Source organism: Paenibacillus sp. FSL R5-0636 (genome assembly GCF_037974255.1).
Classification (GTDB): Bacteria; Bacillota; Bacilli; order Paenibacillales; family Paenibacillaceae; genus Paenibacillus_AQ; species Paenibacillus_AQ odorifer.
The window spans coordinates 4440700-4498370 of the sequence record NZ_CP150232.1 but is presented as its reverse complement, the minus strand read 5'-3'; the positions used below and the strand labels follow the sequence as shown (position 1 = coordinate 4498370).

54 protein-coding genes (2 of these 54 only partly in view) are annotated in these 57671 nt (G+C 42.3%); 37 read left to right on the top strand and 17 right to left on the bottom strand.

Going from position 1 to position 57671, the window contains the following annotated elements; all coding sequences use genetic code 11:
- Positions 1 to 383, bottom strand: the start of a protein-coding gene (locus tag MKX34_RS20470; protein ID WP_076297666.1) for an AraC family transcriptional regulator. It extends 508 nt beyond the left edge of the window; only the first 383 of its 891 coding nucleotides appear in the window; it begins with the start codon at positions 381 to 383; the stop codon falls past the left edge of the window.
- A gap of 148 nt (positions 384 to 531) precedes the next feature.
- Here MKX34_RS20470 and MKX34_RS20465 point away from each other — a divergent pair, with 148 nt between their 5' ends.
- The 3 genes from MKX34_RS20465 (at position 532) to MKX34_RS20455 (ending at position 2480) form a co-directional block, all read left to right on the top strand.
- A complete protein-coding gene (locus tag MKX34_RS20465) occupies positions 532 to 1437 on the top strand; it encodes a DMT family transporter (protein ID WP_076297665.1) in 906 nt (301 codons plus the stop codon).
- A gap of 35 nt (positions 1438 to 1472) precedes the next feature.
- Entirely contained in the window at positions 1473 to 1805 is a 333-nt protein-coding gene (gene csaA / locus MKX34_RS20460) for a chaperone CsaA (protein WP_038572193.1), read from the top strand.
- 81 nt (positions 1806 to 1886) lie between these two features.
- Positions 1887 to 2480, top strand: coding sequence for a hydrolase (locus tag MKX34_RS20455; protein WP_076297664.1), 594 nt, complete (start codon positions 1887 to 1889; stop codon positions 2478 to 2480).
- Between the two features lie 70 nt (positions 2481 to 2550).
- Here the strand turns inward: MKX34_RS20455 and MKX34_RS20450 are convergent, their stop codons facing one another.
- Positions 2551 to 3363, bottom strand: coding sequence for an undecaprenyl-diphosphate phosphatase (locus MKX34_RS20450; RefSeq protein ID WP_076297663.1), 813 nt, complete (start codon positions 3361 to 3363; stop codon positions 2551 to 2553).
- A 404-nt stretch (positions 3364 to 3767) separates the two neighbouring features.
- On the opposite strand from MKX34_RS20450, the gene MKX34_RS20445 reads away from it, so the two are divergent.
- From MKX34_RS20445 to MKX34_RS20430, 4 genes are all read left to right on the top strand, one after another.
- On the top strand, positions 3768 to 4148 hold the full coding sequence (locus MKX34_RS20445) for a GNAT family N-acetyltransferase (RefSeq protein WP_249267676.1): 381 nt from the start codon (positions 3768 to 3770) through the stop codon (positions 4146 to 4148).
- 371 nt (positions 4149 to 4519) lie between these two features.
- Positions 4520 to 6028, top strand: coding sequence for a hypothetical protein (locus MKX34_RS20440; RefSeq protein WP_141240267.1), 1509 nt, complete (start codon positions 4520 to 4522; stop codon positions 6026 to 6028).
- A 12-nt stretch (positions 6029 to 6040) separates the two neighbouring features.
- Positions 6041 to 6799: a DUF6063 family protein gene (locus MKX34_RS20435; protein ID WP_076100230.1), complete on the top strand. Its 759-nt coding sequence runs from the start codon at positions 6041 to 6043 to the stop codon at positions 6797 to 6799.
- On the top strand, positions 6786 to 11267 hold the full coding sequence (locus MKX34_RS20430; protein WP_076297661.1) for a hypothetical protein: 4482 nt from the start codon (positions 6786 to 6788) through the stop codon (positions 11265 to 11267). The genes MKX34_RS20435 and MKX34_RS20430 overlap by 14 nt, the downstream gene beginning before the upstream one ends.
- 81 nt (positions 11268 to 11348) lie before the next feature.
- On the opposite strand, the gene MKX34_RS20425 is transcribed toward MKX34_RS20430, so the two are convergent.
- The 3 genes from MKX34_RS20425 to MKX34_RS20415 form a co-directional block, all read right to left on the bottom strand.
- Positions 11349 to 12233: a DMT family transporter gene (locus tag MKX34_RS20425; RefSeq protein ID WP_256717696.1), complete on the bottom strand. Its 885-nt coding sequence runs from the start codon at positions 12231 to 12233 to the stop codon at positions 11349 to 11351.
- Entirely contained in the window at positions 12233 to 13084 is an 852-nt protein-coding gene (locus MKX34_RS20420) for an AraC family transcriptional regulator (RefSeq protein ID WP_076297659.1), read from the bottom strand. The genes MKX34_RS20425 and MKX34_RS20420 overlap by 1 nt, the downstream gene beginning before the upstream one ends.
- Positions 13085 to 13170: 86 nt before the next feature.
- Complete coding sequence (locus tag MKX34_RS20415) at positions 13171 to 14634, bottom strand: ATP-binding protein (protein WP_254924513.1); 1464 nt, start codon at positions 14632 to 14634, stop codon at positions 13171 to 13173.
- 197 nt (positions 14635 to 14831) lie between these two features.
- Between MKX34_RS20415 and MKX34_RS20410 the strand changes: the two genes are divergently transcribed.
- Both MKX34_RS20410 and MKX34_RS20405 read left to right on the top strand, forming a co-directional pair.
- Entirely contained in the window at positions 14832 to 15554 is a 723-nt protein-coding gene (locus MKX34_RS20410; protein ID WP_076100238.1) for an MOSC domain-containing protein, read from the top strand.
- Between the two features lie 92 nt (positions 15555 to 15646).
- The gene (locus tag MKX34_RS20405; protein ID WP_036688865.1) at positions 15647 to 17722 is read left to right on the top strand and encodes a serine hydrolase domain-containing protein; all 2076 of its coding nucleotides are present in this window, start codon (positions 15647 to 15649) and stop codon (positions 17720 to 17722) included.
- A gap of 56 nt (positions 17723 to 17778) precedes the next feature.
- On the opposite strand, the gene MKX34_RS20400 is transcribed toward MKX34_RS20405, so the two are convergent.
- Positions 17779 to 18210: a flavodoxin domain-containing protein gene (locus tag MKX34_RS20400; RefSeq protein ID WP_076100240.1), complete on the bottom strand. Its 432-nt coding sequence runs from the start codon at positions 18208 to 18210 to the stop codon at positions 17779 to 17781.
- 426 nt (positions 18211 to 18636) lie between these two features.
- Here MKX34_RS20400 and MKX34_RS20395 point away from each other — a divergent pair, with 426 nt between their 5' ends.
- Entirely contained in the window at positions 18637 to 18978 is a 342-nt protein-coding gene (locus MKX34_RS20395) for a DUF4181 domain-containing protein (protein WP_036688860.1), read from the top strand.
- A 302-nt stretch (positions 18979 to 19280) separates the two neighbouring features.
- Here MKX34_RS20395 and MKX34_RS20390 read toward each other — a convergent pair whose 3' ends face one another.
- Positions 19281 to 20090: a lipase family protein gene (locus MKX34_RS20390; RefSeq protein WP_076100244.1), complete on the bottom strand. Its 810-nt coding sequence runs from the start codon at positions 20088 to 20090 to the stop codon at positions 19281 to 19283.
- A 132-nt stretch (positions 20091 to 20222) separates the two neighbouring features.
- Between MKX34_RS20390 and MKX34_RS20385 the strand changes: the two genes are divergently transcribed.
- From MKX34_RS20385 to nagA, 5 genes are all read left to right on the top strand, one after another.
- The gene (locus MKX34_RS20385) at positions 20223 to 21512 is read left to right on the top strand and encodes an L-serine ammonia-lyase, iron-sulfur-dependent, subunit alpha (RefSeq protein WP_076100246.1); all 1290 of its coding nucleotides are present in this window, start codon (positions 20223 to 20225) and stop codon (positions 21510 to 21512) included.
- A gap of 198 nt (positions 21513 to 21710) precedes the next feature.
- The gene (locus tag MKX34_RS20380; protein WP_076100248.1) at positions 21711 to 23177 is read left to right on the top strand and encodes a YdiU family protein; all 1467 of its coding nucleotides are present in this window, start codon (positions 21711 to 21713) and stop codon (positions 23175 to 23177) included.
- Between the two features lie 38 nt (positions 23178 to 23215).
- Positions 23216 to 23695, top strand: a complete 480-nt coding sequence (locus MKX34_RS20375) for a DinB family protein (RefSeq protein WP_036688853.1) — start codon at positions 23216 to 23218, stop codon at positions 23693 to 23695.
- 174 nt (positions 23696 to 23869) lie between these two features.
- Complete coding sequence (locus MKX34_RS20370) at positions 23870 to 24655, top strand: DeoR/GlpR family DNA-binding transcription regulator (RefSeq protein ID WP_038572168.1); 786 nt, start codon at positions 23870 to 23872, stop codon at positions 24653 to 24655.
- A 23-nt stretch (positions 24656 to 24678) separates the two neighbouring features.
- Positions 24679 to 25827 carry an N-acetylglucosamine-6-phosphate deacetylase gene (nagA, locus tag MKX34_RS20365; RefSeq protein WP_036688848.1) on the top strand — a complete coding sequence of 383 codons (1149 nt, stop codon included), beginning with the start codon at positions 24679 to 24681 and terminating at the stop codon, positions 25825 to 25827.
- Here nagA and MKX34_RS20360 read toward each other — a convergent pair.
- Positions 25816 to 26586 carry an AraC family transcriptional regulator gene (locus MKX34_RS20360; protein ID WP_036688847.1) on the bottom strand — a complete coding sequence of 257 codons (771 nt, stop codon included), beginning with the start codon at positions 26584 to 26586 and terminating at the stop codon, positions 25816 to 25818. The genes nagA and MKX34_RS20360 overlap by 12 nt on opposite strands.
- Before the next feature lie 19 nt (positions 26587 to 26605).
- Positions 26606 to 27187 (bottom strand): LysE family transporter, encoded by a 582-nt coding sequence (locus MKX34_RS20355; RefSeq protein ID WP_036688845.1) that lies wholly within the window; start codon positions 27185 to 27187, stop codon positions 26606 to 26608.
- A gap of 116 nt (positions 27188 to 27303) precedes the next feature.
- On the opposite strand from MKX34_RS20355, the gene MKX34_RS20350 reads away from it, so the two are divergent.
- The 13 genes from MKX34_RS20350 to MKX34_RS20290 all read left to right on the top strand — a co-directional run bounded on the left by MKX34_RS20350 (position 27304) and on the right by MKX34_RS20290 (position 41521).
- Positions 27304 to 27858 (top strand): GNAT family N-acetyltransferase, encoded by a 555-nt coding sequence (locus tag MKX34_RS20350; protein WP_081384083.1) that lies wholly within the window; start codon positions 27304 to 27306, stop codon positions 27856 to 27858.
- 190 nt (positions 27859 to 28048) lie between these two features.
- Positions 28049 to 28528, top strand: a complete 480-nt coding sequence (locus tag MKX34_RS20345) for a DUF6530 family protein (RefSeq protein WP_036688841.1) — start codon at positions 28049 to 28051, stop codon at positions 28526 to 28528.
- 42 nt (positions 28529 to 28570) lie between these two features.
- Positions 28571 to 28930, top strand: coding sequence for a GIY-YIG nuclease family protein (locus MKX34_RS20340; RefSeq protein WP_036688839.1), 360 nt, complete (start codon positions 28571 to 28573; stop codon positions 28928 to 28930).
- Positions 28931 to 29118: 188 nt separating this feature from the next.
- A complete protein-coding gene (locus tag MKX34_RS20335; RefSeq protein WP_036688837.1) occupies positions 29119 to 30117 on the top strand; it encodes a Gfo/Idh/MocA family oxidoreductase in 999 nt (332 codons plus the stop codon).
- A gap of 2 nt (positions 30118 to 30119) precedes the next feature.
- The gene (locus tag MKX34_RS20330) at positions 30120 to 31037 is read left to right on the top strand and encodes an AraC family transcriptional regulator (RefSeq protein ID WP_235219571.1); all 918 of its coding nucleotides are present in this window, start codon (positions 30120 to 30122) and stop codon (positions 31035 to 31037) included.
- 17 nt (positions 31038 to 31054) lie between these two features.
- Positions 31055 to 32137 carry a Gfo/Idh/MocA family oxidoreductase gene (locus MKX34_RS20325; RefSeq protein ID WP_036688834.1) on the top strand — a complete coding sequence of 361 codons (1083 nt, stop codon included), beginning with the start codon at positions 31055 to 31057 and terminating at the stop codon, positions 32135 to 32137.
- Between the two features lie 139 nt (positions 32138 to 32276).
- Positions 32277 to 32981, top strand: a complete 705-nt coding sequence (locus tag MKX34_RS20320) for a response regulator transcription factor (RefSeq protein WP_036689130.1) — start codon at positions 32277 to 32279, stop codon at positions 32979 to 32981.
- A gap of 3 nt (positions 32982 to 32984) precedes the next feature.
- The gene (locus MKX34_RS20315; protein ID WP_036688832.1) at positions 32985 to 34370 is read left to right on the top strand and encodes a HAMP domain-containing sensor histidine kinase; all 1386 of its coding nucleotides are present in this window, start codon (positions 32985 to 32987) and stop codon (positions 34368 to 34370) included.
- Positions 34371 to 34460: 90 nt separating this feature from the next.
- The gene (locus tag MKX34_RS20310; RefSeq protein WP_036688830.1) at positions 34461 to 34994 is read left to right on the top strand and encodes a hypothetical protein; all 534 of its coding nucleotides are present in this window, start codon (positions 34461 to 34463) and stop codon (positions 34992 to 34994) included.
- A 99-nt stretch (positions 34995 to 35093) separates the two neighbouring features.
- Positions 35094 to 36215: an FtsW/RodA/SpoVE family cell cycle protein gene (locus tag MKX34_RS20305; RefSeq protein WP_036688828.1), complete on the top strand. Its 1122-nt coding sequence runs from the start codon at positions 35094 to 35096 to the stop codon at positions 36213 to 36215.
- 30 nt (positions 36216 to 36245) lie between these two features.
- On the top strand, positions 36246 to 37265 hold the full coding sequence (locus MKX34_RS20300) for an LCP family protein (protein WP_036688825.1): 1020 nt from the start codon (positions 36246 to 36248) through the stop codon (positions 37263 to 37265).
- Positions 37266 to 37488: 223 nt separating this feature from the next.
- On the top strand, positions 37489 to 40659 hold the full coding sequence (locus MKX34_RS20295; protein ID WP_076297658.1) for a GNAT family N-acetyltransferase: 3171 nt from the start codon (positions 37489 to 37491) through the stop codon (positions 40657 to 40659).
- The gene (locus MKX34_RS20290; protein WP_076271990.1) at positions 40646 to 41521 is read left to right on the top strand and encodes an amidohydrolase family protein; all 876 of its coding nucleotides are present in this window, start codon (positions 40646 to 40648) and stop codon (positions 41519 to 41521) included. Before MKX34_RS20295 ends, MKX34_RS20290 begins: the two co-directional genes overlap by 14 nt.
- A gap of 137 nt (positions 41522 to 41658) precedes the next feature.
- On the opposite strand, the gene MKX34_RS20285 is transcribed toward MKX34_RS20290, so the two are convergent.
- A complete protein-coding gene (locus MKX34_RS20285) occupies positions 41659 to 42048 on the bottom strand; it encodes a hypothetical protein (RefSeq protein ID WP_076143754.1) in 390 nt (129 codons plus the stop codon).
- 273 nt (positions 42049 to 42321) lie between these two features.
- On the opposite strand from MKX34_RS20285, the gene MKX34_RS20280 reads away from it, so the two are divergent.
- Together MKX34_RS20280 and MKX34_RS20275 are read left to right on the top strand one after the other, a co-directional pair.
- The gene (locus tag MKX34_RS20280; RefSeq protein ID WP_076143756.1) at positions 42322 to 42711 is read left to right on the top strand and encodes a BlaI/MecI/CopY family transcriptional regulator; all 390 of its coding nucleotides are present in this window, start codon (positions 42322 to 42324) and stop codon (positions 42709 to 42711) included.
- Positions 42711 to 44537 carry a M56 family metallopeptidase gene (locus tag MKX34_RS20275; RefSeq protein WP_076297657.1) on the top strand — a complete coding sequence of 609 codons (1827 nt, stop codon included), beginning with the start codon at positions 42711 to 42713 and terminating at the stop codon, positions 44535 to 44537. The genes MKX34_RS20280 and MKX34_RS20275 overlap by 1 nt, the downstream gene beginning before the upstream one ends.
- A 668-nt stretch (positions 44538 to 45205) precedes the next feature.
- Here the strand turns inward: MKX34_RS20275 and MKX34_RS20270 are convergent.
- Entirely contained in the window at positions 45206 to 45832 is a 627-nt protein-coding gene (locus MKX34_RS20270) for a glycoside hydrolase domain-containing protein (protein ID WP_036688810.1), read from the bottom strand.
- Between the two features lie 118 nt (positions 45833 to 45950).
- Between MKX34_RS20270 and MKX34_RS20265 the strand changes: the two genes are divergently transcribed.
- Positions 45951 to 46190: a hypothetical protein gene (locus MKX34_RS20265; protein WP_143763798.1), complete on the top strand. Its 240-nt coding sequence runs from the start codon at positions 45951 to 45953 to the stop codon at positions 46188 to 46190.
- 29 nt (positions 46191 to 46219) lie between these two features.
- Entirely contained in the window at positions 46220 to 46807 is a 588-nt protein-coding gene (locus MKX34_RS20260) for a hypothetical protein (protein ID WP_339203259.1), read from the top strand.
- Positions 46808 to 46884: 77 nt separating this feature from the next.
- Here the strand turns inward: MKX34_RS20260 and MKX34_RS20255 are convergent, their stop codons facing one another.
- Positions 46885 to 47439, bottom strand: a complete 555-nt coding sequence (locus tag MKX34_RS20255) for an XRE family transcriptional regulator (protein WP_038572120.1) — start codon at positions 47437 to 47439, stop codon at positions 46885 to 46887.
- A 114-nt stretch (positions 47440 to 47553) separates the two neighbouring features.
- Here MKX34_RS20255 and MKX34_RS20250 point away from each other — a divergent pair, with 114 nt between their 5' ends.
- Positions 47554 to 48135 carry a LysE family transporter gene (locus tag MKX34_RS20250; protein WP_076297654.1) on the top strand — a complete coding sequence of 194 codons (582 nt, stop codon included), beginning with the start codon at positions 47554 to 47556 and terminating at the stop codon, positions 48133 to 48135.
- Between the two features lie 17 nt (positions 48136 to 48152).
- Here the strand turns inward: MKX34_RS20250 and MKX34_RS20245 are convergent, their stop codons facing one another.
- Positions 48153 to 49142, bottom strand: coding sequence for a ketoacyl-ACP synthase III (locus MKX34_RS20245; protein WP_076297653.1), 990 nt, complete (start codon positions 49140 to 49142; stop codon positions 48153 to 48155).
- Between the two features lie 286 nt (positions 49143 to 49428).
- Between MKX34_RS20245 and MKX34_RS20240 the strand changes: the two genes are divergently transcribed.
- A complete protein-coding gene (locus MKX34_RS20240) occupies positions 49429 to 50244 on the top strand; it encodes a CAP domain-containing protein (RefSeq protein ID WP_256717307.1) in 816 nt (271 codons plus the stop codon).
- 121 nt (positions 50245 to 50365) lie between these two features.
- Here the strand turns inward: MKX34_RS20240 and MKX34_RS20235 are convergent, their stop codons facing one another.
- From MKX34_RS20235 to MKX34_RS20220, 4 genes are read right to left on the bottom strand one after another with little or no spacing between them, the layout of a single operon-like run.
- On the bottom strand, positions 50366 to 51472 hold the full coding sequence (locus MKX34_RS20235; RefSeq protein ID WP_076297652.1) for an endospore germination permease: 1107 nt from the start codon (positions 51470 to 51472) through the stop codon (positions 50366 to 50368).
- Between the two features lie 23 nt (positions 51473 to 51495).
- A complete protein-coding gene (locus tag MKX34_RS20230; RefSeq protein WP_036688786.1) occupies positions 51496 to 51738 on the bottom strand; it encodes a hypothetical protein in 243 nt (80 codons plus the stop codon).
- Between the two features lie 2 nt (positions 51739 to 51740).
- Positions 51741 to 52910 (bottom strand): Ger(x)C family spore germination protein, encoded by a 1170-nt coding sequence (locus MKX34_RS20225; protein WP_036688784.1) that lies wholly within the window; start codon positions 52908 to 52910, stop codon positions 51741 to 51743.
- Positions 52911 to 52915: 5 nt separating this feature from the next.
- On the bottom strand, positions 52916 to 54496 hold the full coding sequence (locus MKX34_RS20220; RefSeq protein WP_235219569.1) for a spore germination protein: 1581 nt from the start codon (positions 54494 to 54496) through the stop codon (positions 52916 to 52918).
- A gap of 337 nt (positions 54497 to 54833) precedes the next feature.
- Between MKX34_RS20220 and MKX34_RS20215 the strand changes: the two genes are divergently transcribed.
- From MKX34_RS20215 to MKX34_RS20205, 3 genes are all read left to right on the top strand, one after another.
- On the top strand, positions 54834 to 56048 hold the full coding sequence (locus tag MKX34_RS20215; protein ID WP_076297651.1) for an MFS transporter: 1215 nt from the start codon (positions 54834 to 54836) through the stop codon (positions 56046 to 56048).
- 128 nt (positions 56049 to 56176) lie between these two features.
- Positions 56177 to 56902 (top strand): LytTR family DNA-binding domain-containing protein, encoded by a 726-nt coding sequence (locus tag MKX34_RS20210; protein ID WP_036688780.1) that lies wholly within the window; start codon positions 56177 to 56179, stop codon positions 56900 to 56902.
- A protein-coding gene (locus tag MKX34_RS20205) for a sensor histidine kinase (RefSeq protein ID WP_038572109.1) crosses the window boundary here: on the top strand, positions 56903 to 57671 show its 5' portion. It continues 554 nt past the right edge of the window; 769 of the gene's 1323 nt are visible here — the first part of the coding sequence; the start codon lies at positions 56903 to 56905; its stop codon lies beyond the right edge, outside the window.

Genomic DNA, 57671 nt, shown 5'->3' with positions numbered 1-57671 from the left:
CCTTTGATTTCTAAACTTAACAAGAATGAATTGGTATACGGTAGTACATACTTTTTTTCCATTGCACTATCAGAATAAAACGCAAGTAACTTCTCTGGGAAGTTAAAACTAACATATTCACCCTCTTGGCTAAGGTATGTAACAATATGAAGTACGCTCTTATTAATAAAGATGGCCTGACCTGTTTCTAAATCATAATTGATTCCGTTGACTTGTATGGTTAGTTTCCCTTTGGTCACTAAAGTAATTTGTAGTTCTTGGTGCCAATGTAGATCGTTAACCCCTCTGCCATTAGGAATAGATTCATAATTGGTATGAGTGTACAGGATGTATGGAAATGAATCATCAGGAAATTGAATGGCTTCGTGTAATTGCTTTTTCAAAGTGCTTATTCTCCTTATTTGACGATATTTCAATATAAATTAAAGATATAGTTGCACAATATAGACCCTGGCGATGATATTATTATATCCAGCCTAGACTTATCATACAATTCTGTGCACAGGGATTGTCACACATTTTGGAGGAACTATGGTTAGTTCAAATAAACCGTCTATACTATTTCATCCGTTTATTCTGTTATTTATTAGTATTTTGTCCGTTTCTATCTCTTCAATTATGATTAAACTTTCAGATACACCTACTTCAGTGGCTGGGATGTATAGACTGTTTATTTCTGTAATCATCATGCTCTGTTTTACATCTGGGAAAATGGCTCGTTCTGCTGAGATGAATAAAAAAGATTGGGCCATCGTTGTTTTATCCGGCCTATTTCTAGGGTTACACTTTTTATTCTGGATGGAATCATTGGTCTATACTTCAGTTGCAAGCTCCATGGTGATCTTATCGTTACAGCCGCTATTTGTTATGATGGGGTCTTACTTTTTATTCAAAGAACATGTTAACCTGCTAACCGTTTTTTGCCTGATTGTTGCTCTTTTAGGTTCGATTGTTATTGCATGGGGAGACATATGGGTTTCGAAAGATGCACTAATCGGCGATGCTTTATCGTTAATTGGCACATTCTGCGCTTCAGTCTATCTGTTGGCCGGGCAAAAAGTAAGCGGCAAAATCAATGCAAATATATACAGCATTTTCGTCTTTTTTATTGGTGGTACTGTTATGCTCGTGTACAATTTGATAAATAATGTCTCATTAATTAATTATGCTTCATCAGATTGGATTTATTTTTTGCTTCTTGCAATAATTCCAACTATTTTTGGTCAATACATCTTTAACCTTTTGTTAAAGTCGATTGGAGCAACTACTGTCTCGGTTGGGATTATTGGTGAGCCTGTTCTTGCCATTGTCCTTGCATACCTATTATTAGGGGAAACTATGTCATTATTCCAGCTTTTAGGCGGCATAATAACCTTACTCGGTATGGGAATGTATTTTTGGTCGAAATCTTTAAAGTACTACATTCAAAATAAGTAAATGAGTAGTCGGAAATATGTATAGGGGGATGGGAAATGGTAACTATTGATGATTTTTTGAAACTTGATGTTCGTGTTGGAACGATTATTAAAGCGGAGTTTTTTGCAAAAGCAAAAATACCTGCGATTAAACTCCAAATTGATTTTGGACCCGATATCGGAAGCAAAACATCAAGTGCACAGATTACTAAACGATATAGGCCTGAAGAGATTGTAGGGCAACAAATCATTGGGGTAGTTAACTTCCCTGCTCGAAATATAGCGGGTTTCCTATCAGAAGTATTAGTTCTTGGAGGAATACCGGATAAAGGGGATGTGGTTCTCTTGAAGCCAGATATTAAATTACCTAATGGGACACCTATTGGGTAATATAGGGTAATTGTTGTATTAAACTAACAGTGGGTCTATTTTAAGATGTACACAAAATTGATAGTAATCGGAGCGAAGACCATGGAAGAATTAACAAGCTTAGTATCTGAAAGTATTGAGGCAAGTAAAACGGCGCTAGTCGTGATCGACCTGCAACAAGGAATTGTCCACAGTCCAAAGCAGGGGCCGCATACAAGTGCTCAGGTGGTTGAGAATGCCAGCAAATTAGCTCAATCCTTTACGGAGAAAGGGGGATTTGTTGTTCTAGTGAGGGTGTCATGGCTAGATGGGCAAGATATGCTTAAACCTAAAACTGATTTACAAATGAATTCTGTCACCTATCCAGAAGGTTGGGACAACATCGTGCCAGAATTAGCGAATATCAAAAATGCACATCTGATTACCAAACGGCAGTGGGGGGCATTTTTCGGTACAGATCTTGATTTGCAGTTACGGCGCCGCGGAATAGATACGATCGTACTATGTGGTATTTCTACCTCGATTGGTGTGGATACTACTGCTAGAGAAGCTTATCAGCTTGGTTATCATCAAGTTTTAGTAGAAGACGCTATGACCGCGATGACTAAAGAAGAGCATGATTATGTATGCAAAACTATCTTCCCTCGTATAGGTAAGATCCGGTCGAGCGATGAAGTAATATCCATGTTGAAATAGTATAAAAAAACCTCAGGCTCTCTCTGTAATTTCAGAGATTGTCATGAGGTTTTTTAATTGAAGTTATGTCTTACATAAAGATGAGGAGAAGTATCCCAGCTAAGAAGCAGTAATAAGAGAAATACTTCAAATTACCTTTAGCCATAATCCCCATAAACCAGCGCATGGAGAAATAAGTAACGATAAGTGTAGTAATAAATGCAATCAAGTATGGAATTGCTAGCTGCAAGCGGTTAGGATCGTGGGCAATATCAGATGCACCCATAACAAGTCCGCCCAAACTGACAGGAATATAAAGCATAAAAGAAAAGCGTAAAGCAGTTTCTTGCTTCATTCCCACAGCGATGGAAGAGATGACAGTTGCACCAGAGCGGCTTATCCCAGGAATAAGGGCGACTGCTTGGGCAAGTCCGACTATAACTGCATCCTTCGCTTTTAAGTCACCATCTTGTTTACGGCCGCGAAGGTTACGGATCAACCATAAAGCTACCCCTGTAACCAGCAAGGCGATGGATACGGTATGAACTGACGAGAAGATATCCTCAATCTGATCCTTGAAGAGTAAAGCAACGATTACCGCAGGCAAGGTACCGATGATGATGTACAAAGAGAACAGGAAATCTGACTTATATTCCTCTTTGCGGGTCAGAATAAATTGAACGAATCCAGTGATCAATCTTCCGATATCTTTACGGAAAATAAAACAAATCGCGATTAGTGAAGCCGTATTTGTTAAGATTTCAAATGATAGCCCATTTTGTTTTAAGCCTAGCAATTTCTGTGCGATGATCAAATGGCCGCTCGAAGAGACGGGGATTGGCTCAGTTGCCCCTTGAACAAACCCTAGAAACAAGTATTTAAGCCACAGTATAATATCTTCCATTTTACCTCCCAGTATTTTTGTAATCTTTTCAATCATATCGTATTCAATAAAGAAATGACAATAGAACCATCGTGCCATATTCAATTGGACGAGTTATACTAATTCGTAAGACTATTAAATGAGGTGGAACTATTTGTAGTACATTACTAAAAATTCAGCAGCATGATATTCCGAGAGCAGCCAGTGTTCTGGCCGAAGCATTTGCTAAAAATGATCCGTTATATCAGCATATCTTGCCTGATGAATCAACCAGATTACGCGTGTTGAATATTTTTTTCCATCGTTACATTGAGATGTTGTATCCATATTCGGATTTACTAACGACTTCTAATGACTTTGAAGCAGTGGCTTTAGTGTTCCATTCGGAGCGTCAGACAGGGAAATTGATTTCGAACGTAAGGTATATGAAACAGATAGTCCTTGCGATCATCAAGTCATTACCGATCTGCCGAATCATTGGGGTGCGAGGATTTATACGTGGTTTATCTATTTTGCGTAGTATGAGTTCTTTATGGTTATCAATGTTTGGGGATCAGAAGGTTAAACATTTGGATATGCTTGCAGTGCAAGAACAATATCGAGGCCAAGGATATGTATCAAAAATCATGACACCGCTGCTCGCGGAATGTCGTGTGAACAATACATTATGCACGTTAGAGACACAGACGCCGAGCAACTTGCCTATTTATGAGCATTATCATTTCCGTACGGTTAAAGTCATTCCTCTACCTAATAGCCCACTTGAGCAGTATTGTATGGCGTTTACGCAAGGAGTTGCTGAGTAGTTAATAAAAAAGGGCCGTCTCATTCAGCCAATTCATGGTTTTTGGGGCAGCCTTTTTTTGCTTAGTCCATAAGGGTTAATGAAGCTTCAAGAGAAAAATCAGGGGATTTCTCCCTGTAATTCCGCGATCTTTTGTCATCCGGCTAGAATCTATTATTTTGTTTAACAAAAATAGCATAAGCTTCGAAGGATTGTTATAATAGAAACATATATTCCCGTGTTTCAGAACCCTATACAGGATGTATAGGGGTTTTATTTCTTTTAGTGAGGGTGATCGAGAATAAGTATGGCGTTGTCCGTACAGGGAGAAAAGGACCGGAGAGTTCCGCAGGAAATTTTAAATTATGAAGTGATGGCGAGGTTAGCAGAAAGATGAATTGGTCGGATTTTGGCGAACGAAACAAACGATTGAATCCCCTGTGGAATTTGGGGGCTGGCATGAACCTTGGCGAAATCCAACCGTACAAAGAAATGGTGTCTTTAAGCGTTCTGCTGCAAGTCTATTATCTGGAGCTAGAATCGAATGAGAGAAGATCCAAGGAGGATATTATAGAACTTACTTGGACTGCACTGGAACGTTTTAATATCGCCAATCTTGGGACTACCGAATCCGTAGAGCGTCTCGTGGACGGTTTATTGTGGAGCGGGAATGGTGGAGATTTCGAATCCTTTTTCTATGATGATGTGACCCGGCAAATGTCCGTGCAGAAATATAAGTATTTCACGGTGGACGAGGATGCGACCCGCAGCAGTTGGGAAGAGAATGGCAGAACCATCTATCGTCTCTCCGAATATGCAATGGAGCTCATTTTTATGAGCCATGAGATTATTGATGAATTTCAGATCAGCATCAAACTGCTCGAGATTCAAATGCATATTAAACATGGGCGCGTAACTCGGGCTCTTCAGGATGTTAATGAACTGATCTCCCGTGTCCGTAAGATGACCCAGCAACAGCAAGAATACCGCAATGCGTTACGCCGCAATCCGAAGCATATTTTTAGTGAATTCGGAGTGGCTCGGCATCAGCGACTCGAAGAGATTCATCATCAGTTCGAGGAGGAACGCAAACATTTTGACAGTATTCACCGTTCTCTGGCCCGGCTGGCCAATGATGAGAAAGACGTAATCGACTTCAATGAGATCCGTATTCTCTCTGAACGAGTCGAGCTTTCTAGGCGTGTACACGATGAGCTGGCTGAGGTAGTATTGAATATTTTTGAGATGGAGACCAATTTAAGATTGAACTTTCCTGAATTATTCTGGGGAGCAGCCGGGTTTAACTTCCGTACTCACGTATGGGAGGAATGGGTGAAAGAAGAGGGTCTGCCAAGCGGTGACAGTCTTGAACTGCTGCTCAGCGGATTATTCGCTCCGAATCAGGACTTCGTTTATCCGCTTCCTTGGGCTTGGGAGGAACAAGAGGTAGGCTTTATCCCCGACTTAGTGATGGATGATTTCGAAGATGAGGTGGACGCAGAGCCTGTTCAATATATTCCTAAAGGTATCCCATGGGCAAAAGTAGTGGATCTGTGGAAGCCGGTTTTTACTGCCTTGGCTGAGCAGGGAAGCTTTACCTTTACTGCAGAGGCTTTTTCCGCCGAAGAACTAACAGGGTGGGCAAATACACCGGATGCTGTTGATCTGTGGGTGCAGTTTTTTCATACAGAGATTTTAGTGCAGGAACAGGCACCAGAAGGTGGTGGCGGCGTTTCTGATGAATGCCAACAGCTAATCCAATATGTACTTGCAGAAGATCTTCTGTTTGAGAGTTTACGCGGCAAAATGCTGCGGACGAGCATTGCTCCAGAGCCAGCCTCAAGGGTACGGTGTCCTGGTCTGGATATGAGTCCATATATGATTACGATCGTGGAGAGGTGAGAAGTTACTAACATGAGTTATACATTAGAACAGGTACAGCAAGCTTCGCGGCTATTTTTTGAATTGCTCCGTAAAAAAGTAATTCCTCTCGATGACCCTGCAGCGGCAGAATGCCTTCAGGATGCAGGAACTTATGATGCGCTTCAGTATGTTGCTAAAGAAGGGGGCTGTCGGGTGATGAATTCGGGGCACCGTCTCCATCTGCTGGTTAATCCACTGGGGTCAGTGTTTGCAACCAATTTCACCCAGTTAAAGAACAAATATTCACGTGTTGAGCGTAAAACTCACTTACATATTATCAATATTATTATTCTGGTTTTTCTGGCCGAAATGGATCAGGATGAGACTCATTTTAAGTCGGGGCAGGACAGTATGTCCTATATTCAAATTGCTGATCAGGTGTCCTCGCTCTTTCAGACGTGGATTCAGATGGATGAGGATGGGCGATTTAGCCAGCAGTGGCAGCTTGATATCCAAGCGATGTTTAAGGTATGGACCAGTCTCTACATGCAGACTAAGAGTCAGGAAGAAAGCGATCTTCTGACCAGAGGCGCAGGCTCACGAATTGGACTGATCCATGAAGGCATGAAACTTCTGGAAGAGGAGAAGCTCGTATTCATCTCTGAGACAGAGAAGCGTATCTTTCCTCGGGAAGAGCTGTATGAGAGAATGCGTTATTTATATCATGATGTCGATCGATACCAGGAATTAAAGAGCCTCATTGGAAGAACTTTAGCTGAGAAAGACGGTGCTACCTATGCCGCGGATTGAACGCATACGAATTACAGGACTTAAATACGAGAAGATGCTCAAGAAATACGACGATATGATTCTGGACCTCTGCAACGAAGAGGGACCCGCTAATACGCTTATTACGCTCATGAATGGCGGTGGAAAGGGAGTACTGCTGCAATCCATTTTTCAGCTGTTAATGCCCAAAACACCATGGGGCAAAGACAGTGAGAACCAGGTTGAGGCTTTTTTTCATAATCATAAAAAACAACTTAAACCGTACACTTTTCACGTAGCTATCGAATGGCATCTCGACAACAATGAGCGCAATGAGTATATGACCACGGGAATCGCTATGACGGCACATAATTCGCTTGATCAGCAGGATATCAAAGTGGATTACTTGCTGTACGCACTTACAGATTACGGTGAAGCGGCTGAACTTACGCTATCAACGTTGCCGTTATTTGACGAAGTGACTGCTGAACCTACGAGTTTTGAAACGATCCAGCAATTTGTGCGCGATCGGCGGGGGGAGATTGTACCTTTTGGCAGCCACAGCTCGGATTTGAAAAGATATTATGACTTCCTGGCTACCCGGGATATCCATATTGCCGAGTGGCGTAATATGCGGCGGATCAATGGTGAAGAGGGCGGTATCAAAGGTTATTTTAAAAAGAATGATGCCTTCACCAATCATAACTTGTTCGAAAAGCTGATTATTCCTGAAATCGGATCTAGTCTGAATGAAGGATTAAAGGAAGACGACAATACGCTGCAGCGGATGTTTATCGATACAGCAACAGTGGCTCAGCGCTTGCCGATGCTTGAACAGCGGGAGCAGGTCTATACAGAGTTTCTTAATATGGCTGCACCACTTTATGAGCTGGTAAAACTAGGCGTGGAAGCAGAAAACGTAGTTCAAGAAACGGAATTACGTGGACGCCAAATCTATACGGTTATCTATGAAGAGCAGAGAAATGCAGAAGTTGAGCGAAGTAAGATTGCTGATGAACTGGCTGGACGTTATCAGGATGCGAAGCAATTGCGCTTTGAGACAGACAATCTTAAATACTTACGCAGCAAGGAAGAAACGGAACTGAAGCAAGAAGAGTTTAAGAAGCTCAGTGATGATCAGAGCCGTGCGCGTGGTCGGCTGGAGGATTCCAAAGCGCAAGAGAAGAAGCTTGAAGTAGCTTATTTTCTGGCTAAACGGTTGCTCCATACCCGGCAAATTGAGCAGTGGCAAAAAGAAATTCAAGCTATCGAAGGTTCTCTGGAGATGAAAGAACGGCAAGAGGTCATTCAGGCAGCCAAGGAACAGCTGCGGAAACAGTGGGATGTGGTGTTTAATCTCTGGCAGCAAACGATTAGAGAGTTTGAGACAGCGCAGCAAGACCTGACGGCGGAAGAAAGGGAATTGCGCAAGGAAAGGGAAAGTTTCTTGGTAGAGCTGGCGGGGCTGGATAATCAGATCAATGAATTGACCTTATCTATTCGGCAATATACGGAAGAACTCGGAGCATTCGCAGCCCAATATGGGCAGGATGCCGCCCATTCTCCGGCAGCAGCGCTGCAGCGTACGTTCTCAGCGGTCAAAACGATTCTTCAAGACATTGGAGAATTGGAAGAACAGCATAAGCAGGAAGAGATTCGGAAGCTGGCACTGCATAAGAGTCATGCTGAGCTGAGTGAGAAACGGCGTTCTTATGAGCGTGAAGCGGACGAGCTTGGGGTTCTGCTTGAGTCACAGACTCAGAAAGAATCCCAATTATGGTCACAGCTCGTTGTGCTGCTGGAAATGTATGAAGAGCACAATCGTTTAGGTGCTACCGGCCTTTTTGAAGAACAAGATGTTATCCCGGCACGTTTTATCCGAAAAATAGATGAAGTAGAGCAACAGACTAAACGTTCCAGAAGGGATTACTATAATCAGCTCATGGATGTGGAACTTCAGAACCAATCCTACTGGCTACCCAATTCAGATATTCTGACGGTCAAAGATACACTCGATTCGTTAAAGATTCAATCAACGCTAGGTAGTTCCTACTTAAATGACCGTCCGTATCTTGAACGTGAGGAAGAACTGGAGCAATATCCGTTACTTCCATATAGTTTGATTTTGACCCGGCGCGAAGCTGATAAAATTCAGCCGGAACTGATGAAGGACACCTTGCTGAAATCAGCGGTGCCGATCTTTATTCGTGAAGAGATGGCAGCTTCGCATCAAGCATCCTTCATGCTTTTTGCGAATCAAGGGCCGCAAATGGTCTTGCAGCCGGATCGTTTCCAGGATTGGAAGAGCAGTATTCAGGGGAAGCTCAAGGAACAGGAGCAGATCCTTCAGGACTCTGAAGCTTATTTATCTAAGTTAAAATCGGTGCGTCAGGAATATGAACGTTTATTCCAAAACGAGAATACCATGACGCTTACAACCAAGCATGAGGCCCTTATTAAACTGCAGGCTGAACTTCAGCAGAGCATTATCAATCTGAGCAATGAGATGAATGAGAACGAAGGGACGCTTACCCGGATCGGACGGGAGCTCGCGGAGAACAAAGCTCTAAGTGTGGAGCATGAGCAGAGAGCGGGGGTTCTGCAAGCTTGGATTGAACGGACGAAGAAACAGGAACAAGATTATAAGGAAAAACAAAAAATAATCGAACGAAAGAATCTGGTGAGTAAAGAGTTAGCAGGTAAAGATCAGCAGCTTGAACACCTAAAGGTGCAAATGGAAAGCTTGAGCGGACAACGCAATAAATGGACGAGAGAAACCGAATATGCGATGTTCCCTAGACTGCAACGATGGTTTCCTGAGATTGTTTTCCCAACAGATCGCCAGCTTTCTGATGAAGGAGAAGTCATACCTGTAGATCCTGTAGAGCAGAATCTTCTCTTGCAGCAGCTCAGTACCGTTGAAAGCCTGCAGCAATCACTTACCGAAAATGAGCTGGAAGTTCGGACAAGAGCTGCACAGATTAAGGCAGCAAGCGAGAATCTGGCTGAGCTTGAATCCAGCCTGAATCAAGTAGATGTGAATTGGCGGAAGGCGACTGAACCTACGGAAACGTCCGAGTCTATTATGGCTGCAAGAAATCGCCAAAAGACGGATACTACTTCGTTAGAGGAAGACTATCAGATTGTTCACGACGGTTACATCCGCTGCCAGACTGAATTGGAGAACTTGCAGAAAGAGTTGCGCAAAGTAGAGAAGGGTATCAAGGAGAAACATGAACGTGCCGTGGAGCTTTGGAATGAGGCGCTAGAGGATAAGGAGACAGAAATTCAGGAGCGCTGCCAAGCGAATGAGCTTATGCTTAACCAGTGTAAAAGATCCTTGGATCGAATGGATGTCCTCATCCAGACTTTATCCAATCAAATCAAAATAATGAATGCGCATATTGAGGATCGCGTCAACCTACGGAGTGTACCAGAAGAAATAACGCTGAGGGTTAGAGAAAGCTGCGAGCCTCTAGTAGCCGACTGGCTTCTCCGCATCAAGGATAGCCGGATTAGACAGGATGAAATCTCCAAAAAGGTGAAGGAAGAGAAAAATTCATTAACCGAAAAACTTGCGAAAAATGAACGGAACTCCGAACTGGAGACCAAGATTCTAGATCGATTGAATACGGTCCATTGGGATAATTTCGCTATTGCACTGCAAGTCCTAGATTCCATGCTACGCAGTTCGCGTGATCAGATCGAGAGCATTCAAAGCGATAAGGAAGGCATGGATCTCTCCCGCAAGATGTGGGTAGGCCGGGCTTCTCTACGAGTGGTACAAATCATTGATATTATGAAGCGAATGGAACGCCGGATGATTATTCATAACGAGAATAATTATGCCTTCCCGCTGGTACGTCTGAATTACAAGAATATCAATGTGCCAAGAACAAGCGATGAGGTAGAGCCGATGGTGAGTGACTACTTCAATCAATGTATCAATGAATTGCTCAAAAAGTATCCAAAGATAGAACAAGTGCCGGCACTGGTAATCAAAGAGGTTATTAATGACGGACGAATTGTCTATGCGGCGCTGCAGAACCGCTTTCCAGTTCTTCAGGTGTATAAACCGGTAACGGAGAATTATTTCCTCTACGCCGCACCGGAAGATTATCATTATTCGGACTGGGAGATTATTAATCGCGGCGCACTGGATGAAGCTGTCGGCAGTGGGGGGCAACGTCAATCTGTACAGCTGCTGGTCGCAATGATGATCATGACGCATAAACAGGTGAATCGTGAGAATAAAGGGTGGACGGTCTTTTTATATGACAATCCTTTCGGAGAAATGGTCTCCAATAACGTGCTTGACCCCGTCTTCGAAATTTCCAAGGCACTCAAATTCCAATGGCTGATTGTTACGCCGCCGGAGCTTGTCAAGAATGATGTCAGCGTGCGTTTTGGCGTGTATTGGCAGCTTTATTTTGGAGGCGTCAAAGGGGACATGCTGGAATCAACCCTGATCAAGGGAGGAAGAAAGCTTATTCCTGTCTCGTTGTTCTGAGTATGGAATGAAACTTAAAGAAGCTCCAGTATGCATCACGCTGCTGGGGCTTCTTTTTATTAAATGTTAAAGATATTTTGTTTATTTAGGTTTGCGTTCGGAAATATAAGAACCGGTAAGCGTTAAAAAAGTTCCCGTTAGGATTGCCCAGGTGATCTTTTCATTCAGAACAAGGGCAGAAGCTGCCACTGTAATTACAGGCACAATATAGATGTATACACTTGTTTTTACAGCCCCCAGAATCCCTACAGCTTTATTCCAAGTCAAAAAACACAGTGCCGAGGCACCCAGACCTAAGAAAAGCAGGTGAGCTACATTTGAAATCTCTTTGAATCTACTCAGACCTAGCTGGAAATCAAACAGAAACAGAGCAGGCAGCATAAACAGCAGACCATAGAAAAATACTCTGCGGGTAGCCCCTATAGTATGAACCTTAAGTAGGCTTATTTTTCGCATCAACACTGAATATATTGCCCAAACCACAGGTGCCAGCAATGCCAGCAAGTCACCGATGGGGTTCAGCTGCAGAAGAAAACTCCCGTTCAGCCCAATTAATATAATTCCTGCCAAGGCTATCAAAAATCCTATAATAAACTGCCTATGAAATTTCTCTTCTTCTAAAAAGAAATGAGCGATCACCGCCGTGAAAAATGGAGCGATGGAGACAATCACACCTACATTGGATGCAAGGGTATAGATTAGGGCAATATTTTCTATAAGAAAATATAACGTGACCCCACAAAGACCTGCTGAGATAAAGAGTAATTCCTCTTTAAAAGATGTAGTTCGGATTGGACGTGAATAGATCAGTAACAGTACAAAGTACCCAATAAGAAAACGGAAGAACAGAATTTCCACAGGCGTAAAGTCTTTTAACAGTATTTTAGTGGAGATAAAGGTGGTTCCCCAGATTAAAATCGTAAGTAATGCCAGCAGATGTCCTGTGTTAATCTTGCGTTGATTTATCATTTCGTAAGTTCCATTGATGACTTTACTCCCGTTTGCTGAACAAATATACGCATATATTGCTTAGGGGTTAAGCCTATGAGTCTTTTGAAAAAATTTGTGAAATGGCTCTGATCACTGAATCCGGTTAAAGAGGCCACTTCTATTGGCAATATTCCTTGTTCTAAAAGCTTTTTGGCGTGGTTGATGCGAATAGTTTCCAAGTAACGGTAAGGTGATATTCCTTTCTGTCTGGTAAATAAACGCAGCAAGTGATATTTACTTAAGCCGCTCAATTCACTTAGCTGGTTCAGCGTAATGTTCTGCGCATAATGTAACTCTATGTATTCGCAAATGATTTTAATTTCAGAAGTAGGCTCTTGAGCGGGACAGAGGGTTTCTGTCTCCGTGTATTCTCTCAAAAGCTGCTCAAGGAGAAATAGAAACAACTCTTCTTTTTGAAAATCGGATTGATCCTCTAATATCATTTGGTGCAGGTCGTGTAAAGGGCTCGACAGTTCACTTTGGTAGAGAACATTGCGTGTGAACCGCGGTAAGTAGCCTATGCCGGTAATTTCTAGCACATACTCACGCATGACTTCCGGCTGAATATTGATGCAGCGATAGTCAAGCGTTCTCCCGTCTATCTGTTCACAGGCATGTGGATCCGCCGGATTAAAGATGACCACATCTCCGCTGTTAAGAATATGCTCTTCTTGGTTACAGAGCAGATGTCTCTTTCCTTGTTCAATAAAACCTATGACATAATAGTCATGAAAATGGTTGGGAAACTTCTGCAGAATACCTTCGAATCGATACGCCTCAAATTTTAAGTCATGATCGAAAACTACAGTTCGAACTTCACGAGTCATTGCTGCACCTTCTTTTCCAATTATGTATAACCATTATATTGTGAAAATTAGGGGCATTCTTGCATGATGTTGCGATACCACATCTTCTACATGATAGGTTCCTCAGGTGTAATGATCGTTGGAATACTCACAGTAAAAGTTGTTCCTTGCTCCAGAATACTTTCTACAGAGATCGCTCCGCCATGATTATGTATAATATTTTGTGTGATCATATAACCTAAGCCTGTTCCTGTTTCTTTGGTCGTATAAAATGGTTTGCCGAGGGCATTGATCTGTTCCTCTGTCATCCCACAGCCTTCATCCTGCACACTGATTCGGGCTTCTCTGTCATAGGTTTGCACATGAATATAGATGTTTCCCCCATGATTCATTGCTTCCATCGCATTTTTAAGTAAGTTAATAAATACCTGCTTCATCTGATAAGCCTCACCATTAATCCAAATGGATTGATCAGTACAGACAGGGAGGATCTTGAGATTTTTTAGGGCAGCTTGTCCATTCATTAGTGTGGTGACTTGTTCCAGCAAAGACAATAAATCCACTGGTTTACTAATATGAGTGGTTTGGGGTTTAGATAAGACAAGCAGTTCGTTGACGATGAACTCGATGCGTTTCAATTCTGACTCAATAATGGAAATATATTTATCATTCATCCGCTCGGAAGAGCGCAGTAGCTTCATAAAGCCATTAATGGCTGTCAGAGGATTCCGTATTTCATGAGCGATTCCAGCGGCTAACTGTCCTGCTGTAGATAATTTCTCGGACTGTATCAGTCGTTCATCTTCCAATACTTGCTCGGATATATCTTTGAATATGCCAATGTACGCTTCGTTTCCCTCATAAATGATTGGCAATGTAATTCCATCCACATATTTCTGCTGGTTATTTAAACAATTAATCAGGTAGCAGACAGAACCTGTTGTTCTATCAGTGTTGAATTTCTTTCTTCGTTCTGAGAGAATTTCATAATTAGAGTAGTCTACAATATCCATAGTCGATAGACCAAGCACTTGATCTAGGCTTTCTGCATGGATTAATTGTAAACCTGCCGAATTTGCATATAGAACAATCCCTCCCCTAGTGATAAGCACGGGCTGAGGCAGTTCCTCCAGCAGCTGTAGAAAAGAGCTCTCTTTTTCAAGTAGATGGGTCTTCACAACCTGAAGCTGAGTCTCCATCTCCCTGATCAGGGTCTTATTCTCGAATTGAGTAAGATAAAATATGGGTTCACCATTGTCATCCGGAAGGATAGATATGGAGACGTTTAAAGATAACCGGTGTCCGGTTGGATGGAAATAATCTAATTCGAGTCTCTGCGGATCAGTACTCGTAGATGGAAGAGAGCTTCCTAATGAAATGAATTTATGAATCTGATCTAGAAGGGTACGGACGGTTGGAGAGGGTGTCGTTAACTCGTTTTCATCATACCCCAAGAGGTCGCATAATGCTGAATTCAGTTTTAGGAACGTTCCATCAAGCGAAATAAGGGCCATACCCATCACGGCTTGGGTAAAAACAAAGTCAAAACCTTGAAAATCATTTGTCCGCACAGCAGGTTACCTCTCTTCTTTATAGGGGAGTGAGTGTTATCTCAAAATGCAATATATCCAACAGTCATAGTATAAAACATATAACTCAATAAAACATATAAAATTTCTGGGTTATTAGATATTCATACAACAGTTAAATAAAATCAGGTAGAATGGGAAGATACGTTGCATTTTAAGACAAGTGGAGGCGTTGTATCATGTTATCAGTTGTTGGTGAAATTCAAGGAATTAATCGTTACCCGGTCAAGTCATTTGCGGGTGAGAATTTAGAAAGCTGTATGATTGAACCGTATGGAATGCTTGGTGACCGTTTTTGCTCCTTTTACGATGAGTCAAAAGAGGGCTGGCGAAAATATATCACCGCTAGAAATATTCCGAATATGCTTACCTATCAAGCGCAATTTATAGATGGACAAATCCATGTAACGGCATCAGACGGGCGAACCTTTGGATGGGATGATAATCTATTGGAAGAAATCCAAAGCCAAACCAAAACTCCAATCACTATGTCTGGTCTAAAAGCTGCACATCCTCAGCCAGAACATCCGCAGCTCCTATCCGTGGATGGCGCTAGTATTCTACTCATTACGGATGCCAGCTTAAAAAAACTGGAGGCAACCTGGGGGCATTCCTTGGACCCACGGCGTTTTCGCGGGAATTTTGTTATTGCGCTGAATGATGATTCTCTTTTTGAAGGAGATTGGATTGGACGCCGGCTCAACATTGGGGATGCACAGCTACAGGTAGATAGTTTTTGCGAGAGATGTGTTGTGATTACGATGGACCCGGATAGTCTCCAGAAGGACCCAGTACTTTTGAAAAAACTGCATAAAGAGTTTGATTTGCATTTTGGAGTTTATGCTTCAGTAATCAAAACTGGGCAAATTCGAATCGGAGATAAAGTAGAATTAGTAGATTAGATACATGGTCCCAAAATTGCAAACTTCCTTTACATTACTCCATGGATAAATTATCCTTTAAAGGATGACGATTTCATATCGGGAGGTTATGTATGAAGAAGAATTTGGCATCCCTATTAGTTGCATTGCTTCTACTGGTAATGTATGTCCCTACGAGTGCATTAGCAGCAGATAGCGGCAAAGGGCAAACGTATGTGAACACTCAGAAGGTGGCAGCAGAGAAGGCAGCATTCTTAACGGAAAAGCTGGGAACGACTAGTCTCCAATATGCTCTTATTGATGGCGATAATATCGTTGTGAGCGGTCAATCTGGATATAGTCATGTGGAGAGTAAGACAGCACCAAGCGCTACAACGATGTATGGAATTGGCTCAACGAGTAAAATGTATACAACAGCTTCTATTATGAAGCTTGTTGAGCAAGGAAAAGTAGACTTGGACGGTTCAGTCGTATCTTATTTGAATAATTTTACGATGGAAGATCCTCGTTATAAGCAAATCACTGTACGGATGCTGTTGAATCATTCCTCAGGTCTTGCTGGCTCGAACTTATCCAATTCTTTCTTATTTAATGATTCTGATCCTATTGCAAAAGATAGTTTACTAGAAACGTTGTCAACACAACGTCTGAAGGCCGATCCAGGTGCCTACTCAGTATATTGTAATGATGGATTTACGCTGGCTGAGTTGATTGTTGAAAAGGTCAGCGGTACGGACTTTACCACATTCATTCATCAAAATTTCACAGAACCTCTAGGGCTTGAACATACGAAAACGCCTGTAGATTCTGTAGCTTCTTCTCAGCTGGCTAGTGTCTACAATGCTACCTACTCAGCAGCTTTACCCAAAGAAACCATTAACGTGATTGGAACAGGTGGTATCTATTCCACTGCAGAGGACTTGGTGCGCTTTGCAACTATTTTTACGGGCCAATCGACTGGCATTTTGTCAGAAAAGTCTGTGAAAGCGATGGAACAAGAGGAATATAAGCGTGGAATATGGCCTAAGGGAACAGATAATTCGTTAGCTTATGGATTAGGCTGGGACAGTGTGAACTTATATCCATTTAACCAGTACGAAATCAAGGCTTTGACAAAGGGGGGAGATACGGGTCTGTATCATACCTCATTAGTTGTATTGCCCGAACAACGGATGGCAGCAGCAGTAATATCTTCTGGCGGAGCAAGTACAACGGACCAGATGCTTGCCAACGAAATTTTACTCAGTGCCTTACAGGAAAAGGGAGTTATTAAGGAACTGAAAGCTACACCTACCTTTAAAGCTTCGAACAAAGAGGATATGCCGCAAGAATTGGTAAACTATGCGGGTGTCTATGGTGATTCTACGCAACTAATGAAGATAGAAGTTAGTAAAGCTGGGGAATTGAGTATATCTTCGATTATAGCTCCTACAATGCCAGCGCAGAAATTTTCATATAATTCGAACGGTGAATTTTTAGATGCCGAGGGTACAAGTAAAGTTAGCTTTGTGAAGGAGAGCAATGGCCGTATCTATCTTTGGAGTCAAGGGTATGGGGTAATTCCAGGACTTGGTGAAACTGCCGTTATCCAATATGCAGCTGAGAAGCTTGAACCTAATGCCCTATCTCAAGAGGTCACTACTGCTTGGCAGCAGCGTCAAGGGAAATTGTATTTTGATGTCAGCGAGAAGTACAGCTCCCAATATTACATGAGTATGCCGGTAGCTGGAATCGCTATGTTCCCTGACGCACCTGGTTATATGGGCTCGAATAAAATAACTGGGCCTAATAAAGCAGAAATGACCGTGCAAATTCCAACCATCGCTGGACGCGATCTTGCGGATCTTATTTTTGAAGAGAAAAATGGTGTGGAGTATTTAAAGATTGGCAATCAATTGTTTATACATCAAGATGCAGTTAAACCTATTTATGCAGGCCCGCAATCTATGGTAACTATCCAATCAGATGGATACGCTAGATGGTATGGAGTTCCTGAAACGGCAACAGGTAAGATAATGACAGTAGAGCTGCCAACCAAGAGTTCCTTTGCCGTCTATGATGAGAATGGTGTATGTGTGAATTACTTTACCATTAGCGGTCTTAAGCAAGTCAAACTTCCTAGCAACGGCAAAATTGTATTTGTAGGTGATGTCGGTGCGAAGTTTGAAGTGACCCTCAAGGCGCAATAAACGTATATAAAAAAAGAATCCTGTTATCAAGATTTTCGTCTTGGTAACAGGATTTTTTATTTGAAATTTTGTGAGAATTCTTTTATTTTATCTACCAATATCCCTTTGAGCTGATCAGTACCTTCCTTTGGAGCCTTATAGGCCTTATAACCTCCAAAAGATTCAATACAAATCGCAGCTTCTTTCAGATCATCAGGGAAATTTTTCTCTATTAATTCTTCGGTTTTCTTGGGTTTCTCGTTGCAAATGTAGTAGCCCATCTTCTTAGTCAGTAACTCATCTTTATTTTTTTTGATAAAGTCACGAATGGCTTTATATATTTTTTCATCTCTTACTCCTGCCCCTAAAATAATGCTATCAAATGCCTCGATATTTGGCTTCTCTAATTCTATATTGCAAATTTTGCTCTGAGGTAGCTCTTCTGATAATACTTTTGCACATTGTTCTGTTGCTCCAGATTTTGTAGCGTATAGAATAAGTACTGCCATTGTGTTCCCTCTTTTCAGTTAAGATTAATCGCGTTCCCGCATTGTAAAAAATCTTGTAAATCAATTATCTTGATTATCAAGATATAATATATTTTATCGAATATACTGATCATTTGTCAAGCCAACGGCAAGCTCCTGAGTGTTAATTAGATATCCTTATTATGGTATCATGGGAATAATATTAATCTAATGCTAACAATATCTTTAATGAAATATACAAAAAAAGAGGAGTGAACGTAAATTGGGGATCATCGTAATGCTAATCATCTATTTGTTGCTTGGAATATTTGTGATTAAAGTAGGCATCGATAACTCTAGAAGTACGCAACTATCAAAAGAAATATTAAATGAGTTAAAAGAAATCAAAGAACTAATGATCAGAAATAAATACGAATGAATTCTATATAAGGGTGGAGGTGAACGAAAGTGAAAATTGGACTTATACTTATAATCCTTGCTTTTTCTAACCTATTTCTAAGGATATGGATTGTTGGCCCGGACAAAGAAAAACTTCCTGAAGACGGTTATGAGCTTAATATAAAAGGGAAGCTTATACTTGCACTTGTGGGATTAATTACGGGGATTGTGATAATAATTGCCGATGGCCCAGAGGGTACGGTTATAAAATGGTTTTGGATTGTAGTTATAGTAGTAGCAATAGGGTTTCAGTCGTTCATCGACTGGAAATTTCTAAAACATACGAAACAGCACATAGTTTCACTTATTCTGTTAGTCCTGGGTGTGGTATTAGTTTATTTTATATTCTGATCTAGTTTCATTCGTACCGGCTTCGGACCCAGATGACGTTATTTGCAAAATAATCGCCTTTTGGGCAGCGTTTCGGACTCCAGTGCAGCTATTCGTTAGAAAGTGACTTATATTAGGTGTTTTTTATGCCAATAGTGGCCATGGAGTCCGATGGAATTCTTAAAGTGGAAATATACTGCTGTTAGTGTCAATGGAGTCCGTTAGTGACTTTGTAACTGCTGATGGCATCGAATCATACGAAGAAAAGAGGTGTTTCGGCAGCCAGCATATGGCTTGTTGGGCACCTCCTTTTTGGGTTCACATTATACTTCTGCTTTCGTAGCCACGAGAGGACAGAATCCAGGGTTCGTTATACATAATTCTTGAGCGAATTCCGGTTGGAGCTTGGAGAGCTCGGCGAAATAGCTGCTGATTACGTGATTACCACTTGCAGATCCATTTTGGAAAGACAGTGAGTTAAAAGTATGGACATGATTGTAATAATACTTTTTTTCCCGTTTGGGGAGCTTATAGACATGCGGAGGTGCGTAGGTTACAACATCAAAAAGATTGGCATACCGGTAACTCTTCTGCACATATTGTTTGAAAATATTAACGAAGTCCGGATCGCCTACCCGTGGGGAACCATAAGTATAGAGGTTAGGTGAGGTGTAAGAGGTATTTGCCGCAATATCTAAGGTACATAAGGTGGCGAGCGCTGCACCGAGGCTGTGGCCCGTAATGTATAAGGTCTTGTCGGGAGATAGCTTGGAGAGCGTAGAGAAGATGCCATCCCGAGCTGAAGAATAAATGTTGGTGAAGCCACGATGGGTGAGAGAGTCTTCTTTAAGATATTTGAACCGTTCCTGTGAAGCGAGGACGTTGGATATCCAATTGGTCGTCGTACTGGTTCCCCGAAAGGCAATAATAATCTCTTGTGGAGACTCCAAAATAAAGCCGAAACGTTCCCATACATTATTGAAGGATTGTGCTTCAATGGGATGACATAGCTGATAATCTAATGGAATGACGAAAACTCCATCTATATTTGAAAATTGTGTATAGGTCTGCCCGCAGACTGCAGCTAGAAAGATCGCCCTTTGCCCTTGCTCATTCCTCTTACTCACGTGCATCCCGCCTTTCTTTCCTACACTATATTAGGGGGATGAAGGAGTGATTCCTAAGAAAAAGGATTCCCTGAAACTTCTCTCTGAGTTACTATATATAAATAACTCCAACAGGAGAGAGAAGGGGGAAATGCATACATGAGCAACTTATTGGAAATTTTACACAAGGAAGTCGTACCGGCAGAAGGCTGTACGGAGCCGATTGCAGTTGCGTATGCCGTCTCCTTGGCGGCAGAGCTTCTCGAGGAAGAAATTACGGGGATTCAGCTGCATCTCAGCGGTAATATTATCAAAAATGCAATGGGAGTGGGCATTCCCGGGACAGGCCAGACAGGCCTGCCCATCGCAGCAGCCCTTGGAGCGGTGGTCGGCCGTTCTCACAAGGAACTGGAAATTCTGTCAGGTCTGACACAGGCTGAGTTGAAGATGGCAAATGACCTGCTGGATAGAAAGCTGCTAAAAGTGGAGATAAAGGACACTCCTGAGAAATTATATATTGAAGCCCAGTTGTTTACGCAGAACCATACGGCGACTGCCATTATTGCCAGAGAGCACACCCATATAGAATATTTGGCTCTGGACGGGGAGAAAATAACACCCCGGAATTCAAAAGCCGACTGTGGCAAGCCTGGTCTTTCCGACACGGAAGAGTATGCGGGCTCAGTTGATCAGATATTCGAGTTTATCTGTTCCGCTCCTTTTTCAGAGCTTAGCTTTCTCTTGGAAGGAGCGCGGATGAACAAAGCGATCTCTGATGAGGGATTGCGAGGTGATTATGGCTTGCAAGTAGGCAAGAAAATGAATCAGCAATCTGCGGTGAATCTGTTCGGCAATGATGTAGCGAACAGAATTATCGCGGCTACCGCAGCGGCTTCAGATGCTCGAATGGATGGCAGTGCAATGCCTGTGATGACAACTGCGGGCAGTGGTAATCAAGGCATCGCCTGTACGCTTCCCGTTATAGCTCTGGCGGAATTGCTGGGCAAAGATGAAGAAATGCTAGCTCGGGCGCTTGCACTGAGCAATCTGGTCACTGTGCACATCAAACATTATATCGGGCGTTTGTCCCCATTATGTGGTTCAGGGATTGCAGGGGGAGTAGGAGCAAATAGCGGGATCATTTATCTCATGGGCGGCAGTCTTGAGCAGATCAAGCATGGGATACAGAATACGATTGCTTCTTTGTCAGGTATGATCTGTGACGGTGCGAATTCTACCTGTGCGCTGAAGATTTCCACCTCCACCAATACGGCGATCCAGGCAGCCACACTAGCTATGAACAACATTGCTCCTACAACCAAGGATGGTGTGATTTTCGAAGAGGTGGAAGATACCATCCGCAACATGGAGCGTTTGGTTCAGGAAGGGCTGGCGGATACTGACAAGACCATTCTCAATATTATGCTCTCCAAAGGCGGAGCGAATTAGCTTCCAAATAAGTTGAAAACAAGATAGAACATCATAATTAAGACCGCCCGGTTTCCTGCATAAAATGGCAGGAAGCCGGGCGGTCTTTGTAACACTTCGGCAAAACATAGATCTGCGAGAAGATTTGCATTAAATTTTAACATAACTTATTCTGAGTTAATAAAGGCATAGAGACTGAGGGTATAAAAAGGAGATAATATGACAGAGAAAATAGATATAGGCTGGAATTTTGCGAATAGTTATATTCATCTGCCGGAATCAATGTTTACAAGAATTAAGCCAACGCCTGTGCGTAAACCGGAACTGATTATTTTTAATGAACCATTGGCTGCTACTCTAGGGCTGAATAGCACAGCACTACAGAGCAAGGAGGGTCTTGGAATTCTTGCCGGCAACGAAGTTCCTGAAGGTACCGTGTCGCTTGCGCAAGCTTATGCTGGACATCAATTCGGACATTTTACCATGTTAGGAGACGGTCGAGCAGTGCTGCTGGGCGAACAGATCACCCCTCAAGGTGATCGTGTAGATATTCAGTTGAAGGGTGCGGGAAGAACCCCATACTCTCGTGGTGGCGATGGCCGGGCAGCGCTTGGACCGATGTTACGCGAATATATCATCAGTGAAGCTATGCATGGACTCGGGATTCCTACGACTCGCAGCTTGGCGGTGGTAGCTACAGGGGAGTCGCTAATCCGGGAAACGGAACAGCCGGGGGCGGTTTTGACTCGGATCGCGGCGAGTCATTTGCGTGTTGGAACTTTCCAATATGCTGCTGCATGGGGGACTGTGGAGGATCTGCGTATTCTGGCTGATTACACATTGCAAAGACATTATCCAGAAGCTCCTGTGGAAGATAATCCATATCTTGTTCTGCTTCGGGAAGTAATGGAACGTCAAGCAGCGCTAATTGCCAAATGGCAGCTTGTAGGTTTTATTCACGGAGTGATGAATACCGATAATATGGCCCTTAGCGGAGAAACGATTGATTATGGTCCATGTGCCTTCATGGATGTGTACAATCCTGAGACAGTATTTAGTTCCATAGACCAGCAAGGTCGTTATGCCTACCACAATCAACCCGGGATTGGCGCATGGAATCTCGCCAGATTTGCCGAGACTCTCTTGCCATTGCTGGCTGACGATCAGGCACAGGCGATTAAGCTGGCTGAGGAGGCAATTTCAGATTTTTCGGAGCGGTCCTATCAATATTGGCTAACGGGAATGAGAGCGAAGCTGGGAATCTTTAACGAAGAGTTAGAGGATGTTGCTCTGATTGATACCCTCCTTGAACTGATGCAAAAATATCGGTCTGACTACACTAATACATTTCGGTCTTTAACTTTAGGCGTAATGGAAGATGCTGATCTGTTTGGCACTCCTGAATTTAAGCAATGGAATGAGCTGTGGCAGGCGCGCCTTAGCAGGCAGCAGGAATCACAATCCTCTTCACAGGAGCTGATGCGTACCAGTAATCCTGCGATTATTCCGCGGAATCATCGTGTGGAAGAAGCGCTTGAGGCGGCGGTAGAGCGGAAAGATTACGATGTGATGGAGAGGTTACTTCAAGCATTGTCTAACCCATACGCCTACTCCCCTGAACAAGAGGAATACTCGGCACTTCCTGAGGAATCCGCATGTCCATATCGTACATTCTGCGGTACTTAAATTGCTTATAATCTATCTGGAAAATGGGGGAAGGAAGAATGTTTCATGCTTATGATGTTCTAGCCAACCAGTTGCTGGCCAATGCAAATGATCCGAGTTGGTATGTGCCCTTTGAAGTGGCGGTTAAAGACTTAAGTGAAGAAGAAGCTTTTTGGAAGGTAACGGAAGAAAGCAATAGTATTGCTGAGATTGTGCAGCATCTGCTTTACTGGAATGAAACTTGGCAAACAAGGTATAAAGAAGCCAGTGTTCATGCGGTTCCTTCAGTGGATAATAATAATACCTTTGTCGTTGCAGAAGAGAAAACGTTCGAAGCGTTGCAAAAACAACTTTTAGAGGTTCTTTTACATTGGCAGGAATTGATTAAGAAAGAACAATTGGAAGCTGATGTTCAAGGATTCCCAGACAGTAAATGGTGGGAAGTACTCGGAAATGTAACAACCCATAATGCTTATCATGTGGGCCAGATTGTTTTTATTCGAAAAATACAAAAAAGCTGGAACCGCAATGTGAAGTGACATTGTGAAGTAAATCCTAAAAAAGAAATTTAAAAAGGCGTTAGCGGATGCACATTCACCCGGCTCTCGTCTTTTTTTACGTATTAACACTTACATATGCTTAATCATATACTCATAAACGCTTGTAAATACTTATTAAATGACTTATGATGACTTTAGGAGGTGGATTACCTTATGTATCAAGAGGAACGATTATTAAAAATACTCGAATATTTGAAACAACACCAAGCAATGAGTGTTCAAGATATCTGTACGCAATTTGAAGTCTCAAGAGATACTGCCCGACGGGATATTGTTAGGTTAGTACAAGAGGGCGTCGTTGTTCGGACGCATGGCGGTCTAGCGTTACCTGAATTGCAAAAAGAATTATTATCTTACCAGGATCGTTTGATCGATGAATCCGAGAGTAAGCAGAGAATAGGGAAGATCGGAGCCGCGCTTATCCAAGATCGTGAGACTGTGATTTTAGACGTATCGACCACTGTACAGTTTGTTGCTGAACAAATTAGTGCACAGGATATTACGGTTGTCACGCATTCAATAGATAATGTAGGGATTTTATCCCATCGTGAGGATCTGCAAATTTATGTACTTGGTGGTTACTTGAATGTGAAAAACCGCTTGTTATATGGTTCTTCCATTATCGATAAACTTAGTGAAATTCGTGCGGATAAAGCCTTTATTGGAGCGTCGGCGATCTGTGCTGATGGGCTCTATTATCCTTATGAAGAAGATGCGCGGGTAAAAAGAGAAATGGCTCGAAGATCTGATCAAGTGATTTTAGTAGCCGATCACACCAAATTTAATGCCAAATCCTTTTATCGGCTAGACTTTGACTTCATTGATATTTTAATTACAAATCGAGAGCTTCCAATCGAGATCAGAGAAGTTCTAGATCAGAAGAACATCACAGTTATTGAGTGTCAAGATGAAGCTGAAGAGGTTCGAAATCAAGAGTGATAACGAAATGGAGGAGAACGTTTATGACTTATATTTTGCAAAATGTACAAGTAGTGCTTCAGAATAGTATAGTTTCAGCGGCCAATGTATGGATTTCTGAAGGAAAAGTGATGAGGATAGACTCAGGAGATACCTCTATCCCAGAGGGTGAGTATGAACGGATTGATGGCGGAGGGCATTTGTTAGTGCCCGGAATGATAGATGTGCATATTCATGGTGCTAACGGGTTTGATATGATGGACGGTACTGAAGAGAGTATTCAAGAAGTATCGAAGGCTTGCGCAGCATCTGGTTGCACCTCATTTCTGGCTACCTCTGTGAGTTCTACGATGGAAGATCTTTTAGAGATGATTCGTAGTGTCAAACGTGTAATTGGGCATGAAGTGGGAGCAAAGATCGCAGGCATTCACTTAGAGGGACCTTATCTAAACCCCAAGAGAAAAGGAATGCAAAATGAAAAGTATCTGCGGCATCCTAACTTAGAGGAAATGAAGCTCATTTTCCAAGAAGCTGGATCACTCATTAAAATGGTTACGATTGCTCCTGAGCTGCCGGGAGGCATGGAGCTTCTTTCCTTTTTGAAGGAACGGGGAGTGGTGATAGCAATTGCTCATTCGGATGCCACATATGAGGAATCCAAACAAGCTTTTGCCGCTGGGGCAAGTCATGTTACGCATTGTTTTAATGGCATGCGGCCGATCCATCATCGAGATCCGGGGATTGTGGTTGCCGCTTTCGAAGAGAAACATGTAAGCCTGCAAGCTATTGTGGATAATGTCCATCTGCATCCTGCAATTATCCGATTGATGCATACCATGAAAGGACCAGAAGGAATGGTCTTGATCACAGATGCGTTACAAGCAATGGGGTTAGGGGATGGGAACTATATATTTGGAGGACATCAGGTTACGGTATCTGGGGGCATAGCGCGATTGGAAGATGGCACGCTGGCCTCCAGTACAGTTACCATGAATGAAGCCTTACGTTATACTGTCGAAACTGGAATTTCGCTGACAGATGCCGTACAAATGGCTTCAACTACACCTGCTAATATTCTTGAACTTCAACAAAAGGGGACGATAATCACTGGCTTAGATGCTGACCTGGTCCTCATGGATGATGAATTTAAAGTGCTCTGGACAATGGTAGGAGGGCAAATCTTACAGCTGTGACCGATATTCATGTGCGGTTATTCCGAACACGCTCTTAAAATGCCTGTTCAGATGAGTTAGATCCACAAATCCGCAATCTACAACAGCTGCATAGATATCCTTGGTTCTCTCAATGGACTGCTTGGCACGCTCTACCTTGCAATTTAAGAAAAATTGATAGGGCGATATTCCTGTATGTGTCTTAAACTCGCGAATAAACTGATATTTGGACAGACCAAATTCTGTGCAGAGATCGTCCAGCTTCAGCACATGGTCTAAACTGCAGTACATCATTTCCTTTGCTTTTTTGAGAAATTTATTATTCGTTCTACGATCGGTAACTATTTCAGTATTAGATACTAAATGAAGCAGAGTGAATAACAGTTCACTGCACAAAGACTCCTCTTTGCCATTCTGGATGGCATGGTTTAGGGCTAATATGCACTGCGCCAATTTGTCATCGTATAAGATAGGAGTGGCGAAGCGGAGTTCTTTTTTATCTAGTATCTCTCGCATTAGGGTTGGCTTAATATAAAGCATGACATAATCAATGCCACCTTTATCATACGCATTGCCATCATGCGTTTGTTCTGGATTAAACAACATTACGCCATTTTTATGAGAGGATTGCAAACTACCGTCAAGATTATATTGCTGAATGCCACGAAGGGTCACACCGAGTGCATATTCCTCATGGCAATGTTTTTTATAGGTGAAATCAGTAAGGCTGGCGGATAAGGACAGGATCTCTGCTGACTTTTTATAGTTAAATCTCTCCACGTTCTTAACCTCCGCGACTTTATAGGATTCCCGATATCATAATGGCTGAGTATACTAAAAACAGTGCCATCACGGTATTTAGAACTTTTTGATGATTTTTCATAAATGTTCTGAAGATTGTCCCAAAAACAACCCATGTCGTAAATGCAAAAAATCCGATCACAGTTATAATTATAACAAACATAAACAAGGCAAGCGAAGAGGTATAGAATGGCATTACGTAGTTGGGAATGACCGTTAGTGTAAATACTAGCACTTTAGGATTCACAAGCTGCATAAGCACGCCTGACCGGAAATTGGCATTGGGGTCAGGCTGGTCTTCCATTGAACCCATTTTAAAGATTTTATAAGCAAGGTAGAGCATATATAAACTCCCAATGACTTGCATAATGATCAGGATATTTGGGATGATTTCTACTAGAACACGGTTCAGCAGAGTAGAAATGATAAGTAATAAGCCAAAAGCCAGCGTGGATCCGTATACATACCCCATTGATTTTTTAGCCCCGGAATGTTGCACGGAAGAAAGAATAACAATATTGGTAGGACCGGGTGTAAATGTAGCGACAACGCAATAGATCAGAAAGGACAATATATTCATGATGACCTCCAGTAAAGTAGTTCTATGAATATAAACCTTTCAGTCTGAATGCTGATAGTATATTATTGCAGGATTTTTAAGAATTCCGGCCGGGAATAGAAGAGGTGTACGAATCAATGAATAAGAGTAATCAAATGGCCATAAGCACACTTTCTCCAGCTGATTTTGAATCCACATGCTCTGTTTTTGAAATTTCAATCCCAGATGCTTTTGAAAAAGAAGGGCTTGATCATTTACAAGACGATATCCAAAGTGAAATAGATCATAAAAAGCAAATGGTGATGACTTCACTGGATACTACGACTGGGGAGCCTTACTTCCTTCTTGCAAAAATAGAAGAGCAGGTGGTCGGTACGATTTCCTTTGGAGCTTGTGGCGAAGATATTCAAACCTGCACGGATCATCAGTTAGATGAAATAGGGGAATTGGGCAGTCTATACATTATGCCAAGTTATCAGGGTCAAGGTGTAGGTTCAGCCTTAATTAAGGAAATGATGATATTTCTAAAAAAGCAAGGGGTAGAGCGGTTTTGTCTGGACAGCGGTTATAAACGTGCACAAGTCAGGTTGCAACGTAAATTTGGGAAACCTTATAGAGTAGTGGAAGACTATTGGGGACCTGATTCCGTCCATATGGTTTGGTTGTGTAATGTGAGTGATCATTTAAGCTAGAGATATATTTTTCATAAAAATAACAGCCCCTTTGCTGCGCGCAGAGGGATTTTTTGTTTTGTTGGATAAAACGGGTGTAATGTCGTTTGACAGATGATCTTTTGCCGGGTAATATGAATCTTAGATTTAGTAAATTAGTAATTTAGTAAATGAGTAAATTAGTAAATCATAAAATGGAGAGTGACTAATCATGAAAATTCCAACAACTCTAAAACATAAACCTGTAATCGTGTCAGAAAATTACGAGCAGGTTGATGGCCGCTACGCCGGGGACACAGATGCAAAAGGTCTGTCCCTAGGATTAGCACAATGGAACGATAGAGGAAAAGTCGACATCTCAGCAAAGGTATGGAGACATACAGGGGACAAATGGTCGAGACAGTCCGAAGAGCTGCCAATGCACAGAGTGCTTGACCTGGCAATTTTGATTTGCAGAAGTAGTTTGTATTTTCAAGAGGCCTATCGTTTTCCGAAAATGTATGATCCCGAGAGCCCTATGATTGATCGTGTTGGGCTGCAAGGAGATGCAATGAGTGTATCTGTCTGTGCAGACAATCCCATGATTGATAATGATATTAAGCTGTTCGCCCAGGCCCTTAGTGATGATGGTGAAATGATTGGAGAACGACTTTCGGTATTGTCCCGTTTATTAAAAGAAATGGGGTACTGAAATTTAGTAGAATTGTTTGTGGAAGGAGAATCATGAATCATAATGGACAAAAGCAAACGTAAAGAACTTCAGGAACAATATAAGCAGCTCAAGACTTACATGGGTGCTATTCAAATTACAAACAAAATAAGCGGAAAAATATTCGTTGACAGTTATCCCAACCTGAAGAATAAATGGATGACTATACAGATGCAATTAGATATGGGCAGATTTGCGAATGCAGAGCTGCAAAAGGACTGGAAGGAACTTGGAGCAGAAGCTTTCAGCTATGAGGTATTAGAGCAGAAGGAGTCAGAAGACTTAACCGACGTGCGCTGGGAGCTTAAACTATTGAAAAAGAAGTGGTTCGAGAAATTGCAACCCTTTGATGACAAAGGATATAATAAGCCACTTACCCATTAAGCCAAGTATAAAGAAACCTTTAGCTTTCATAGCAAGGGTTTCTTTTTTTTTGATCGTATTTCACTCCGGATTTTATGTGTCGTAATATTATATATGTTTTGTCGCATTTTCCTACTAAAAAAGCTGTTTATTATGTGTTATTTTTATAGCAGATGTCAGAATAACATATATACGGGAGGCACAAGTAAATGACCATTAGAATTGGTAAGCTCAGCTATTGGCATGTGCATGCATGGGATTATACCAAGCAAGCTCAGGAGCATGAAGATACCGTATTAGCTGCAGTTTGGGACGAAAACGTAGAGCGTGGGAACAAAGCTGCGGAAAGCTTGAATATTCCTTTTTTTGAATCACTGGATGATCTGCTTGCGCAAGAGGATATAGATGCCGTTATCGTGGATGCACCAACGAATATGCATAGAGACGTAATCATGGCTGCGGCCAAAGCGGGTAAACATATTTTCACAGAAAAAGTTATTGCCCCAACGTTAAAAGAAGTTAACGCAATCATCGCAGAAGTTAACGAGAACAAAGTGAAGCTAACGGTCTCCTTGCCTCGTTTAAATGACGGCTATACATTAACTATTCAAGAGATTCTAAGTCAGGAACTGCTCGGCAAGATTACTTACGTTAGAGTTCGCTTATCCCATAACGGAGCAACGGAAAGCTGGCTTCCTGATCATTTCTTTAGCTTGGAGCAATGTGGAGGCGGAGCTTTGATTGATCTGGGCTGTCATCCCATGTATTTGGCGAAGCTTTTCTTAGATCAAGATGTGACTGGGGTAAGTGCTAATTTTGGTTATGTAACCGGTAAAGAAGTGGAAGATAATGCCTTAGTGACACTATTTACGGATTCAGGAGCGATTGGTGTGGTGGAGGCTGGTTTCGTGAATAGTCATTCGCCGTTTACTATCGAGGTGCATGGAACTGAAGGAACGCTGCTTTACGGAACACCAGAGAATAAGCTTCTTCTTAGAACGAACAAATCCACAGATAAAGAAGAAGGCTGGAAAGAAGTAGCCCTGCAATGCAATCGTGAAAGCGCCTTCCATCAATGGGTTGATCATATTCAAAATAATACACTTGCCACTCAAAATGTTGAAATGGCAGTTGAGCTTACCAGATTAATGGAGGCGGCGAACCGTTCGGCTAAAGAAGGCTGTGTAATTCCGATTGGGAGGACTTAACGTTGAGCAGCTTTCCCTATGAGATGATGTTTGAGAAGCAGGACATGCTTGAAAGATTGGATATCACGATTTTATGGGGACATTACGAGATTACAGTGTTTAGATTTCATTTGACATCTTTTCCACCGGGCAGAGTAGTCGAGTTCCATAATCATTCTGAATTTGAATTTCATTTCATTCCGCGCGGGAAGGGAGAAGTCATTCTTGGGGATCAAAAATATCCTCTTTCAGAAGGAATGTTCTATCTAACCGGACCAGGTGTTATGCATCGTCAAGAGGCAGATGCTGATGAATCCATGGAAGAGCTATGTCTGCATGTTGACATCAAGAAGAGGATCAGGGATGATGCTGATCTTTGGGAGGTTGCGGAAGCTGAGACCTGTGTGGAGAAGCTGAAGTGTTTACCTTTGGTCCCAGCACAAGACTATCACGGGGCTATGAAGTGTTTTCGAGAAGCGTACGAAGCATGCGATGGGAAGTTGACCGGATATTATACTTCAATTAAGCATCTTGTGATCAGTATTTTACTAAAGGCCGTTAGAGCGTATGATTCAGGCGGGATCCGCACGGAGGCGCCGGTTAGAGATATGCTGACTTACCGGTATCAATACGCAATGCAATATATGGAAGCGAATTATTCAGGAACGGTTACCTTAGAAAATGTTGCGGAAAAGCTAAATATTAGTTCAAGGCAGCTGCAGCGGGTGTTTAAGCAAGTAAATGCAGAACAATCATTCAGTAGGGCGCTTGAGGATATTCGATTGCAAGCGGTCTGCCGCAAGCTTGAAGAAAGCAATTATCCGATAGAACAAATCGCACAATCGGAAGGGTTTACCAATGCTACCTATTTGCATATTGTCTTCCGCAAGCGGTTAGGCATGACACCGGCAACTTATCGAAACAGCAAACAAATCCATTAGAGGTGAGGGTGAAGGATATGAGTAAGGTTTTTCGTGTAGGGATTATTGGATGTGGTGGTATTGCGAATGGCAAACATCTTCCAAGCTTGAGCAGACAAAGTAAGGTTGAGATCGTGGCTTTTTGTGACATTATTAAAGAACGTGCTGAAGAAGCAGCGGAGAAATACGGAAATAATAAAGCTACTGTCTATACGGATTACACTGAACTATTAAAAGATCAATCCATTGATATTATTCATGTGCTTACGCCTAATGATGTCCATGCGGAAATATCAATCGCTGCACTAGAAGCCGGAAAACATGTGATGTGTGAAAAACCAATGGCTAAGACGGCGGTAGATGCCAAACGAATGGTTGAAGCAGCGAAACGTACAGGCAAGAAGCTGACCATTGGATATGACAACCGGTACAGAGAGGACAGCTTATATTTGAAAAAAGCCTGTGAGTCCGGAGAGCTTGGTCATATTTATTTTGCGAAGGCACATGCCATCAGACGAAGAGCCGTACCGACCTGGGGAGTATTTCTTGATGAAGAGAAACAAGGAGGCGGTCCGCTTATCGATATCGGAACTCATGCGCTGGACCTAACCCTTTGGATGATGGATAACTATAAACCAAAAGTTGTGCTGGGCACTAAATATCATGAACTTTCACAAAAAGAAGAAGCCGCCAACGCCTGGGGACCGTGGGACCCTATAAAGTTCACCGTAGAGGATTCAGCCTTTGGAATGGTCGTAATGGAGAATGGTGCAACAATCATGCTGGAAGCGAGTTGGGCTCTGAATTCACTAGACGTACATGAAGCGAAATGCAGCTTAAGTGGGACGGAAGCAGGTGCAGATATGAAGGACGGACTTAGAATTAACGGAGAGAAATTCAGCAAGCTGTACACCAATAAAATTGAGCTTGGGGCAGGCGGTGTTGCCTATTATGAAGGAAAAGCTGAAAGTGCTCCGGATATAGAATTAAGAAAGTGGATTGAAGCGATTGAACAGGATAAAGACCCGGTTGTAACTCCTGAACAGGCTTTTGTCGTTTCGCAAATATTGGAAGCTATTTATGAATCGGCGCAGACCGGCAAGGCTGTGTATCTGGATTAGATTTTTGACAACTATAGCGATTTAGAGTAATATCCACTTGTGATTTAATTATAGGGATCCGAGACAAGACTCTCTCTTTACCGGGAGAGTTTTTTTGTTTTTTTACTTGTTTAGACTCTGGGTAATAGGGGTGGAAATCGTGGATACTGTTGATCGCAATCATGTGCTTATTGTGGAAGATGACGATAATATTAGACGTTTTATATCTATAAATTTAACGAATAATGGGTTTGTGGTTAGTGAAGCTGCTTGTGGAGAAGAAGCATTGCAGAGCTTTGAGGTGAGCCGTCCAGATGTTATGGTTCTGGATATCATGTTGCCTGATTCTAATGGGTTCGAAATATGCCGAAAGCTAAGAGAGAAAGACGCTGGGGTCATCATCATTTTCTTAACCGCACGTGGACAGGATTTGGACAAAATCAATGGCCTTGAAATGGGTGCTGACGATTACATTGTTAAACCTTTTAATCCATTAGAATTGGTAGCACGTATTAAAGCTATTTTGCGCCGTACAGAATCCGCTCTAAAGCCGCAAAGAACTATACTTCAAGCTGGACCGATCCGGCTGGATTTGAACGCGAACAAGATGTTTAAGCAGGATGACAGCATTGAATTAACTCCGAAGGAATTTCAGTTGATGAAAACCTTTCTGGAGCATCCGGATACAGCACTCTCTAGAAATGAATTAATGAATCTTGTCTGGGGAGAGGATTATATTGGAGATCCCAAAACGGTGGATGTTCATGTGCGTAAGTTAAGAGAGAAAATTGAGGTTGATGCTTCTAATCCGCATTGGCTTGAGACGGTATGGGGGCTCGGTTACCGCTTTAGAAAGGATGGTTGAAGAATGGGGATTCAGAAAAGATTAGTAGGAAGCTATTTTATACTCATTTGTCTTACTGTGCTCATTCTTGAAATCATTCTTAATGTATCTGTGCGATATTATTATTTTCATAACATAGAGGAAACCTTGATGAATCAAGCAGAGCTATCGGCTTCTTTTTTTCAGCAATACTTTGGGGACCAGGATCTGGAGGAACAATCGGATAGGTTACTGAAGGGTTTTGCGAGTCATTCTGATGCACAGGTGCAGATTATTAATGTTGAAGGCTGGCTGTTGCAGGACTCAAATGGACTTCAAGGCGATCTAACTATGACTGAGTACATAGATGTACAAGCAGCAATAAAAGGGCAGCCCGGCAGTTGGAAAGGTGCGGACCCTAACACAGAGGAAGCAATTTACGCGGTATCTTATCCCTTGCAGGCTAATGGAAACATCGTGGGGGGAGTCAGATTTATCACGTCCTTAACGGAAACTATACATACAGTTAAACATATTACGGTTTTACTGATCGGGGTGGGGATAATCGTTATTGGCATTGTCACCTTACTTGGATTATTGCTGTCTTGGACCATAACCAGATCAATTAAAGATCTGAAGCAGGCAGCAGACCAGATGACCGAAGGAGATTTCAGCATCAGAGTGCATAAGCGCTATCAAGATGAGCTTGGTTCATTGGCGGATACGTTAAATATGATGGCAAGCCGAATCTCCAAGAGTGAACAGCTTAAGAATGATTTTATTGCTTCCGTATCCCATGAACTGCGAACACCCTTGACCTCGATCAAAGGTTGGGCAATTACCTTAAAGGCGAGTGAGGTGAGTAATCAACCTCTGTTTTATGATGGGCTTGATATTATTGAATCCGAAAGTGACAGGTTAACTCATATGGTGGATGAATTGTTGGATTTCTCTAAGTTGGATAACGGAAGAATCGCCGTTCACTTCACATCAGTGGATCTAACAGAACTGCTGCAGCATATCGGCAGACAACTTACCCCTAGAGCGACCCGACAAGGCATCTCACTAGAAGTGAAAATAGAAGAACATCTGCCAGTAATTCAAGCTGACGAGAATCGTTTGAAGCAAGTCATGATTAATCTCATTGATAATTCAATCAAATTTACTGGTTCATCAGATCGGATTTTAATCAGCGCCCAAACGGTTCCAGGGAAAGTCGTGATTTCTGTAGAGGATACAGGCTCAGGTATCGCAGAGACGGATTTAGAGAATGTGCGGCAAAAATTTTACAAAGGGGATCAACAGGCTTCGGGCAGCGGCTTGGGATTATCCATCTCGGAACAGATCATTAAATTGCATCATGGAGAGCTGCGAATAAGCAGCACTTTAGGCAAAGGAACGATTGTCCAATTTGACTTACCGATAGAATAAGAATTCAAATTTAACTATTTCATAACCACTTTCATCTCTTTCACAGATAAAATACTATATATGCGGACAAGCGAGGAGTCGATGATCCAAATGCCGGGCAAATTCATAAAAATTGGTACCCTGTTTACAACTTTATTTTTGCTCGGAGGATGCGGAGTCCCGGCAACACCCGGAGAGCTGATTAAACCTCCATCATCAGAAGCAAGCCTGCAGCGAGACAAAACGAGCCAGGAATTTATTAAGTGGCTTCCAGACAAAGCTCAATTGATAACTCCGATGAAGGGACAAGAGGATAATGCCATCTCTTTTGGCGATATGGATGGAGACGGAATTGACGAAGCTGTGGTTGTGTATGAGTACAGTAAAAACAAAGGATATACTATAAAAGCAATGTTGTTGAGGCAGGAAAATGAAGCTTGGCAGAAGATTTCCGAGGTTGAGGGGTTTGGGTATGGTCTAGATTATGCCGGATTCTTTGATGTTGATGAAGATGGCCATAAGGAGCTCGCGCTGGGCTGGTCATTGGGTGAGGCTGGGAATGGTCTGGATATCTATACGCTAAGTGAAGATAAACTGAAGCTGTTATCGAAGAAAGCGTATCAGGGCAAATTTGATCTGAGGTAATCATTCAATTTAATCATCCGTAGCGCTTCAATGTGAAAAAAAGAAGTAAAAGTGCTCAGCACAACAAGAAAACTACAGAAATTAAATAGAGGTTGTTTTATGCTCATCTCTACCAAAATTGCAAAGCTGGACAGATCCGTACTTTTTCTCACCACCTGCTTAGTTGGCGTGGGTACTGTTGCTATTTATGAAGCGACTACGGATACGCGGTTAGACGGTCTTTACATAAGTTATTTGTATTTATTTGCTTTATTTTGCCTACCCATGTTATTCATTGCTTTGGTAGATTATAAGATTCTATTAGGCAGGTTAGCGTATCTCTTTTATGGCGTGGGCATAGGTTTACTCGTACTAGTCAAGCTGGTTGGAGAAAACCTCAATGGTGCCGTGCGTTGGTTAAGCATTGGGAGCTTTCAGCTTCAGCCCTCCGAGTTGGCTAAAATATGTACGGTGCTGCTCATTGCTCATCTATTAGGTACACGAGAGGGCCAGCAGCTGCGGTTTTTTCAAGATTTAGTACCGGTTTGTTTCGTTTTTTTAATTCCTTTTATTTTAATAATGGATCAGCCCGATTTGGGTACAGCGCTCGTTTTTGCTGGCATATTACTTAGTATGCTGTGGATTGGTAACATCCGTGCTCTATATATGATTCTGATCCTTGGTGTTGTGATTATTTCGATCGGCACGATACTATGGCTGTATTATGCCAACTTCGACTTGTTATCCAAGATTGTCGAACCCCATCAATTGTCACGAATCCAAGCTTTTTTGGACCCGCAAAGCGATCCTGATAAATCTTGGCATGTAAAAAACGCAATGATAGCCATTGGCTCCGGAGGATTATCGGGCAGTGAAGGTATTTTTTTGCGAAAAGGATATATTCCATATGCGTATTCCGATTCGATCTATGTAGTCATCGGGGGGAAATACGGTTTTATAGGTTCATCCGTGCTGCTGATGCTTTATTTACTGCTCGTGTACCGAATGATCTTTATTGCGCTGGATAGTAGGGACCGTGCGGGTACCTATATTGTCACCGGGTTTATCGCCATGTTCATCTTTCAAGTTTCCGTTAATCTTGGGATGCATATTGGGTTGCTGCCCCTGACGGGGATTTCATTGCCTTTTATTAGTTATGGAGGCAGCTCATTGCTAACTAATATGATTGCGATTGGCATGGTGTTAAGTGTTAAAGTTCATAAGGATGAAAGCACTGATTGAATTAGCTATTGGAACTGAGTGGAGGAAATTATGTCTAACAAACGCAAGTGGACAACAACCCGTAAAATTCTGACGAGCATTGGTCTTGTCTTAGGCGCAGCTATTATAGGGATTGGAGTATATGCAGGGTATTTATATAAAAAGACGGATGATGCGATACAGCGTATGGCAGCTCCAGTCACCATCCAGCCCACAGCTGCTCCAGAGGAAAAAAAGGAGACGGTATCGGTTGAACCTATGATTTTTCTGCTAGCCGGGGTAGATAGTCGGGATGGCGGTGGTGGAGTAATGAATACCGATGTTCTGATGCTTGTCAGCTTCAATCCGGACACGAAGTCGACGAGTTTCTTATCTTTACCACGGGATTTGTTGCTAAAACCTAAATCGTTGCCTTCCCGCAAAGCCAATTATTATTATGCTTATCATTACATAAAAGACAAAACAGAGGCTATTCCAAATACAAAAGAGTTCTTCAGCAATTTGCTCGGTCTGCCGATTGAGCACATGGTTGTGGTGAATTTTGATGTGTTGCAGAAGACCGTGGATTTGCTTGGCGGACTGACTATAGATGTCGATATGGATATGAAATATACCGATACGGCAGATGGTACACACATCGATTTAAAGAAAGGCTTGCAGAAGCTGGATGGCAAACAAGTTCTTGATTTTGTACGGTACCGTAAATCGAATCAAGGAACGGCTGAATCCTCCGATTTCCAGCGCAATGATCGGCAGCAGCAAGTAATCAAGCAGATTCTGGATAAGCTAGGTAATTTCCAAGGCGTGTCCCAATGGGGAAATGTATTGGATATCATTGGTGAAAATGTGAAGACGGATATTCCTCAAGCAGATCTGCAGCAGTGGTTATTCAACTTCCCTAAACTTAAACCAGAGCATATTAATTCCTTACATGTGGAATCTCTTTGGAAAAGTCCGTATGTCTATGTGAATAAAGAGGATCTAAAACAAGCACTTACTACTCTGAGTACGGAAGCAGGCGTCAGCTCCGAAAGCTCATTACACTTGGAGAATGTTGGGACGGTGGATTAACATCAAAAAACTGCTCTTAGGAGCAGTTTTTTTGTAGCTTTCTGCCGGCTGTGAGTTTATGTAGAAAATAAGGTGAAAGAGTTTTTTACCTCGTATTGAGCTTCCAATTAATAGTATAATAAGAACTCGTAGGAGTTATTTCAATATGTTGTAGAGAGCTTATCCACAATAACTTTATGCGAATACATACTCATATTTTTTTGAGGAATAAGGAGATGAGAGCATGACTGTAAAAACTACAGCGGAACAAATCCGCATTATCGAATACGATTCTTCTTATGCTGGGGCGGTCGCAGAAATGTGGAACCGCAGCAACGAAAGCTGGGGCGGAGGCACTAATCAGAGAACTGAGGACAGTGTGCGCCGTGAGATGGAGATCTCGTCCAATCTTAATGCCTTTCTTGCCGTTGATGGCAAAGAGGTAGTCGGCTTCTGCAGCTTCGCCCACTACCGTCAAGATGAAGGGGCTTTGTATGTCCCGCTATTAAATGTGCGCCCCGATTATCACGGATACAAGGTTGGCCGCAATCTGATTCTGAACGCTGTTCGCCAAACAATAGAAGCGGGCTGGCCACGTCTTGATCTGTTCACTTGGGCAGGTAATACGAAAGCCGTACCGATGTATAAGAAATGCGGATTTTTTTGGGAGAAAAATGAAGATTACGTCCATCTGATGAACTTCATTCCAACTGTATTGCAAACGGAAGCACTTGCTCCTTATTTTGAAGAACTGGATTGGTATGCAGACAGTACCCGTGAACTTCCCATCCAGCCAGATGGCCGCCAGGAGCGTGGCTTTGATTTCTTTGATTATACTTGGCAAAAGGGAGAACTCTCCTTGCGGGCGGAATTCGAGAAGACTGGCCGCGGTCTGACCGCTCTTGATACACCAGACTATGAAATCTCCACGGAGATTGATGATCATGATCTTGTGTTCGGTTCGACCTACAAGATTCGCTATCGCATCAAGAATCGTTCGGCGTCTGAGCTGGCCATTGAGATCGAAGGCCAGAACGATAAAAATATCCGTTTTGCTCTATCTGCTGCGCGAACACTAGCACCAGGTGAAACGGTTATCGTGGAAGGTGATTTTGAGCTTGATTCGGTTCGGGAAGAGCAGAACGATAAGAAGACACACCCCGTTGTTTTGAGCAAGTGGATCATCGGTGGCAAGCGTGCTGAATTCCGCATTGGCGTTGCTCCTAAATTCCCACTCAAAATGAAGATAGCGCTGCCACACCGGGAACTATATCTGGGTCTTCCTTCGGAACTGTACCTTAATGTGGAGAATAATTTTGCTTCAGAAGCAGAATTTTCTTTTGATTTGCCCGAAGACGAATTCCTGATGTGGGCGGACCGTACAGTAAGCTTTACTGTTCCAGCTAAGAGTAAGGCTTCTATTCAAGTACCCTTTACCCTAAAGTCATACGGTCTTTATTCACAGGCTATTGAGGTAACGGCCGTTCCGGTTGGAGAGAAGGCAGTCACCTTCATAAGCAAGCTATCCGTTCTAATGAAGGGAACGCATGGCCGCTTTGGCGGGGAAAACGGGGATCAGTGGGTGGCTGTGAATGGCGCCTACTCTATTCATCTTAATAATACCGACAATGGAATGTGGATTGAATATCCCGGCTCGAGCCATAATTTCTGGTTGACCCATCCGAAGTTAGGCAAGCCATTCGCAGAAGAATTCTCTAAGAAACAGGCCAAAGAAGTAAAGATCTATTCTGAAGGGGAGAGTCAGGTGCTCGAAGCCCTTTACGAGTCGGAAGAATTTCCGGGTCTTGAGATAAAAAGAGTGGCTAAGCTATTTGCTAACGGAATCGCTGAGTTTTATAGCGAGGTCTGCAATACCAATAGTGACATCCTGGAAGAAGACATGTATCTGTTGACGAATTTCGGCTTTTTCGGTAAACAGCTTATCTTGCCATATCAGGGCCAATACGTGGACATGGGCGATGCTTACTCAGGCGATCCAAGTCTTTGGGACAGTGCACAAATTACGGAGAACTGGTTGTTCTGCAAGGAAGAGAACGTCACATGCGGAATCTGCTGGGATCCTTCGCTAAAATTACTTCGCCCGGAATACCCGCTTGGGCTGGAGCATAATCTTGGCCGAATCTCCGCTGGAGATGTCGTACGGACAAAAACTATGATGTTTGCTCTTAACACCTTCCTTAAGTGGTCGGAATTTCGCGCCTTTGCCCTAAAACAGCAGAATTCGGTCATACCGGTGTTGGATGACCATCTTGAGCTAACGCTCGGCGGTGGAAATCCGTTTGCGGCAGGGGCACTTCATGCCGAGCTAATCGAACGAAAGATGACACCGCTTGATGGAAGCCTTGAATTGTATGTACAGGCTGATGGAGAAGAGGAGCGAAGTGTCGCTGAGATGGAGTTGCAAAGAGGACAAAATTTGCACTCCGCAGGTTTTGAGCTCTCTACTGAGGATACAGAATCACCAGAACACAACGAATCTGGCCGTAAGGTCCGGGTCGTCTATCGCGGTGAGGACCGCATTCAAGAGCGAACAGGCCTCTGGTTTCCACAAACGGAAACAAGCGTTGTTTGTGGGATAGAAGAAGGACCTGCGGGTCCCATTTACACAGTGACCAACGGAGTTCTATCTATTGCAGCTGCTCCTGATTTCGGCAGTGTTGTGCATTCCTTGAAGCACCGAGGAGAAGAGTGGTTGGACAGCACCTTTCCGAAAGCAGAACCACGCTCCTGGTGGAATCCTTGGCATGGTGGACTCGGTGTGGGTATTTCTGGAATAGGCGGATTTAGCCGGTTGCAGGAGCCAAGAAGCGCAGCTTGGACGGAGCAGATGGATGATCACGGTAACGTCTGGAAGGGTTTGAGACTGACCACTTCGATGGAGAAGCAGGAAGCAAACCGGGGGATCACGATCAATCAGCATTACCTTATGCTGCCCGGAGTTCCTGTGCTCTGTGTGTTGATTTCAGTAACCAATGAAAGTGGAATGACGCTACCGCATTATTCGCTATCCGAGGATAGTTACTTTAAGCCTTCACCAATCTATTCGGAAGGCTGGATGGAGCTCCCAGAGGAAGGCAACTTCCCTATCGGGAAGGTCGAAGCCCATCTGGAATCCAAGGGGCTTATCCGAATCGGTGCAACTTCGCGTAAAGACATGCTGCATGTGGTGCATAGTTATCCTAATCAGAGAGCTATGTCTTACGTGAACAATAAGGTATTCACATATGGTGTGAATCACCATCTACTACTTCTGAACGGAGAAACCGCTTGGACACAGCCGACCTTCATGATCATGGGAGAGCTCGCTCTGGATCCAGAGGCAGTTCGTAATCTTATGAAGGTGACCTTTGCTAGTGCTTCTGACAAAAAGGAGACTATAAATGCCAATCATTGATATTCACATTCATCTGTCGGACATCGATAGCTTTCATCAGACAGCACTGGACCTCTCCAAAGTTGATTACACAGCTGCTGGGCTCAAAGCGGAGTTTGACAAGAACGACGTTGTTCTCGGCATTGGAATGGGGGTCACGGAGCAGACGAAGGGAGCCTTTCCTGACTCTGCCTCTCCCAATCCGATGGGTCTCGACTTGGAAGCCAGTGTACCGCCGTTCTTAATGGAATGCGTGGGCATTAATCCGAATATGCTCGGAGGAAAGGATGCTTTGGATGAGCTGGACCGAATTGAGGCACGGCTGCAAGCTCCTGAGGTAGCTGGTATTAAGCTTTATGCCGGGTACTATCATCATTACGTTTATGACAAAATCTACACGCCGATCTATGAGCTAGCGGCCAAGTATGGCACGCCTGTGGTTATTCATACCGGTGATACGTATTCGATGAATGGATTGCTTAAGTATGCGCATCCGCTTACTGTGGACGAACTAGCGTTCCAACGGCGCGACGTGAACTTTATGATCTGCCATCTAGGCGATCCCTGGGTGATGGATGCTGCCGAAGTGGTCGCCAAGAATCCAAACGTCTATGCCGATTTGTCCGGTCTCGTTGTTGGTGACCGGCCTCATTTTGAGCGGTTCATGAATGAACCCCTGTTTATGGATCATTTTCGCCGGGCGTTGGTGTACTCTGATCACTATGAAAAAATGCTGTTCGGTACCGATTGGCCACTCGCGCCTATTGACCTGTATGCGGAGTTCGTCCGCCGACTTGTGCCTGAGCAGCACTACGAGAAAGTATTTTATGAGAATGCCTTTGCATTATTCCCACGCATCCAGCAGAGAATTGCAGCGCTCTGAGCGGAGCGGGACAGTATATTTGAAGCGCAGGAAAATAATATAATTACGAACAAGCCATCCTTAGTTAGTACTAAAGGATGGCTTGTTTTTACATTTGTATGATGACCATGCCTATTTTTAGATTGAGTTTCCAAATTTTAATCTTCCTTTTCTTTACTTAACAGATCAGCTAGCTCAACCGAATTCTTATTTCTTAAATCCAGCATCTTTTCGCTATTGCTAGCTTTAATCAGGAAACCATCTTTCGTTTTAAAATCCATATAAAGGCTGAATCCGGCCACCTTTGAATTAGCGTAAGTAACAGTCATTCGATAAGTCGGTTCACCCACATCAACAGACCCGCGTACTTTTTTTACAGTTCTTATAGCATCTTCGAAGATTTGAAGGCTTTCACGGTCAGTATAAGTAATTTCTGTTGTTTCGGATGCAAGATTGACACCTACGATCTTTTGCGTGGGTCTGACTAATACAAATAATAAAATTAGTAAAATTATCAGTGAAAATGATAGAATACTAAATTTTTTCATAACCTACCTCCTTACTTAAGAATAATGCAGACCAATCACTTAGTTTCCAAAATAGTTATAAATTTCAGCTGAGTGTGTGTTGGTTATCATTGTTGGAATCTTATAAAAATTCCTAGGGTTCTATTTATTATTTGCTACTGGACTTGTGAAACCTTTATTAAAACAATAAACGTCTAAGAATGTATACATATTTTAGAAATAATGTGCTTGCTTTTTAATTACACGTTTGTATAATGAATGTATTACACAAATGTATAACAAGGAGAAATAGGGATGAATAACAAAATCAAACGCTTGCCAGATGCTGAACTGGAAATTATGCTGGTGATTTGGAGAGCCGAGAGTTGGGTTAGCTCCTCTTATATTTTGAATCAACTGGGGGATAAACGTAAGTGGGCGCTTGCTACTTTGATGACAGTGCTGTCACGGCTGGTTGAAAAAGGCTTTCTATCTTGCGAAAAAGAAGGGCGGAGCAACCGTTATCTCGCTGCAATTTCTGAGACAGATTATAAAGAGAGCGAAGGGAAGTCTACGCTTGAAAAGCTGTTTGGCAACTCTGTGCAGGATATGGTGATGTCCTTATACAACGGGAAGGCGATTGATAAAAGCGATCTTGCTGAGTTGCGGGAACTGCTCGATAGAGTAGATAAGGAGGAATCCTGATGATAACAGGTCTTTTTACAGATTTTCTGGTTATCTCTGTGACCATAAGTTTAGTTATTATCGGCTTAATCACATTAACTCCCTTGTTAAGAAAACATTATTCGGCTAAGTTGAGCTATTGGATATGGTTGATCCTAACCCTGCGATTATTGTTGCCATTCAACTTTTCCTTTACCAATCCTCCTGTGGCGATTCAGCTACCCGAAGGTCAGGCCATAGCAACTGTCTTTCAAAGCTCAGTGTCCCAGAATTTGCAGGCGGATACGTCAGTAATCTCTCAGCCGGTCCAGACAGGGGATGTAAGCCATATCCCTTCTATAACTAATATCTTAGCGTACATCTGGGTTACTGGAGCTGTGCTTTTTTTAGGGTATCATTTGCTTAGTTATTTCTTTTTCAGAAAACAGGTATTACGTTGGAGCAGCCCTCTTCAGAGAGAGGATATGTTCTCCAAGCTCAAACAAGTCGCTAAAGAAATGCATGTAACACCCGCCATTCCGGTTCTGATAAGCAGTAAAGTTCCGAATCCGATGCTAATGGGTTTTTACAAGCCAACACTATTCTTGCCGCATGATCAATATAGTGAGGAAGAGCTGGAGTTTATCTTAAAACATGAGCTGGTCCATTACAAAAGGCATGACATCATATATAAGCTGTTGCTACTGATTGTGCAGGCAGTGCATTGGTTTAATCCATTGGTTTGGTTCATGGCACGCGAAGCTGTCCGCGAAATTGAAATTTATTGTGATGACACCGTTGTACGTAAGCAAAATGCAGCATATCGAAAGAAATACTGCGAAGCTATTTTATCGGTTATGCAAAGTAATGCTACTCGGCATGTAGCTTTATCAACGAATTTTGCAGGAGGAAAACACTCGATGAAGCAGCGATTCGGCAGTATTTTAAATATGAAAGAAAAACGAAATGGAGTAGGCGCATTTCTTGCGGTCTTAATAGTGGTTGGTGTAACAGCAGTGCTAGCAGCCTGTACGAACCTAACCGGACAATCTACAGATACGGCGCTCAAACCAGGTACTATTTATTCCTACAGCTCTAGTGGAGAACAAGTTGTTGTGCATGACGCTGGGAATGCGTATTCCATGGACGAGGATGGTAATGTCTCTGTCTCCTATCGGAAAGGGGAGATCCAAGCGCCAACACCTTTAAAACTTGATACGACTGGAACAGAAATGGGGATGGGGAGAGCGGATACCGGATTTTATATCTCCGAGGACAAAACTGCAATTGTATATGGATTTGCGAATGGTAAAGAATCCCCTCTACATGTATTAATCAGCGATGACATGGGGAAATCGTGGAATAACTACAACATTGAAGGTGCTAAGGGGTATGATGCCAAGTTCATCGGGTTTACTGACAAGCAAAATGGTTGGATCGTCTCCGGAGGTTCTGCAGGCGTGGGACGTTCGCTAAATTATGTATACCAGACCTCTGACGGCGGGAAGACATGGACGGAGCTTGGAAATCCTAACGATTTATACGCGGAAAGTTTAGCCGGGGCAGGGTTTTCTAACAAGGATATCGGATTCTTGGGGTTCAGATATTATGAAGATAATGGGCCTGTTATTTATTGGACCAAAGATAAGGGTAAGTCATGGGAAAAGCTCGTGGTATCCCTACCGGAAACCTTTAATGAATATCAAAAAACGCCGCTTTCACCTATTTTTAATGGAAAAGAAGGATTGTATCCTATTCTGCTCAGCAAAGAGGGCAAAACTGTAGGTACCATCTATCTGTCGAGTAAGGACAACGGCCTGAAGTGGACGTATGATTCAGCATATGATCAATTGGGCGATTCTAAATAAGAGCAAGTGGAGCAGGGGGTGGTCTACAAAGATCCCGCCCCTTTTTTATATGGAGGGCTGACGATTTTAATATGTAGTGGCTTTTAATTGTATTTCGTACAGCTATTTTCGCTCGAAAAACTCGCTCCTGAAGATAGTTGTATTTTGTACACCTATTTTTTAGTTTTTTGCCGCTAAAGCTGATAACTGTGATTTTTAATTGTATAGAATACAGTTAAAGTGAGAAGTTAGCCTTTTACAGACGAAATAAGTGTATAGAGTGCAGTTATCTCATAGGTTGCATAAAGTTACAGCGATAAAAATATAGGGGGAGAGCATAGGGGAAGCAAGCTGCTGTTAGTGAGGAACGCAAGCTGCTGTTAGTGAGGAAAGCAAGCTGCTGTCAGTGCGGAATGGATGCTCTATCGTAATTCGGCTGGGCATTTGAAAATTCTATGGATTAATCCCCGAGGGTTGCCCAAAGAAGACCTTAAAGTCGGATAGCTACGATTTATCATTATCTGCTTAAACTTCCGCTACAAACCAAAAACACCAGGCAGAGCTTCTCCAATAATCGGATAGTCCATGCCTGGTTGTCTTTTTACTATTTTTTTAATAACGAGACTTTATTTGAATCTATCATCATCTGCTTTAGTATAACGCCTCGTCACCGATAAAAGAGGAATAAATTACTTTTTCCAGCCTCCACCGCTATGTGAGGAGGACTCTACATAGTCTACGTTGATTTTGCCAGTGCTCGTTCCTACCTCAGTGTTGAAATTATATTGTCGCAGGTTCCAATCATCGAAGGTTCCCTGCCAGTCATTATCTACGATGAAGGTGTAACGTGTTGTGGCGGAATTAGTGCCTCGAATATGAGAGCAGACTGCTCGTGATCCGTAGATACCCATTTTATAGCCTTTGGAATTTTTAGTACTGCTGTCTAGCACTGATTTTATGCCTTGAAAATAAGGTACTATATTGTTTGTGATTTCGGTAGAGGTCATATCGCGGTCTATGGCAAAATAAATCGGAGTGCTGCTGGTTTGTCCCAAATCACTTGCTAAGCCTACAGCCGTTTCAGCATCTTTAACACCATTGGCTTTCGTAAAATGATCGAGCGATTTGCTGATTTGATAAAGGGATATGATATACAATCCCCCATCTGAAATTCGTGTAATCTCAGCTGAGGTGAGACCATCCTGGTATCCTTCCACGCGATTTAAATAGCGGCAAACGAATGTGAATTTATTATTTTTAAGTGTAGTTAATCTTGCTGCTGTTACATTTGTAGCTGTATCACAACCTAAAGCCATTGTAATTGCCTTCTTTCAATTATTTTGTTTAAGGTTTGGCGCCAACCTCCCTATCAATATATGAGAAAACTTTCACAGATTCTTGGGGGAACCACGAAATGAGAGAAAAAGAGGCAGATTGAGAGGATTAATAGAAGGAGAGACTTTGATCGCTTATTTTACTTTCATTATGGATGGAGGCGGGAAAGGTACGAGCGCTGCACTAGTAAAGGATGGGATTACTTATGTTTCAGCCAGTCACTGGGAAGCGGCAGGGTTGAAGGTTGTATGGGATAAATCGCATCAAAGAGCGAAGTTTACTGGATGGGGAAAAAAGATAGCCGTTCGTATTGGAAGTAAACAGGGGGTTTATATCTAACAGATTCCGCAGGACAAACTCGCTTGCTAATGAACCTTGGTTCGCAGTTATTCGATGCTGTTCAGTTCGATTTTCAGAAGACGCCGAAAGGTCTAATCTATCTAACCGTAACAGATGTTTACGGAGAACCACATATCAATAATAAATGGTATACGATGATTATTAAGGATGGAATGGTCATTCGCCACGCAAGTGTAGGATACCATCTTCGTTATGGTGACAATGTAAAAATAGCTGGCAATCAGCTCCTGCTTACCGATGGTAAAATATTACGATTAATTGAAGATGGAACAGGGAAGGTAACGGAGACGATTAATCTGAACACCCTAGGTGGTAATTCGGATAATTATTTAGTGGAGGGAATGGACGAGGATTTTCTACTGATTAGGTCCAATCAACAAGGTTTCCTCATGATGATAGATCGCAAAACAAGTGCCAAAACATTGTTGTACAAGGCACTTCTTGACGTAGAGCAGCAAAAATATGCCGAAACAAACGACCTTCCTTTTTTTGGAGATAACCTGAAGTTCCTGAAAAGAGAAGGGGATGCCCTGCTTTTTAATAATGAATATGTACAAGACGGTAAGGTTTATAAGTTTATGCTGGACGGTTCATAATGGGGAGGCTGAGTGGCGTCTCCGCAGGTTATCATAGTAAGATTTGATCCCAAGGTTTAAGAACCTTGGTTTTTTTGCTAACTAGAATAGTATAAGATCATGCTTAAACGGGTCAATGATTCTCCTGGATTATAATATACATGGGGTTTGTCTGCGTTAAACGTGATAGAATCACCAGATTTTAATAGATATTCATTATCATTGACACGCAAAGACAATTCACCATCAAATACAGTGATTAATTCTTCAGTTCCTTCCATATGTGGATTGGCATCAAGGTATCCACCTTCGTCTATCTCGACTGTATAACCCTCAAATCGTTTGCTTTCATCAAATGGGAAAGATGGATACACTCGATATTTTCCGTTGTCTTCAAGCAGTGGTTGAATTTCATTTCTTAATATCACTCTTGTGTCAGGCTTTGGGTAATCTATTAGCGTAGAAAATGAAGTTTTTAATCCATTAGCGATCTTCCAAATGGTTGTAATGGTAGGTGTTGATTCGCCTCTTTCGATTTGACCAATCATTGTTTTGCTTACTCCTGTTAATTCTGCCACCTTTTCCAGGCTTAAATCTTTACTTCTTCTAATCTTTTTTATATTCTCCGCAATGATTTGATTTATCTCTTCCACGGTAATTCTCCTATCCCTATTTACTTTATAACGACCAGGATATACAATAAAACGCACATAAGGACGTTATAGCGTCTGATAAATACATTATAACATACAACGAGGTGTAATTCAGTGATTGTTTCTTTGTTTTTATATGCATTTGTTGCTAGCTTTACTCCGGGACCCAATAACATTATGGCAATGACTTTTGCAAACCAGTTTGGTTTACGAAAAACAATGAGATTCTGTTTAGGAGTGGGTACAGGTTTTTTCGTGATCATATTGTTATGTTGCTATTTTAATATACTTCTGATTAATTTTATCCCTAAGATTGAATCTATTATGGCTGTGATAGGCGGAGTCTACATGTTTTATTTAGCATTTAAAATTATTACAAGTAAACATCAAGAAAATGATGGAAGTGGCGATAAACACAACAGCTTTATTGCGGGTATGCTTTTACAATTTATTAATCCAAAAGGGATATTATATGGAATCACAGTTACATCTACATTTATTCTTACCTCTCATTCTTCCTATTTTAGTTTATTGAGTTACTCTATAGTCTTAGCTCTCATAGGTTTTATGGGCACTTTTAGTTGGGTTTTATGTGGTTCTCTTTTCAAAAAAATGATATCTAAATATAGAAGTCAATTTAATATACTGATGGGATTGTTGTTAGTGTATTGTGGAGTTTCGATAGTGATAGGATGAATAAATGAAGCCTCATGTCAATAACGCCATAACATTGAACCGGCTTGATAACCTGATCCCAATGTCCAAAATAACAAGTTATCGCCACGTTTGATCAAACCATGTTCAATTGCACAATATAAGGCCAGAAAGGGACTGCTTGTGCCAGTATAGCCATATTCGTCGGCTACATAAATAATTTTATGCTGATCCAGGTTCAGCTTAGCCTGAAGTAATTTAATATTAGCCAATGTAAATTGTGAAAAGCAAAAAACTTGTATATCCTCGAATGTTAGGTGATGTTTGTTCAATAATTCAACAATAGATGTTTCCGCAAATCGTACACTGTCTATTCCGCTGAATCTCCCCCAGTGTAAGTAGCGGTGTTCAGCCCCATCACGCAAAGACTTAGCCAATCCTTGAGCGGGGTACACAATTTCTTCTGTAAAACGGCTGTCCGAAAGATACCTTACGTCAATTAATCCACTCTCTGAATGATCTTTTTCTAAAATGAGGGCTACGGCGGCATCGCCAAAAATTGAATATGTTATTGGATGTGAAGGATCAGCCCATAAATTTAAAAAATCCGAACCGATAACTAACGCTCTATCTCTATCAGGATCATCGTATAAAGTACGAGCAGCCTGTTCAACCGCAATAAACATTCCTATACAATTACCATTCAAGTCATAGCAAAGCGTATCATCTTTACCTTTGATAGCTTTGTGAATAAGCAATGAATTCGTAGGTGATAAATATTCCGGAGTTGAGCTGGAAAAAAGAATCAGGTCTATATCTGCAGATTTCAATGAAGCAGCATCAATTGCTTGTTGAGCGGCATTAATCGCCATCGTCAACGAGTTCTCCTTCGTTCCTTCAATAACATGGCGTTTTTTTCTGCCTGTCTTTTTAAGAATCCGCTTAATATCTATGCCTTGCTTTTGAAAATGGTCAATAAAATATTGGTTGTTAATCACTCTTTCAGGACAATAAATGGAGACTTGTTTTATCGAGATACCTTCTAACATAGCATGATCACCCCTTGTAATAATTTTGCAATCACATTACATTAAGTAATCTAAAAGTATCTATTTACCTAACAACGCCCGCTCATTTCTATAAGCTTGTTTGTCCAAAAAAATTTGTGATGTTATAGTTTATTATCTTAATAAAGCATAACACTAATTAGTAAAAAATTCTATAAATTCCTAAAAGTGTAACAAAATCAACGAATCTAATATATCCACTAAAATTAAGTCCACAGCAACCATGTTGCGGGTGGACTTTTTTGCTTTTTATATTTTTGAATTAGGGATGAATAAATCAGTGGTACTTTACAAAAACTTTATTCGATTAAGTCACTACTTTGCCAAATCAGGAGGGGTTCTTATTAAACCATTTATCGTTATAGTAGCGCTATTACTGGTTACTGCTTGTTCGGGTAATAACTCGGCCAACAACCAAATGACTACTCAACAAACGAAGGTTGACAATCATGCTCGTAAAACTACCTCAACGTCAACTTTAACGCAAGCATCTTCCATTTCCACGGAGAATGCAGGGAATTCAACAATTAAGACTAAACAAGTTCCTGGCGATGTAACGAAATGGCTGGATGGGTTCATCCGCACCAATCCACCTACAGGAGGCACAACAGACCAAACAACGTATCCGCAGCAGTCGGCCAAACCACAATATTCTGCAAATCCGCAACATTCTGCTGTCCCGCAGAAGTCTGCAAATCCACAACCATCCGCCAATACATCCCAATCAGTACAGCAAGTATTGGATCTTGTGAATAAAGAAAGAACGAATGCAGGCTTGAAGCCCCTTAGTTTAAATAGCGAACTTTCGAAAATGGCTTTGGCTAAAGCGCAGGATATGTATGACAACAATTATTTTGACCATCAGTCTCCTACGTATGGATCTCCGTTTGATATGATGAAAGCCTTCGGGATCTCATACAATTCAGCAGGGGAAAACATCGCCAAAGGTCAGTCGAGTGCAGAAGAAGTAATGAACCAATGGATGAACAGTCCTGGTCATCGTGCCAACATCCTGAATAGCAGCTTCACAGAAATTGGAATAGGTTACTATAACAGCGAGTGGGTTCAAGAATTTATTGGTTAGTGCGATTAAAGTAATAAACTTAACAGGGGTGTCCTAATAAGCTAAAAGTGGCTGTAGGGCATCCCTACTTTTCTGAAGTCTGCAAAATGAGATAGGGGATATTGAATCCGTATAGAACGGGTTATTTTTTGTGTTTTTTTATATGATAACGAATGAAAGTGACCAATAGAATCAGAAGAAATGGCAGGGTGTAAGCTAGGTTAGTGATCAAGGGCCATGTAATATTCACGATTTCCTCAAGCTCAGACTCTTGTGTGTAAGTCGTTACAGATAACAGCAGGCAAACAAAAGCAAGAGGGAAAACAATTAAACGTTCATCCTTCAATCTCAGAAGCTCCTTTAGTACTTTAATAAGAATAAGCAGCAGGATAGAAGCCTTGAAATAGAAGCCGATAATGAGTGAAAAACCAATCACGGATTCGATTCTTTCAATGGTTTCCTGAAAATAAATGAGTCTCGCCAACTGATATAATGAATATTTTAAGCTGCCGGGCAGTGGTCCCAGTACCATAATACTGCTAATGACAGAAGCAATTAACGTCAGGGCATTGATGATGAGTGCAAGATACATTTGTTTTCCCAGTTTAGAATTGTCTTCTTTACGCACGAACGGTAAAATCATCGAAAAAACGATAAGCTCGGAATAGGGAAAGCCATAGACTACATATGCAGCGCTTAGGATAGGCCTAAATCCATCAGGCATGATGGGCAGTAGGTATTCGGGATGATATAACCCTGCTACGAGTATCCAGACTAAGATGATAAATCCGAACATTAGTGACATTAGGACGGCTGCCATGCGGGCAATCACTTCGATTCCAGCTAGAGCTGTCATCGCAATCGTTATAAAAAACATGGTATTTACCGCGTAAGTGGGCGTTTCTTTTAACATCGTACTTTTGAAAAAGGTTCCGATCTCAATTACAATTCCTGCGACATTCCAAAACAGCACACAAGTGAAAGGAATTAGGAGGACAAGGGTCAGTCCGTTTCCAAGTACGGAGCGGCTTTGTTCCACAAGCGAAAGATCTGGCGCTCGTCGGTTCAAATATAGAATGCCGGAAAGCAGAAGCATTCCTATGGCCGAGGCGATTAAGAGGGATATCCAGGCTCCGTTGCCGGCAAAGTTAGTTAATGATGCAGGGACGATGACGATTGAGGAACCGGTCATAAAGAAGAGAAACAGCATGGACATTTGGATCGAGCTAACACGTTCTTGCTTATTCATACGTTCCTCCTCATTCTTTAAGCTTATGAAATGGTTGGGTTGATCCAATGGACGATGTGCTCAGCTGGAGCCGTAAGTAAATTGAAGATGGAGTCTAAATTGGGCCATGGCTTAGCTGCAATAAAGATAAATCCGAGATAAAGTACGGGTAGTAATAATACTCCATAAACTACTCGATCGCGGATGGAGGCTTGCCTAAACCTTGGGATGTCATGGGCTAGCATAGCGGAAGCTAATAAGAGGACGCAGATTATTTTTCCCACCATAGCTACTTCTCCTTTGTTCCGAATATTGTACCTGAGTTCATTCCAGTGCTTAACACTTTGACATCAACGTTGATATCGAACTGAGTCTGGGCGAATGTATCCTTCCATTGAGGCTCTAGTTGTTTCCACAGCTGCGGATTTTTCCGGTAAATCTGATTGCCAATTCCGAGTGCATCGATCTTTTTTGTTTTCAAAAACTTGGTTGCATGCTCAACCTGTTGTTCAACCTGAGTTATGACACGCTGCTCAAAAAGCTTCATGTCCTTATTGTTTTTTATATGTGAGCAACGTAATTCTCCGATCATCCCTTCAATAGCAATTTTTACACCGACGGATACAGAACCATTTTTCACGGTTGGAGTAAGCGTACTGTTGAAGGTAAGCACTTCAAGCGTTTCTTTTTTTCGCAGCGGTTCTTCGGTTTCATCCGGGCAAGGAAATTCTAGTACTCCATAGATATATCTATCCGTCAGCATCATGAATGCTTCTGTATCCTTTTCCTTTAGGATGTCAATCATTTTCCCGTCATGGATTACAGCCAGCCCAGATATCAATGGTTTATGATCCAAACTGGTCTTATGCAGGTAAGGGATGATGGAAGTATTGGAGGGGCTACACATTTGTATAGCCAGCTCATAGAGAGGAATCTTGGAAGTTTTTGCGGCATATAGAGCACCGCTCGTCTCCATTCTCTTATACTGTTGACCAATGGTCTGCTCGATAAACGGGTTGATATCTAAAAATGGTGCCGCAGATTGCTCAGCGATGAGAGGAAGAACGGTACCACGTGGTTCTTGATCTCTGGAGAAAAAATCAAGCACCTCCCGGATGTTCGAGGTTCTGGCTAGTTGCTCCCCGATTAATATGACACGCATATGATCCCATTTGGCTTTTCGACCAAATTTTGCCGGGATCTCCCTTATTGCTTCAAAAAAGGTTTCTCCACTTGTAACAATATTAATTCCCTTCGACGCTGGATCCCCTGCTTGTCCCATTTCTATTTTGGTGGAAGGATTATAGAAATGTGTCGTGATCACAATCCGATTGTCTTCGCTTTGGTCAATGGCGACCGCCTGCACATACCCATACTCGTCCAATTCTTTATTATCCCAGCATCCGCTAGTTAGAGTGAGTACAAGAAGGGAAATTAGTATGGTAGTAAGTCGCTTCACTATATCTACTTCCTTCCTGAAGTCTTTTTATATAGGTGTCGATTCCGTGGTGAATGAAGCAGCAGTCTTCTCGGAAGTAGAAAAATAGAATCACGTACTCTTTTGAGATCTAGCGGAGCTAACGAGTCTAAATACGGTTCTCCTAAAGAGCGCAAGGTAGCCAGATGGAGGTAAATTAGAATAAAACCGACCATGATGCCAAGTCCTCCGAACGTTGCCGCGAGAATCATTAAGGGAAACCGTAAAATCCGCAGCGCAATTGCCATATTGTATTGAGGTAGCGCAAATGAGGCAATGCCCGTCAAAGCGACGACAATGACCATGACCGGAGAGGCAATCTGCGATTGAATAGCCGCTTGTCCAATGACCAATGCTCCAACGATACTGACGGCCGATCCAATCGGTCTGGGTAAGCGTATGCCCGCCTCTCTCAAAAGCTCAAAGAAAAACTCCATGATCAAAGCTTCAACCATAGCCGGAAAGGGGATTCCTTCGCGTGTGTTTAGAATGGCAAGCAGCAGAACCGTGGGAATTAGTTCGGAATGGAAGTTGGATAAGGCAATATAGGTACTGGGTAACAGCAGGGCGATGATGAAGGCAGCGACCCTAATCAATCTTATCAATGATGAAAAAATGGTTCGGTAGTAATAATCTTCGCTATTCGTAAAAAACTCCATGAAATTCCCGGGACAGATCAGAATGGAAGGACTTCCGTTAACCATAGCAATAATCTTCCCGTCTAGCAGAGCTGTTATAGCTGTATCCGGTCGTTCTGTGTAGCGGACTTGTGGAAATGGTGAGTAGAGAGAATCACCGATCCACTCTTCGAGATAGGAGACGTCAAGAATTTCTTCCTGATCAATACTTGCTATACGTTGTTTGAATTGATTTAATGCTTCTGGTTTCACCACTCCATCCAGATAACCATAGGACAACGTTCTTTGAACCTGCTTACCAGAGGTAAAGAACTCGAACTTAAGATTAGTAGATTTTAGCAAACTACGAATAACACCTATATTACGCTCTAAGCTTTCTATAAAGCTGACGTGAGGACCTTGAACAGTAGGCTCTGAAATGGGCTCAGAGGTTTGGCGCTGTTCTACATCAAAGGCATAATAGGCAACGGCTTTTTGCCAACCTGTAAAGAAAAGGACAACTTTCCCATCAAGAATCCCCTTAATGGCTTGACCGATATTGTCCATTAATTCAAGCAGCGGTGATGAAACACCATTTTTTTCAAAATAAGAGATGACATCTTCAACGGTTACGTCCAAGGTGGGCCCCAGCTCATGCGGAACTATATTTTGCAAGACATCTTTAAAATAATTTGTAGGGTCAGACTTAGTAAGTGTATTGAAATAGACGGATGAGGCTTCATACTTAAGATCCGGGCCATAATGCCATGGAATAACCTTTAGGTCTGAGCAATTGGCAAAACAGTCATTAATAATCTGCAAGTTGTCTTCGAGAGACGCAGAGATAGCATGGGAAAAAAGATCCTTCATTGAAAGCTCATTTTCGGCTTCGATTTGAGGGGGCACCTTAGGATTAGACGGAGGCGTCTTGGCGTTAAAAAATTTCCGCATGCAATTCTCCTTAAATAAATTAGATGTTAAGTGTGATTTTTATCTTCTCCCTTATTTAGGAATTTATTCGGAAGATAGAGATAGATCAAATTCTTCGTAAAATGAACAATTGGAACTGGCTCATGGAGGAGTTGCGATGTTATAATGAACATAATTTTTTCAGGAGGTGCTCCTTGTGACCCATTCCATTCGTTTATGGTAGTCCGTGGTGCAAGACAAGTGGACTCATTCATTTTTTTGAGATAAGGAAATGAGTTTATTTGTGATGTGCCTGTTTCAGTGTGCCTATGCTCATGGAATGAGTTTATCTAAGTTTTTAATCAAAGGAGATGACCTTATGCAAATACAATGGAAAAAAGCCTTCGCCCTTATTTTTAGCGGACAGATTTTCTCGATTCTCACGAGTTCGATGGTTCAATTCGCGGTGATCTGGCACTTGACGGAATCGACAGGGTCAGCGGCAGTTCTGATGATTGCTGGGTTGGCAGCGTTTTTGCCGCAAGCGGTCTTGGGTCCTTTCGTAGGGGTTTGGCTGGACCGTTGGAATCGTAAAATAACAATGATTATTGCTGATAGCGCAATAGCGCTTTTCAGTCTGATATTAGGTATTTATTTCATGTGGGGGGAACCGGGACTTGGTTTTGTGTATGTCATTCTGAGCTTGCGTTCAGCGGCTTCGGCCTTTCATGCCCCGGCTTTTCAGGCGGCTGTTCCGTTGATTGCACCTGAAGAAGAACTGACAAGAGTCGCGGGCTGGCAGCAGATGGTGTTCTCTTTCTCGAATGTAATTGGTCCTGTACTTGGGATAGCGGTTTACTCGGCAACTTCGCTTGGGGCGGTATTGCTACTCGATGTGGCCGGGGCTTTGATTGCGAATCTGATGCTGTTCATGGTGAAGATCCATCAGCCTAAAGTGCAGGCTACAGCTGCGCCGTCTTTCGTTCAAGAATTCCGTTTGGGTTGGAACGCACTCATTCAAGCGAAACCCATTGTGTTGATTACGGGGGCTACTGCGGTGTTTAGTATCGCATTTATGCCGCTGGCGACACTGTTTCCTTATATGACTTTGTCTCATTTTGGCCGTGGAGGATACAGTGCCAGCCTGGTGGAAGCGGTGTTCAGCATCGGGATGATTTTAGGTGGTCTGCTATTGTCGATGTTCTCATCAAAATGGAGCGACATTAGCTATATGAGCGTAGGTCTGCTAGTCATCGGTCTTACCTGTGTGATCAGTGGTTTGATTGGTCCGAATGCATTTGTGATCTTTGCCATTCTCTCGTTCTTCATGGGCAGTGCGGCACCCTTCTTCAATGGTCCCTTCATGGCGATGATCCAGCGTTCTTTTGAACCCGAGATGCTTGGGCGTGTCATTTCACTTGTGACCAGCATTATGATGTTGTCTTCGCCAATTGGACTGCTGTTGGCAGGACCTGTAGTGGATCGATACGGAGTGCAGCTATGGTTCCTCGGTTCAGGAATTGTGGTGATGCTGACCGCTCTGTTTATTTTCATCCAGTTTCGGCGACTGGCGTCCGCGATTCCGATGAATTGATTAGGGTAAAAACTTTCCTATGAAAAGAGTTTATTGGCCGGTCCGAGAGGATCGGCTTTTTGGCGGTTCTTCATATTTTTCCAAATTATAATATGATAGAATTACGTTCACTTGGAGGGATACATAATATGAATCTTAACATTGCTATCTGTGACGATCAGAGGCAAGATGCCTCGCGGTTGGAAGAATTACTCAAGAAGCAGATGACTAGCCTGCAAGGGATGACCGCCTCTATTGAGATTTATGAATCAGGCCAAACCCTGCTTCAGACAATGACGTCTACCGCATACGATATAGTTTATCTGGATATGGAGATGCCCGAGTATAACGGTATAGAAGTTGCAGAGAAGATCCGGCTCAAAGATGCCAGGGTATTAATTATTTATGTCACCAGCCATACAAGTTATATGAGAAGAAGCTTTGCGGTTCATCCCTTTCGCTATTTGCTGAAACCTATTGATGAACATGAACTGCAGACCGCCACAGTCAAAGCCATTCAGCTATGCTTGCAAAGAAACAATGTGCTGACATTCTCAATCCATCATATGAGCTATAATTTAAGGGTAGATGATATTATGTATATCACGGTAGAACGAGGTAAAAAGTTGGTCCTTTATACTGAACAAGAGACTTACTCGTATTATGGCAAACTGGGAGATTTGGAAGGACAGCTGGGATCACATGATTTCTGTCGCGTACATACGGGATTCCTAGTAAATTGGGTGCATGTTCGTTCTTTAAGCAAGGAACTTATTCAGCTGAAGAACGGGGTGGAACTTCCAGTCAGCCGCAGTAAAAGCTCTGATTCTTTACGGTCATACCATGCCTTTATAGAAAAGAGGCTCTTAAGATAAATGTCTTTCATCCGGGAGATTAGTCCTTACTTTTTTGGTGTATTTATGCTCATCCTTATATATGTTCCGCAAGGGGTCACATTTTATATTTTTCTCAAGAAATTTCTAATCCTGAACAGGAGCAAAAAGTCATTTATAGGCTGTCTTATTATCTTTTATATGGTTAAATCGCTTACTGCTGCTAGCTTATCTCTAGTTGACTCGGTCATCCTTCACCTGATTGTGTATAGTCTGATTACAATTGTTTATTTCCGCGGCAGTGTGCTACAAAAGCTGTTCTTTAGCAGTTTCTATACAGTGTTTACGGTTGTTATTGAAATGTTGGTATGGTATGGGATTCAGCATATCCCGCTCAATACCGGTGGAATAAATGAAGCTAATTTTTGGTGGTTATCTTTTGCTTTCCTATTTGTTATTTTGCTAAGCATCATGTTATGTCTGCTATTGTTGCGGTTATTCAAAGTGGACACCACTACGTTATTGTCGAATCAGGATTGGGCTGTGTTGAATCTTGTTTCGGCGGGTTCTTTGCTTATTATTATTGTGAATCTGAGATATTCCAGTGATAAACCTTTTAATATTCCGCTTGATTTTGTGTTCATTCTGCTTGGTATTCTTGTAATTAATGTGGCTGTAATGTTTATATATCAAAAGTTAATGAAACGGATGCAGATCGAATTCCATAATCATGTGCTTCAGCAGCAAGTGAAGGATTACACGAGTAAACTGAAAGATAATCAGGAAGCACAGCGTTTGCGGCATGATCTGA

Bases quoted from the DNA above. Each gene is read 5' to 3' on its own strand.
- MKX34_RS20405 (WP_036688865.1), top strand. From the start codon at position 15,647: ATGAAGAAGAATTTGGCATCCCTATTAGTTGCATTGCTTCTACTGGTA.
- MKX34_RS20450 (WP_076297663.1), bottom strand. From the start codon at position 3,363: ATGGAAGATATTATACTGTGGCTTAAATACTTGTTTCTAGGGTTTGTT.
- MKX34_RS20235 (WP_076297652.1), bottom strand. From the start codon at position 51,472: ATGAATAAGCAAGAACGTGTTAGCTCGATCCAAATGTCCATGCTGTTT.
- MKX34_RS20370 (WP_038572168.1), top strand. From the start codon at position 23,870: ATGTATCAAGAGGAACGATTATTAAAAATACTCGAATATTTGAAACAA.
- MKX34_RS20210 (WP_036688780.1), top strand. From the start codon at position 56,177: ATGAATCTTAACATTGCTATCTGTGACGATCAGAGGCAAGATGCCTCG.
- MKX34_RS20215 (WP_076297651.1), top strand. From the start codon at position 54,834: ATGCAAATACAATGGAAAAAAGCCTTCGCCCTTATTTTTAGCGGACAG.
- MKX34_RS20440 (WP_141240267.1), top strand. From the start codon at position 4,520: ATGAATTGGTCGGATTTTGGCGAACGAAACAAACGATTGAATCCCCTG.
- MKX34_RS20355 (WP_036688845.1), bottom strand. From the start codon at position 27,187: ATGAATATATTGTCCTTTCTGATCTATTGCGTTGTCGCTACATTTACA.
- MKX34_RS20280 (WP_076143756.1), top strand. From the start codon at position 42,322: ATGAATAACAAAATCAAACGCTTGCCAGATGCTGAACTGGAAATTATG.
- MKX34_RS20300 (WP_036688825.1), top strand. From the start codon at position 36,246: ATGTCTAACAAACGCAAGTGGACAACAACCCGTAAAATTCTGACGAGC.
- csaA (WP_038572193.1), top strand. From the start codon at position 1,473: ATGGTAACTATTGATGATTTTTTGAAACTTGATGTTCGTGTTGGAACG.
- MKX34_RS20315 (WP_036688832.1), top strand. From the start codon at position 32,985: ATGGGGATTCAGAAAAGATTAGTAGGAAGCTATTTTATACTCATTTGT.
- MKX34_RS20270 (WP_036688810.1), bottom strand. From the start codon at position 45,832: ATGGCTTTAGGTTGTGATACAGCTACAAATGTAACAGCAGCAAGATTA.
- nagA (WP_036688848.1), top strand. From the start codon at position 24,679: ATGACTTATATTTTGCAAAATGTACAAGTAGTGCTTCAGAATAGTATA.
- MKX34_RS20445 (WP_249267676.1), top strand. From the start codon at position 3,768: ATGAAACAGATAGTCCTTGCGATCATCAAGTCATTACCGATCTGCCGA.
- MKX34_RS20325 (WP_036688834.1), top strand. From the start codon at position 31,055: ATGAGTAAGGTTTTTCGTGTAGGGATTATTGGATGTGGTGGTATTGCG.
- MKX34_RS20390 (WP_076100244.1), bottom strand. From the start codon at position 20,090: ATGCACGTGAGTAAGAGGAATGAGCAAGGGCAAAGGGCGATCTTTCTA.
- MKX34_RS20285 (WP_076143754.1), bottom strand. From the start codon at position 42,048: ATGAAAAAATTTAGTATTCTATCATTTTCACTGATAATTTTACTAATT.
- MKX34_RS20380 (WP_076100248.1), top strand. From the start codon at position 21,711: ATGACAGAGAAAATAGATATAGGCTGGAATTTTGCGAATAGTTATATT.
- MKX34_RS20275 (WP_076297657.1), top strand. From the start codon at position 42,711: ATGATAACAGGTCTTTTTACAGATTTTCTGGTTATCTCTGTGACCATA.
- MKX34_RS20350 (WP_081384083.1), top strand. From the start codon at position 27,304: ATGAATAAGAGTAATCAAATGGCCATAAGCACACTTTCTCCAGCTGAT.
- MKX34_RS20410 (WP_076100238.1), top strand. From the start codon at position 14,832: ATGTTATCAGTTGTTGGTGAAATTCAAGGAATTAATCGTTACCCGGTC.
- MKX34_RS20245 (WP_076297653.1), bottom strand. From the start codon at position 49,142: ATGTTAGAAGGTATCTCGATAAAACAAGTCTCCATTTATTGTCCTGAA.
- MKX34_RS20375 (WP_036688853.1), top strand. From the start codon at position 23,216: ATGTTTCATGCTTATGATGTTCTAGCCAACCAGTTGCTGGCCAATGCA.
- MKX34_RS20260 (WP_339203259.1), top strand. From the start codon at position 46,220: ATGAACCTTGGTTCGCAGTTATTCGATGCTGTTCAGTTCGATTTTCAG.
- MKX34_RS20465 (WP_076297665.1), top strand. From the start codon at position 532: ATGGTTAGTTCAAATAAACCGTCTATACTATTTCATCCGTTTATTCTG.
- MKX34_RS20420 (WP_076297659.1), bottom strand. From the start codon at position 13,084: ATGACTCGTGAAGTTCGAACTGTAGTTTTCGATCATGACTTAAAATTT.
- MKX34_RS20230 (WP_036688786.1), bottom strand. From the start codon at position 51,738: ATGGTGGGAAAAATAATCTGCGTCCTCTTATTAGCTTCCGCTATGCTA.
- MKX34_RS20400 (WP_076100240.1), bottom strand. From the start codon at position 18,210: ATGGCAGTACTTATTCTATACGCTACAAAATCTGGAGCAACAGAACAA.
- MKX34_RS20455 (WP_076297664.1), top strand. From the start codon at position 1,887: ATGGAAGAATTAACAAGCTTAGTATCTGAAAGTATTGAGGCAAGTAAA.
- MKX34_RS20240 (WP_256717307.1), top strand. From the start codon at position 49,429: ATGAATAAATCAGTGGTACTTTACAAAAACTTTATTCGATTAAGTCAC.
- MKX34_RS20345 (WP_036688841.1), top strand. From the start codon at position 28,049: ATGAAAATTCCAACAACTCTAAAACATAAACCTGTAATCGTGTCAGAA.
- MKX34_RS20385 (WP_076100246.1), top strand. From the start codon at position 20,223: ATGAGCAACTTATTGGAAATTTTACACAAGGAAGTCGTACCGGCAGAA.
- MKX34_RS20310 (WP_036688830.1), top strand. From the start codon at position 34,461: ATGCCGGGCAAATTCATAAAAATTGGTACCCTGTTTACAACTTTATTT.
- MKX34_RS20290 (WP_076271990.1), top strand. From the start codon at position 40,646: ATGCCAATCATTGATATTCACATTCATCTGTCGGACATCGATAGCTTT.
- MKX34_RS20430 (WP_076297661.1), top strand. From the start codon at position 6,786: ATGCCGCGGATTGAACGCATACGAATTACAGGACTTAAATACGAGAAG.
- MKX34_RS20305 (WP_036688828.1), top strand. From the start codon at position 35,094: ATGCTCATCTCTACCAAAATTGCAAAGCTGGACAGATCCGTACTTTTT.
- MKX34_RS20335 (WP_036688837.1), top strand. From the start codon at position 29,119: ATGACCATTAGAATTGGTAAGCTCAGCTATTGGCATGTGCATGCATGG.
- MKX34_RS20295 (WP_076297658.1), top strand. From the start codon at position 37,489: ATGACTGTAAAAACTACAGCGGAACAAATCCGCATTATCGAATACGAT.
- MKX34_RS20435 (WP_076100230.1), top strand. From the start codon at position 6,041: ATGAGTTATACATTAGAACAGGTACAGCAAGCTTCGCGGCTATTTTTT.
- MKX34_RS20340 (WP_036688839.1), top strand. From the start codon at position 28,571: ATGGACAAAAGCAAACGTAAAGAACTTCAGGAACAATATAAGCAGCTC.
- MKX34_RS20220 (WP_235219569.1), bottom strand. From the start codon at position 54,496: ATGCGGAAATTTTTTAACGCCAAGACGCCTCCGTCTAATCCTAAGGTG.